The sequence below is a fragment of the Aeromonas sp. 96A genome (genome assembly GCF_051919165.1).
Lineage (GTDB): Bacteria > Pseudomonadota > Gammaproteobacteria > Enterobacterales > Aeromonadaceae > Aeromonas > Aeromonas veronii.
In genome coordinates this window covers 802,317-859,076 of sequence record NZ_JBQBFE010000001.1, presented here as the reverse complement: position 1 = coordinate 859,076, position 56,760 = coordinate 802,317, and the positions used below count along the sequence as shown (strand labels likewise).

The window sequence follows — 56,760 nt, the reverse complement described above, 5'->3', positions numbered from 1 at the left end:
GGCGCTCAATAGACAATTCAAGCTGTATGCAGGTTGGTCATCACATGCAGGTAAGAGGCGTTATGACAGAGGGCATTTGAAGGGCGCGCGTGACAGGGAAGGAGGCGAACAGCAGATACGAAAAAGCCCAGCCAAAAGGCTGGGCTTTAGAATTTGGCTCCCTCGACAGGACTTGAACCTGTGACATACGGATTAACAGTCCGCCGTTCTACCGACTGAACTACGAGGGAAAAGTGGCTCCTCCTAAGGACTTTAACCCGTTATCTACGGATTGGATGTTCGCCGTTCTACCGACTGAACAAAGGAGGAATTGCCTGTCTCGTTAAGACGGACCGGATAATAGTAATCTATCTAATAAAAGTCAATCAGAAAGACATGCAGAAGTAAGTTTTTACTTGTTTCGTCTAAAAATTGAGCTCAGCTTGCCATTTCTGCACCTTCCTACTGGACTTCATTCATTTATCAACGGATTGGGATAACCGCCGAGCCGTCGCGTCCGTCGAGATTTTGTAGCCATCTGTCATCCTGTCTGACCGGATATCGTCCGGAGAATTGTTGCTCCAAGAGATAGATATTACTGGATGGATAAGTGATAGAGGACACGACAAAAACTGCTAGGTGATCCGGATAGGGACCTGAACTAGGATGTCGTGAATGCCATAAAGTAAAAATGCCCCAGCTGTTACGCAGGGGCAAGTGTTGTTACTACTTCCGCTTAGGTTTTGCTTCCCTACGCTCAAACTTCACTTCGGGGTAGCGTTCCTCTAGGAGCTCGTACAAGGCATTAAGCACCTGCACTCGCCCCCTGCACTTGAGGCTGTAAGTCCAGGCTTTCAGCCGCGCTTCCTCACAGGGGCCGAAATGGTTGATGAATAAGATCCTGAACAAGTCCCAGAGCTCATCAGTGGGGTAGGTAGTCTTGTTCTGCTTGAGTTTGTTCTTGGCGAACAGACGGACCTCGATTTTCTCTGCCAGTATCACTGCGGGGTGCTTCTTGGGCTTAACGTCTTGGGTCGTCTGCAGTTTGGCAAGAATATCTCGCAAACAGTCTGTCGGTTGCATACTCATCCGAGCAACTCCTCTGCGTTGTCAAAGTCACTTGCATGGGTAGCATCGACGTGTGGGGACGAACTCGACGGGACTGCAGGATGTTCCGTCACCTCGACGCCATCGTCACGACTTTGACTCGTTTTTGGCTCAAACCAGACGTTGTAGTACCGATCAGTGGCCCGTCCACGGATGACATGCACTCCGTTGCTGGCGAGAGCGTCATGAATCATTGGTAGCTTTCGAGACATCGCTGCCGCGTTGCGGGGCATATCTGAACCAAGACTAACAGATGTCTGGGCTTCCAAAGCGCTGAGCAACTCATGGGGAGTACCGTGCCAAGGATTGCTCCTGGAGTAGCGCTTCGCGAACGTGGTCAAAGCCACAAAGAGAGAGTCGTCCACAACACCAGCTACTTTCGCCTGTTCAACGTTGGTTTTGTACGCCTGCTGGAGAGCGCCCTGAGGTAACTTGAGCACTGCCTCCAGACCAGCCACCCAACATGAGAAATCTGCCATTCTGCTTTTGTAGCTGACCTTCACGGAGCCTGTCGCGGCTAGCACTCTAGCCGCGAGGATATGTAGGGTGTAGATAAGTGACGGCAACTCGGCTTCAAACTTAGCCCCTAGATCAGCTTCGGATTGTCTCTGTCCGTCTCCTATGGGGTGAAGGCTGATATTGACGCATCGGCTAACAAGATCACTTTCTGTTACGAATACATGAATACCATTTAATACAAGAGCGCACCGTAGCTCCAGGCTGAATTCCTGCCCGTCGGTGTAGAGTTTCCTGCCTGCAACGGAGCCGCCAGTCGAGACCAAACATAGATCATCGCTAAGCTCTCGCCGAACAAACCGGAGGTTATCGTAGATGAGGACATGGTTTAGTTGGGCCGAGATCGCGATATCCTTGATACTTTTAGGCATCGTTTGACTCGCAACTGAACTCGGGTCAACCAACTGTCTGATCAACTTACTGCACATGAATGTCTTGCCAGAACCAGCGGGAGCCCTGATTGTCAGAATGGGGTACGGCAACTGGGCCGCTTTCGGCGTTGCCACTGTGTACGTCAGCCATGCTAACAACAGTAATTTTTCCGCATCGGAACAGTTGAACCACCTTAAGAGGGCCTTAACGTCTACCTTCTGTTCAGGCTCTGGGGCGGATAGCATAGTACTGCTTTCCGTGAAGTAGATCCCGCTAGGTAAATCCGTGATGTTAGACACAGCACCATCTGTAACTTGTAGGAAACGATTTTCCCCGAGATGATAAATGTAGCCATTTGCATAGGGGGAAAAACGATAGTGAGATACCACAAGTTCTCCCTCCTCATATGCAAGGGAGTCCAGCTCGTCGAGCACGTCTTTGAGTCGGCTTTCACTTAGTCGCTCAGCTCGCAACTTGGCAAAGCTACGCAGCTCTCGTTTGACCCTATCTGAGTGAAGTGGATGGCAGATTCCCCTCTGGGTTTTTAAAGTGATAAATATTTGGCCGGAGGCGCTCTTTTTGAGTTCAACACGGTCTTTGAACATCTCGGCGAATTTCACCGCATCAAAATTCTTAGACATCACATCATCTCCCCAGAAACCTGCCCGTCGTAAATCCCATCAACTTTCACATTCAGTTTGAAGCCATCCAGCACCATGGCACTGGCTTGCTTGAGAACCTCGATAGCTTTCGCAACCTGCTGATCTTGTTTCGCAATAGGTACACGAATGAGAAATGCATCATGTATGGTCAAGCGTAAATCTATCCCCTCTTTTGCTAGGCCGATGACTGCACGACGCATGATGTCTGCACCAGCTGCCTGAACAGGCCAGTTGCGGACAGCAAGAGGATTGCTCAGGGGAGGGACCCATGCAGCCCAGTCAAGGCTGCGGACGAAGCCATTTTGAAAAGCCTGCTGAGAACGGCGGTTGAGTTCTGTATCAACCTGATGAAACACCTCGCGCAGAGCTTCCCAACGACGTTGAACTAGCATCAATGGAATGTGGTGTTCTTTTGCAAAACTTTCGGGGCGTTGTCCGTATAAATATGTAAGCGCATGTTGTTTTGAGGTTTTGTCGTCTAAGTCAGCAAGGTTAGAATGGCTAAGAATATGAAGGTAGAATTTACCTTCCTGGGCCGCACTCTGTAGCTTTAGATCATTGGCAAGGCAGGCAGCAATTGCTGGCTCTTGACTACTATAATCAAGCAAGATGTAAGCAAATCCTGGAGCTGGTGCCAACAAATATTGCCACATAACTTTCTTGATACTAGTTATGCTAGGGCCACGGATTGAATCCCTACCTGTGTTAGTTGCCAGTGGTTCGGATTTGTGGTGAATCGTGTTCGATACACTTCTCATACTATACAGTGCCATTACTATAGCCTCACCATCGGGGGGTAAATTCCCCCCGGACAGAAATGGATGGATATTTGGTAATATTTCAACGCCTCGTCGATACATTGCTTTATGCATCTCTAGATAAGAGAGAACGACCGAGTTTATTATGTGGTGAGGTAATCGGCACTGCCATGATTGAGGTATCCCAGTCAATTGTGCTGATATAGTATTAATATTGTTTTCGAGTAATTTTTTATTTAAAAGTGCCAGTTCTTCATGGTTACTCATCAGATGCTGATAATATCAATATCAGAAAAGTCGATATCAAGGGCATTGTCTCTACATGCTATGTTTGGCATTACAGTGATAGGGAGGTCATGAGTAGAAATGGTTTTGCTTATATCCTCACTAATCAGCGTTTTATACACGGGGTGATCCTCGGTAGAAATAACGGAATCGTCAAAAAAAAGCTCTAGCAGGCGATCAAACTCTTCCGATGAGACGTGTTCAATTTGTTTCTGTGAAGCTATGAATTCATATGCATTTTCTGTACGTCTAATAGTGTAAGTTGCGGCTTCTTTAGAGCGAAGTAACTCTCGCTTTGCTGAGCTATATCCATCATCTGAAATAGCATTGGTGAGAATGAGGAAAGCATTGCCATATTCTGAACGACACGAAGTTAGAGCATATACCTTCAAATTTCGCTCATCAATATTGCTCGTGAGGCCTGTGTTTATTGCGCAGATGCGGTCTCCTGTTGATGTTTTTATCTTTACACACTGTAAATACACGGTTTGATCTGCACAAACAAGAATGTTTGTTCCATCCCTTGGCATTCTTGATAAATATGATTGAGTTTGGACTATTGGGTTTATTATCGCGCAAGATAACTTACTAAGCATTGAATGCATTTATATTCTCCTGTTCTGGGTTATATCATTTCTGATTTGTCTGTGGCGACAGGGGCAATATTAGAATTTTTGATTACGGGTGGTCAATAGAGAGAGGAGGATGTAAATGAAATGTACAAGCGGTTAGTCTCGGCCATTTTCAGAAATTATATAAAATTGGCCAAGTAATTCGGATTGAAATATTTTCCACTATTTATTTGAATGGGTGTTTTTTGTTCAAATGTAACTGATTTGTTGCGACTATTGAGTGTACCTACTTGTCAAAGAGGACATGTAGGCAAGGTTGAGATGAGATATGTGGACATGCATTCAATATCTAATAGGATGGCTAGATATCTGAACTGCTAGGTCGTTCAGTGAGAGTAACGCGCAAATTTCGTCGAAGTGACGACGCGGCGTACCCTCCCCGTCGAGCCGACACCACCGTCGCGATTTTTACTCTTTTGGTAGGTACTGACCGAAAAAAAGGCGGGATCTCTCCCGCCTCTGTCACTAACCTAGCACTACTCATACAAACTGACGCTGCAATCCTCTCTGGATGCCATACAGTCTCGGGCTGGGCTGCCGTCTGGCTCAATCTGATAGATCCGCTCCTTGTCGACCCGATACATAGCTGAGCTTGTCTTGAGGGGGATGGCGAACGGGCCTTTCCAATCCACCGAGCAGCTTGGCTCCTGGAAGTTGCCATTGTCGTCCATCAGGGATGCCCCACAGCTTTCGATCACCGTCTGGCCGTTCTGTTGAATCGTGATGTATCGCTCTGTGCCACTTCCACCTGCAAAGTTAAAGCTACGCTTGCCGATGAAGGGGAGGGGCTGTTTCCCATGTAGAGCTGTTTGGGGGGCGGCTTCTTCTTTGGCTGCTTCGCACATCTTATCTAGCAGTGCATCGATCATGAGGTCAGATTGTGGCTGGCCGTTTATCTCTAAGGCTTCCACGCTGAACTCTTCACCTTGGATCCACATCTGGAGCAGGCCACGAACAGGTCTATCTCCATATGTGAACGTGCCACTCACGTTGACCAACTTGCGGCCATCAGCGGCTTTGCCTGCCGACCACTCGGGATCCTTAAAGAAGCTATCGGCCTGCTGTTCCAAGGTCACGCCTGGGCAGCTTTCCAGCTCTCCTCCTTTTACGGTCTGCTCGTCCAGTTTGCTGAACCATCCGGCTTGAGCAGCAGGGGTTATCAATAAAGATAGAGAGGCGGCTAATAAAATTTTATTAAAATGTTTCATCGAACATACCCTTCACTACGTTATATCCATTTAATTTAAATAAATTTATATATCAGTTGATTTGTTGGAGTTCAGACATGAATACATCAACATAAGCCTTATTGTTTAGTAGCTCACCATTGATTGTCAGCACTCGAAATCCTTTTGCATTACTATAAAGCGCTCGATTCATGTCATTCTTTACGTTAAGAAGCTCAGATGAACCAGAGGTTGGAAAACAATGGACCTTTGCTGCACCAGGATTTCCTGATTTTGTATTGACCCAAAGAGCCTGCATCATTCCATACCCTGAAGAACATTCATTTGATCTCACCAGCTGATATTCACCCATAGCAATATCAGGGAAATTGACGGGTTTATAATCTAACGAAAATCCAGCTTCAGTAAGCTCCACTCGTCTATTTACGAGCACGTGGCGCTTGATGGCTCCAGAATTAGAGTGCAAAATTTCATCTCTACCCTCGTCGGCTAGTGGCGTGCCAATATTAGTGATATAAGGGGCATTTCTTGGGGTAAGCGCTTTTGCAAGTGACTGGGTTTCATCTACAGCCTTGCCTTGTAACATTGATAAGCACTGTTGTTGCTTTGCTCTAACATGTATTCCAGCACTATTTTTGATAGCCTCACAATTTTTCTCGGTGGGTGTCCATTTTTCCTTTTGCGCTGGCATCGAAGTTTCTTGAGTCGCGTTGGGATCAAGTCCAGCGGCAATGTTATCGAGCGGCGCAAGTGCATCATCTACGACCTTGTTCAAGGCAGAACCCAAATCATCTCCATTGGAAACGCAGCCAGATAACGTCATGACTAAAATCGAACAAGCAGTTTTTCTAAACATAATAGCTCCATTGTAAAAACAAATAATAATTACCAAATCCATTGAAATGCTTTAATTTTTTGAAGGTTGTAACGTTTGTCGAAATCTTCTTGAGTCAGGCAAAGCACCCGAATAAACTCGATAAGAGATAGAAAAACAGGAATCCAAGTTATGCAGCCAGCGAGATAGATAAGACCCCAGCCCCAGTTTCCAGCGTAAAATTTATGTAACCCCAAGCCGCCACCGAAAAGCATCATCAGGGCCATAACAGATTTTCGCTTGCCACGATGATGAACTTGGTCAATCGTAGTCGTCTGAACTTCCTGAACTTCCTGAACTTCCTGTACTTGTGGTTGTGTTGAGTCACTAACTGTGAGTTTAGTTATATTGTCAGTCGCAGGGATATAGGTCCCATCGTCAAGTGCGGCAAGTCGTTTGCTTATTGGTGGATGTGTTGAAAATATTTCTGAGAAGCCGAGTCGGCCTGATATTTTGAACGTTGCATAAGCACTCTGTTCAAGAGGTATCTTGGATGTGTCATTTGCGAGTGACTTCAGCGCATTCATCATGGGGCCTTTACCCAAAAGTACTGCCGCAAAAGCATCAGCCCGATATTCTCGTGATCTTGAGAACGCCTTCACAACTAAACTACCCAGAAGGGTCAGTACAAGAGCCGCTATCGTTTTAATTAGCCATAACGTAAATTCAACAACCCAGCTGAAGCTATCACCAAAAATATTCAGTACACGTAATATGTTAAGCGGTAGGGTAGCTATTAAAACAATGCTATTGATAACTCCCTGTAAAAGAACAGTCCCTAACATGTCTCGGTTGGCTATATGAGCAATTTCATGCGCTGCGACAGCCTGTATCTGTTCTCGATCCATTTTATTCAAAAGGCTGGAGCTAAAGGCAACAAGTGCATTACTGGGGGAGGAGCCTGTAGCGAATGCATTTATATCTGGACTGTCATAAACACCAACCTCGGGTACACAGTCCAGCCCTGCACGTGTTGCCAGCTCAGCGACCATTTCATATAGCTTTTTTTCCTCGTCTGATGCTGGATAACGATGGTCAATAACTTTGACTCCATGTGCCCGTTTAGCCAACCATTTACAAAACATCAGCGAAAGCAATGCACCAGTAAAACCTAAAAATGGTATAGCTAGTGCGCCGGGGCCTGTCCACACAAGGCCAATAACCAGCCCCCCGTTCAACAACAGGAACCATTTAAGGAATTTCGCGTTTGATAGTGATTTCAGTTGTGCCACCGATACATTGTTATGGTCTGTGGGGGCCGTTATATTAACCTGTTGCGTATTTATCGGTATCTCGATTGGCATAGGGACGTGATCTGTAGTCTTTTCTTCGTGTAACGGCCATATTGTCCTATTGATAGGGGATGTGATAACTTCTGCGATCGTTTTGGCTTTCTTCTTGGCCGTACCGAAAGTATCTATGGCATCAGCGAAAGAGCCTGTCAGTGATATCTCAACAATCCCTTCTTCTGGCGAGCTGAAATTCACGGTAACGCGCAACCCGAACGGATTGATACCGTACTTCCAAGATGCTTCCAGTATCCCCTTGGCTCGGTCAGCAACCTTGATGGTGCCGCCCTCTGCTTGTAGGTGGGCAGCAATGTGTTCGAAGACAACTTCATAATCGTCATGACTGCGTAAAATAAGGTCGGATTGTTTAGTTATCGTAGGGGACTCCATGATGATTTTTCTCCTTGCTTGTTAGGCTATCTATAGTGGTGATTGCCCCCGACAGCTGGTGTCGGGAAGTGAATTAATTGGCGTGAAAAAATCTGCTCACATCCGGCTAAGTAGGGCTTTGAGGTCACGTTTTACCAATTGCTGTATACCTTTAGGGGAAACTACCTCTAAATAGGGAATGTAGGTTTTTATCACAGGCAACAATTGAGAACCACTAAAAACGCGGCTTGCCAGCAAGACGCTGCCATCCTCCAGCTCTCGGATCAGTGCCTGCTCGGGGAGGATGTTCCGAAGCTTGAACTCGTGGGCGATAGGCGAAGCTGCCTTGATCACGACTTCGTGAGTAGGGATGGCCTCTTGCTCGATGAGGCGTTGAAGAAGGTGCTGTTGTGACTCGCTGATCGTTGCTGGCGTATCTATCTGTTGGACGCTGGCGATACTCGACAAAGGCTCGATAAATGGCGTATCCGCCGTTACCCCTGCCAAGTACCAGCGGCCCCGCTTATTGACCAGACGATATGGCTCAATCTCTTGCTCTGCTGGCTCGCCCACCCATGTCAGCCTGACGTTGAGCTGTTGGCTGATTGCCTTGGCAAGTGGCTTCAGCCATTGGTAATGGCTGTCATCTTCATCGAGTTGAAAGCCGGAAAGGACGAATACAGGTGTTGATGCAGGGTTGAGCCAGAGCTTGATCAGACTTTCGTGATCATCCGGGAACAAAGCTTTGGCCCCCAGTTGCTCACACAGTCTCAAAATGGCGGGAGTGGTGGTTCTCCCTAGATAGCTAGGGTCAAGCCAATAGGTTTGTCCGTCACGTTCCAGCGGTAGATAAGCCAGTCTGACGTTCAGGTCTCGCTGGATCGTGCGAGCCGAGACATTGAACTCGTGGGCCAACTCGGAGATCACCAACCGCTGCCCGTTGTTGAGCTTGGTCAGGATCACGCCGAGGCGTTGGGCTAGGGTGTCGTGTTCTGCCATCTAGGGGAGCATCGTAGTCAAAGGTATCCAAGTGTCACGGAGGTGCCCGACAGGGCGTGTCGACTTGGATCTTCACGACAGGGGAGTGTTTCGGTAAGCAGAGTTGGTATAGCAGTGTGGACTTTGGTATCTGAAAATGCGGGAGAGTTGATGGAATGCCGACGATCGCGTCGAGGCGTCGAGTTTGCCCGTCAGCACGTCACGACCGTCGGCATTTTTCCCCTAAATTCCTCCGTTTGGGCTGAGTTGGGGTAGGGTTGAGTGGACCGTGTTGCTGGGTATCAACGCCTGTTCCACACAGTTGGCCACTTGGGTACTGGTGTGCCTCAGTCTGCTGGCGTGCAGATGGGCATATCGTTGGCTGGTCTGGCTGCTGGCATGACCCAACTGGGCTTGCACGTCATACAAGGTTCCCCCACTTGAGACGATCAAGGCTGCGACTGAGTGGCGGCAAGTATGGATACAGACTGGCCCTTCAATCCTCGCTCGCTTGAGCATCCGGTTAAATGGTCTGGTGACGTTGTTGAGCGGCTGGCCCTGTTTCTGTCCTGGGAACAGATAGGGGTTTCCTTCGATAGGGTGGGTCTCCTTGAGGATCTGCATAGCCATATGGTTGAGGTGGAGGATCCGACTTTTCCCATTCTTGGTGTGGGGGATGAACAGGGTCAGCTGGGATTGATCGAGGTGTTCCCACTTGGCCAGCCTCAATTCATCCTTACGCAATCCTGTGAGCAACAGCAGTTTGACGTACTGACCGGCATAACGGTTTTCATCGATATCCGCAGCCATAAACAGCCGTCTGATCTCCCCTTTGTCCAGATAGCGGGTGCGTTGGTTGTTCTCGGTCAGGCTTTTGAGATGTCTCATTGGGTGTTGCTCCAGATAACCCATTCGAACGCTCCAAGTCAGGATCGCTTTAAGCAAAGTGGTGATCCGGTTGTTGGTGGCAGGTTTTACTTTGCTCAGCAAGTTGGTCTGTAGGGCCTGGCCTTGCTCAAGCTTTATCTCTGACAGTAGTCGTGATCCCAAGGCTGGCTTTAGGTGGTCACGAAAGCGTTGTGCATCATCCCGCCATGATCGTTTGTGGTGTATGGCATAGGGGAAGTAATGCTGCTCAAACAACTCGGTCAGGGTGAGTTCCTGCCGTTTATCTTCCTTCTGTTGCTTGGGGTCGATGCCTTGCGAAAGCAGACGTTTATAGTCTGTGGCGATCTCTCTGGCTGTGTTCAGGTCAACATCGGGGAAGCGGCCTATGGATATAGCCCGTTTACGTCCTTGCCAGAGATAACGCAGCAGGAATTTCTTGGAACCTTCCCCTTTGCCCACCAGACATTTAAAGCCTGGGATCTGGGTGTCACTGTATTCGGCTTCTGTTGATCTGGCATGGGGTGGGTTCGGTGGTAGCGCTTCAATGGCCTTTTGAGTGAAGCGAAATCGGGAGGGAGCATTTGCCATCGTCAGTCTCCTGTCATTTGATGAGTGGGGTAGGGTTGGTCTGCCCAAGAAAAAACAGCACAGGGATGTCAATTCCTTGTGCTGCCGGGATGAGATTGGGGATTGGCTGAGCCTAATGCTGGTCTCAGGCCAGAAGTGGAACAGGGCTTGGCTTACTTCCGGTCGATATCCGGTCTTCTGGGCGGGAAAATTCGCCAAGCGTAGAGATTTGCTGTCGGTGGCGACGAGCTGACGAATTGACCTAAACGGTTCCCGACGCTCCGTCGCCACCGACGCGACTTTTCAGCTTTTTGCCTGAACTGGATCAGTCAGGTGTCACCGTCAGGGTGAATACATCCATCTGGGCATAGCAGCAAAAGTTAAGCTGCCAGAGCTCAAACCACTCATGTACCTCTGCCAGTGACATTTTCCCCATCAACGAATGGGTGTACTCACCCATGCTGAAATCGAAATCCAACTCCTTGGCCAACTCAGTGCACCAGCCTTGGCCCACATAGGCAAAGTCAGTGACATAGCACAGATGCCAGCCGTCATCCCAGCGTTCTAGGCGGATCTCGACAGGGTGATAACCACCTGTGGTGGCACTGTAGTCTGGGTCTCGATAGTTGAGGGTCAGGGCTGCGGGTGTTGGACCATCTGGGATTTCATCAGGGAAATCCTCCAGCGCCGAGCTGATGGCCTGCTCCAGTAGCGTTTGCAGGTCGTGACTTATCCTCACAGGCAAGCCCGTGATAACGAGGGTAGGTTTCATATCTTGGTTCTCGTTGAGATTGAGTAAAAGGGGTAGGGGAGAGTAGGAGGCTGGAACGGTTACTGGACTGCGTTGGTCGCTTCTGGGAGTTTGGCCTTCAGGCTATCGAACCACTCGGTATGCTTGCCCGTGATCAGATGGCCGAACCGGACGTCCGGTGCTGCCTTGGTCAACTCCAGATGGCGCAGCACGGCAGCCAGGAACCCCGCGTTATTGCTACTGCCTTTGAAGTGCCAGATCACCTTGAACAGGCCTGAGGTAAATGCCTTATCCGGCTGTTGCTCGTTTAGCAGATCGACAACTTGCGCCAGACCGAACCATTCCTTGGAACAGAGACCTCCGCCGCTGCTGCCCGTCAGACGGATCAACAGTTCAGATTGTTCGGGTTCATGGCCAATCTCATAGCCCACGGTAGTTGTAGAGCCTGGCGAAAGGAGGGTGGCTACGCCACTGACCAAGACCACCTTGGCTGGTGATGCTTGTATGCCATCAAACTTGGCTGTGGCATTAGTATTTACTTGCTGTTTGGCTGCTTGCTTATCGGTTTTGGTGTTCATGCTTAGGGTCCTTCGAGATCGTCAGATAGTGGATTTCAGGTAGATAGTGGTGCCCAAATCAGGCGAGGTTTGATCTGGCTTGAGAGCAAAGGCCAGATGCTGAAATACAGGAAGTGGGGCAGACAAGGCATCAAACGGTGAGCCGTAGCCAGAGAAGCGATATGACTCCCATGCTTCGACAGCGGGGAGGGGCAGCCAGAACACGGCATCTTCAGCACAGTCGATCAGCTTGATAGTTCCCGCAGCTAACCGCCAGTAGTCGGCGTAGTAACCGTTGTCGTCATCTCGGACTGACTCGCCTGTGTGGGATGCTATCGAAATCAATACTTCAGGTGCTTCGCTGTGCAGGGACTTGGCCTTGAGGACGGTCGCCTCTTTGATCACGACCAGCAGCACAGGCTGATTTTCATCTGGCAGGAACTCAGGAACATACATACCGTTTGTAATGACCTCCTGCATCAGTAAGCTCAGTGTTTTCCAGCTGTAGGCATACCCCTTGAGCGTTTCGTGAGATGCGTATCTCCCTTCTTGAATGAACTCATCCATAGCTGCTCCCTCAGTCCGCTGGCCCAGTGATGTAGCCGATAGTGCCGCCGATGATGGTGCCTGCGACGGCTCCAGGGATACCGCCTTTGGCACCGATGCCAGCTCCGGTGATAGCGCCTTTGATTGCTCCCTTGGTGCTGCCCTTTACCGTGAAATCGATACTGCCGTCTCTCATTGGCTTGATACTGATCGCGGCGACTTGTTTACGTAAAATTTGGTGGATAAACATGTTCTGTCCTTTGGATCGTGGATATGAAAAAGGCCCTGAGCGGTTAGCTCAGGGCCTGATGTTCTGGATGAACATGGTTTTAATATGTGTTTGAAAAGCGAGCAGATACAGAGAGGGCTGTTTTTTGTGTTGTATTATTCCTGAGGTTCTAAGTCTTCATCAATGTCATCAACAATTGCTCTATACTGGAAAACATAGTCCCCTGTCGCTAATTCTCCACTTTTAGCTTTCAGATGCACGTTGAAATTCTTATTCGTACCACAACCGTAACTATAATTGATATCGGTTAGTCCATTCGAATTTTCTGGCCCTTCCACCAGCTTGACCTCCAAATCCGGTACGTTGCAAAGTTGTGGTCTGAACTTTCCACTTCCGGTTGCATATCGCATCGGGCGCTCAAGCGTAACAACTATTATCCCTGTATTTTCATTTTCATCAGCCATGCTGATTTCTTGTGACACTAGAATAGATGGAGAGATAGGTTTTTTATTATGATGGGAGACAGCATTGTTTGTCTCCTTTGTCATTTCACTAACCTTTATGATTTCATCCATAATATCAGGATTGAGTTCTTTTTGATTTATTCTGGCAGTCTCTTGTATAAACTTACTAACGGTGTACATCCAAAAGTCTTTTTTTGTTTCTCTTATAAACTCTTCGATCAGTTCTGGTCTGGGACCAATTGTTCTACCTGATTGCTCCAGCCACCAATCTTCTTTTTTATCATCAGTAATAAATACAATTGAGCTGTTTTTTTCCTTTGCATATTCTAATGTTTGAAGCCATACGATTAGATCTCCATATTTTCTAGTCGGAATATCTGTGGAGTCTTTGTTTGCATCCTTGTAACCAGGGGGGATCTTAGCTTCATATCTTTTCGCACCATCAGCGATGATATCGTCAAGTTTACCCTTATCGAAAGGAGTGCCTGTTTTTCCTTCGAAGACTGTTTCAACAAAGTCTAAGATCTCATCGTTTGATAATTTATTTAGTAATGCATTTTGTTGTTCATTTAAACTTTCTATTATCTGAGAAGATAAATCATTTAGTTCATTTAGTTGCTTGTCACTAATAAATGGGTGTCTATCTTTACTTGATATCTTCTTTACAAGTTCATTAATTGTTTTTATCGCAGATGCATACTCTTTTGATTGCTCAGATGTGACCGTCAACCTATTTCTCAAAAACTCAGAGGCAGCTTGATGTGGTATGAAAACTCTCCCATCAAGAGATGTCAATGCATTTTTTAGTTCGTCTTTAGTGGCATCTGAATATCGATATAAATTTAGTAATACGTTAGCATCCATTACAAATATTGATTCTTTCCAATGTTTTTCAAAATGGATGTCTGTCGGGCTGAAATACCCAGGGAACATACTTCTCATATTAATTCCTCTGCAATAATGGGTTCATTTGAAATCAATGTGGTGATGTTGCCTTAGGTTAGGTAAAGCGGTCAAGACTCGAGGCGAAAAGATCGGTTTTACCGACGATCACGTCGGCGTGACGACCCGTCACCTCGTCGGCACCGACGCGACCTTTGCACAACTCCTGGCAAACTCAGCTACAGCCCAAGCGACTGGATATGCCCCAGAGCTGCTCCGGTCTTACCCGCTAACCATTCCTCGACCCTTGTTTCTGGTGAGCTTCTCCATCTTCAATCTGCGTTATCTCCACGCCAGAGTTACTTGCTCCGGTCTGAGCATCCTCATGTTTTTCCGCCTAAAGAGCGGACGCTTGTGCCAGATAGGGATTGTGAAAATATCAGGATTGAAATGTTGGCGAAGTAAGCCGTTTATTGAATGTTGTAAATATTGTTGTGTGGTTACTTACAAAGCTGAATGCACGCTTAATCAATGATTGATTTCTTTGTTTTTTGTATCGATTATATTGAGTGTTTATAAACTAAAATAACCAACTCGTATTGATGTATCTAGTTCTCACATGTAAAGTGATATCTTTATTAATTTCATTTGCTTTAAATAGTGAGAGATGATGAGTAAGTCTGCGATTGCTTTGAGTTTTGCCACGTGCTTGGGTTTATCTGGTTGCGCCGGTATCATTAATGGTACAAGTGACAATATCACTGTGCGTTCTGCTAACCCTGATGCAACCCTTTATGTCGATGGGATGAAGATGGGTAAAGATACCGTCATGTTTAACCAAAAACGTGGTAAGAAGACGATTCTTGAAGCTAAGGCTCCTGAGTGTTCAACCGGAACAGTTCATACTGATTGGCGTTTTGATGGCACCAGTTTGTTAGGTATTTTTATTGATTTTGGTATATTTACAATACCTATTGACTTCGCAACTGGGGGTGCAATGGCGGCGGAACAGACAATTTACACTGTGAATCCTATTTGTTCAGCAAGCTAATACTGAAAGACAAATATACGTAATTTAAAAATAATTAATGCAATAGGTAATTGTAAAGATCAAGTTTTATGGCATTATTTTAGTGTAATCGATTCACAGACATAGATTGATTACCCTGACATTTGCCCGTACCAGTAGTCATCTTTACGGAACAGCCGCTTAGATAGCGGCTTTTTTTCGTGTGAAGATGGCTCTGCCGACGGTCGTGTCGACGTGACGCTCCCCCTCGTCGGCATCGACGCGACTTTGCACAACTCCTGGCAAACTTAGCTACAGCCACAAAGACCGGATATGCCCCAGAGCTGCTCCGGTCTTGCCCACTAACAAGTCCTCTTCCCTTGCTCTTCGTGATCGCCTCCATCTTCCAATCTGTGTTATCTCCACGCCAGAGCCACTTGCTCCGGTCTGACCATCCCCATGGTTCCCCAGTCGAAAGACCGGAAGCTGTGACCGAGGGGGTTTCTGGGGGGATTTACGTCAGGGGAGGGGATGATTTCTGGTTTGGGCTAGATCATGACCCATTCACCTGCTGAGCTGACCGGATAGGGACCGGAGTCATCGTTAGTCGAATTTGAGTTGAGCGAAAACAGGGAGAGTGGATCGTTCACTGCGAGGGGAATGTGGGAGTGTATGCGGCGCGGGATAGCGGGATCAGCTTGAAACAATGGAGAGACAGATACGAAAAAGCCCAGTTATAAAACTGGGCTCTTTTCGCAATCCGAAGACAGGACTTGAACCTGTGACATACGGATTAACAGTCCGCCGTTCTACCGACTGAACTACGAGGGAAAAGTGGCTCCTCCTACTGGACTTGAACCAGTGACATACGGATTAACAGTCCGCCGTTCTACCGACTGAACTAAGGAGGAATTGCCTGTCTCGTTAAGACGGGACGAATATTAATGACCAGGGCGGCGGGTGTCAACCCGCGAATTTCCTGAAAACCGGATTTTCGGACTGTTTGCCCAAAAGTTGCGCTTTGCGGTTTATTTTCAGCACAATCAGTCCCTTGCCATTACGCCCCCAACCGGCGCAGGGGTTATTGGCTCGGTTCGCATCAACCTGATGATGCCAGCATGATGTCGCGAACGTGCTGGCAACCCGATGAGTCTCAAATGGTAATCTTTGTGGCTAAAAGGGGGATAGCTGGAGTCAAGATCGGCGATTTGGCGGCAAATAGGCCAAATAATGGGTGAGCGCGCGTTTCATTGATCCTGCCCATCGAAAAAATGGCCGGTCTGGAGTAAGGTTACGCAGGATACCATCGCCGCGTCGACAGCCCTGCCGGCCCTTGATGATGATCGGGCGCCGGATCTCTCCGGCCTTTATCTCCCTCTTCTGGTATTACGATATACATGCACAAGCAAGCCTCTTTAAATAGCGTGAAGCTCGCCATAGCCTTACGCCAGTCCTGTATTGATGAACCCTACAGCATGGCCCGCTTCGGCCGTGATCTTATCGCCGGTGTGACGGTGGGCATCATCGCCATCCCGCTCGCCATGGCGCTGGCCATCGCCAGCGGTGTACCGCCGCAACACGGTCTCTATACCGCCATCATCGCCGGTATCGTGATCGCCGTGACCGGTGGCTCCCGTTACTCCATCTCCGGCCCGACCGCTGCCTTTGTAGTGATCCTCTACCCGGTCGCCCAGCAGTTCGGGGTTGGTGGTCTGTTGATGGCGACGCTCATCTCCGGCCTCTTTCTGGTGGCGATGGGGATGGCCCGTCTTGGCCGCCTTATCGAGTACATTCCCCCGTCAGTGACGCTGGGCTTTACCGGTGGTATCGCCATCGTGATTGCCACCTTGCAGATCAAGGACTTCTTTGGCCTGAGCGTGCCCGAGATGCCGGAAACCTATCTGGGCAAGGTCGAGGCGCTGGCCGCCGCCCTGCCAAGCTGGCAGTGGGGCGATACCCTGGTGGGGGTCGCAACGCTGGCTGTGCTGCTGCTCTGGCCGCGCCTGCGTCTGCCGGTGCCCGGCCACTTGCCCGCGGTGCTGGTCGGGGTAGGTCTGGGTTTTGGCCTCCATTACTTTGGGGTGGATGTGGCCACCATCGGCAGCAAGTTCAGCTATACCCTGGCCGATGGCACCCAGGGGATGGGGATCCCGCCCATCGCACCGACCCTGGTGATGCCCTGGGCCTTGCCCGGACCGGATGGCTTGCCAGTTGAATGGAACCTGGCGGCTGTTGAGCGGCTGCTGCCTGCCGCCTTCTCCATGGCAATGCTGGGGGCGATCGAGTCGCTGCTCTGCGCTGTCGTGCTCGATGGGATGACCGGTCGCAAACACAGCTCCAACGCCGAGCTGGTGGGGCAGGGGCTTGGCAACATCTTCGCCCCCTTCTTTGGCGGCATTACCGCTACCGCCGCCATCGCTCGCTCTGCCGCTAACGTGCGTGCCGGCGCTACGTCCCCCGTCTCGGGGATCGTCCATGCGCTGGTGGTGCTGGCCGCCATTCTGGTGCTGGCCCCCTGGCTCTCCTGGTTGCCGCTCTCGGCCATGGCTGCCTTGTTGCTCATCGTGGCCTGGAACATGAGTGAAGCGCACAAGGTGGTGGAGCTGATCCGCCGCGCGCCCAAATCCGATGTGCTGGTGCTGCTGGTCTGCCTGTCGCTCACCGTTATCTTCGACATGGTCATCGCCATCACCTTCGGGGTGATCCTAGCATCCCTGCTCTTTATGCGCGAAATCGCCAAGATGACCAAACTGCACGATTTGGCCGAGCACAAGCGCTATGCCCATGAGGTGCCGAACAATGGCCTGCTCTACAAGATCAACGGCCCGCTCTTCTTCGCAGCGGCCGAACGGGTCTTTGCCGAGCTGGAATCACAAGTGAAAGGGCACAAGGTGCTGGTGTTGCAGATGGAGGCGGTTTCCATCCTCGATGCGGGCGGCCTGTCTGCCTTCCTCCACTTTGGCAAGCAGATGGCTAAAGCCGGTGTCGAGTTGCGGGTGGCCGAGTTGCAGTTCCAACCGCTCAAGACCCTGGCCCGTGCCAAGGTGCGGCCGCAGCCCGGCAAGCTGGAATTTTACGGCTCGCTGGAAGAAGCGCTCAAAGGTGAACATTTGCACGAAGCGGCAGTAAATTGATTGAAAGGGATACGAAACGGCATATTTTTGGTCACTTGGTTCGGATATTGAGCAAACTAACGCAAAAAGTAAAAAATTGCATTGACCAAAAGCCATCGTATCCCTTACATTACGCCCCGTCGCCGCGGCATGGTCCGCCAGCGAATGTGCAGCTCAAGCACATAAAGCAGTGAGCAAAAATTTGGTGAGGTGTCCGAGTGGCTGAAGGAGCACGCCTGGAAAGTGTGTATACGGCAACGTATCGAGGGTTCGAATCCCTCCCTCACCGCCAAATATAACCCGTTGAATTTCAACGGGTTTTTTCATTTCCAGACTTACGTGATTTTTTCCTGGATCAACTGGGTGGAACAATCATGTATCTGAGTAAAAATGCCTCCGGCACCTACTACACTCGTCTCCCGCTGCCTAAGTCACTACGTGACCGTGGCTTGCCCTTCGCTATCCGTACTTCCCTTTGTACCAAAAATCGTCAGCTCTCCGTAGACCGAAACCAGGCTGTGGCAGCTCGTACTCGTGCACTTATCGCGGCTACCCCTGCTGATACCGCCCCTCGCAGTTTCTATCGCTGGATCCGTGCCGATCTAGACGCTTTCAAAGCAGCGGGGTTCATCCCTCCTCAAACACCTAGTGAACAGTTAGCTTTCTAAAGCCCTTGGTCATCCACTTTGTGTGGACGACGAGGAGCTCATCGATGAATCTCTGGCTCAGTCCCCACGGCATCTGGTATTACCGGAAAGTCACCACGCTCCCCTCTGGTCGTCGTAAAGAGATCAAAAAATCCCTGCATACCCGAGACAAGCTGACGGCCCGTGCAGCTGTTGCGAAGCTGCTTGCCTGTGTGCATTCCAGACCCAAGCCAGTTGTGCAACCCACAAGCGAGCCAGAGAACCCTCAACCTCAGCCGAATATCAAGCCTGCTGTTCCGGCGGCCAAACCGCTTGCTCCGCTGTTGTCGGTCTTGAGTGACCGCTATCTGAAAGAGAAGGCCCTCTCCTGGGCACCGAAAGAACTCAGCAACCAGAAGAACTACATCGGCTGCTTCATCAAGGCGCTGGGTGAAATTGCACTGTGCGATGGCGAATGGATTTGCTAACGGATGGGTCAACTTACTGGTCAAGCGTGATGGGCCTTAGTCGGCTGCCATTGCCGACCACCATGGAGGCGGCGGTGAGTAACAGGGCACTGCCCATAAAGGTGGCACTGATAGAGAGGGAATCCAGTAACCACCCCCCCACGGCAGCCCCCAACGTGATCGCCAGCTGAATAGCTGCCACCATCAGGCCTCCACCGCTCTCGGGTGAATCTGAGATGCCCTGGGTGATCCAGGCTGACCAGGCGACCGGAATGGCGGAGTTAAGGGCGCCCCAGAGGGTCAGCATCAGGGCCACCCCCCAGAAGTGATGCGCCACCGTCAGCAGAGCCAAGGTGATGACGCCGAGCGCCAGTGGCAACCAGCGCAACATCCGGTAGAGATGACGGTGCAGCAGCAAGCTCACCGCCGTGGTACCTGCAAAACCGGCCAGCCCCAACGCCAGCAGCAGCGCCGAGAGTTGTGGCAGGTCGACCAGGGTACGCGTCTCAAGGAAGGGGCGAAAATAGGTAAAGGCACTGAAGGCGCCGGCAAAGGTCAGGGTCACTCCCATGATGGCAATAACGACATTGGGCCTTTGCATCAGGCGAAATGTGCTTTGCGGGCGCGCTTGGGAACGCATAGAAGGCAGGCAAAGTGCCATCCACAGCAGATTGATCACTACTAGTGGCACCAGCAGCCAGAACACCCCCCGCCAGCCGATCAACCCTCCAAGGTAACTCCCAATGGGCGCCGCAAAGGCGGTCGCGACCGCATTGCCGGTATACAAGATGCCCAATGCTTTGGGGAAGGATTGGCTGCCGACCAAACGCATGATGGTGGCCGTTGCCAATGCCCAGAACCCGCCGATGACGATCCCGAGCAGAGCGCGTGCCACCATCAGCACGGTAAAGTTGGGGCTAAGGGCAATCACGATTAAAGAGGTCAGCATCACAACGGCTAGCCCCAAGAGCACATGACGTCGGTCCAGCCTGTGAGACAGGGGGGCGATCAGCAAACTGGTCGGGACGGCAAACAGGCCGGAGATGGCAATAGCAAGACCGGCCATGCCATTGCTGGCACCAAGAGCGGTGGCGATCGGCGTCAGCAGGCTGACCGGCATAAACTCGGCGGCAATTAGCAGTGCCACACACAGGGACATGGCGGCAACCGCAGACCAGTGTTCGTTGACGACAGCGGGTGTATGTGATGATAACGATGTTGCGTTCATGGCATGACCTGAAAGTGAAATATGGGCTTATTCGATAGCTTCGATCGTGATGTTGGTGGCCGAGGTTGTGGTCAGGTGGGAGAGACACGACTCAATGCGCCCCAACTTAATCAGTCCGGTTGAATAGCCAAAGTCCCGATAGAAGATCGCCAGATTGCCCCATGGGGCGTAATAGGTTAGATCCCCCATGTTCGGGTCAATGCCCTTTGGGGCGCCCTGCGTGGTCAATTTGCGGGGCAGATAAGCAATCTTCTCGGTGTCGGCGTAATCCTTGAGGGCCAGAGTCAGGGGGAGCATGGCAAAAAAGTCCCGGGCGCTGTGACTATCTTCCAGGGTGGCCGTGATGATCTGGCTGGCTATCGTCATCTTGATGTTCATACTCTCTGCCTTGTTCTGAGCCTTAGCACTTGTAGCGGTTGCTGTGCTGGTCACCCCCAGCAACAGAGCCATCGCGCCAACAAACACTCCTCTGATCATTGAGCTTCTCCCTATGTGACGTGAATGGTGGCGTCGAAACCAGTGAGAAAACGCGGCGAAGAGGCCGCCGCGTTTTCGACGCTTACTTCATGTTGGTCTTGAAGAACTGCTCGAACTTGGCGAACGGGATCTTGCCAGCCTGGTTGTCATACAGGTCGACATGATTGGCGCTAGGCACAACGACCAGCTCTTTTTGCTTGCTGCCAACGGCCTTGAAGGCATCTTCGGCAAAGTAACGAGAGTGAGCCTGCTCACCGGTCACGATCAGGGTGGGAATGGATATTTCGCTTGCATAGTTCAGCAGCGGCATATTCATGAATGACAGCGGCATGGTAGTGGTCCAGGCCCCGTTGGAGTTGACAGAACGGGCATGGAAACCACGCGGTACACGGTAGTAATCGAAGAACTCCTTGAGTACCGGGTGCGGGTTTTCCGGCAGAACCTCTGGCAGGGTGCGGGCGGCAGCGGTGACATTTCCCTTGTCATCGACATAGAGGTCGTGATTGCTATGGGCATAGGTGCCACTTTCCGCGTCTTTCCAGCGTTGTTCATTCAGGTATGCCAGCACGGCGCGGCGATCGGCGGTGGAATATCGATCCTTGCCATCGCCCACCCCATGCCCCATGGCCCGGCTCATGTCATACATCACGCTGGTTGCCACCGCCTTGATGCGGGTGTCGCCAGCGGCGGCATTGAGGGCCATGCCACCCCAGCCGCAAATCCCCAGTAGACCGATACGGTTGCGGTCGACCTCTTTTTGCAGGCCGAGAAAATCGACGGCGGCGCTGAAATCTTCGGTGTTGATGTCTGGCGAGGCCACATCACGCGGCTGGCCGCCACTCTCACCGGTGTAAGAGGGGTCAAACGCCAGCGTGACAAAGCCGCGCTCAGCCAGGGTCTGGGCATAGAGGCCGCTCGACTGCTCTTTTACGGCACCAAATGGGCCGCTCAGAGCAATGGCCGCCAGCTTGGCGTCTCCCCGGTTTTTCGGCAGATAGAGGTCAGCCACGAGAGTGATGCCGTAACGGTTCTTGAAGGTGACCTTGCGATGATCGACCTTGTCGCTTTGGGTGAAGGTCTTGTCCCATTGGGTGACCATGGAGACAGGTTCAGTGGGGTTGGTTGTTTGGGCATGACTCAATGTAGAGACTCCGGTTAATGCGGCGCCCAGCAGCAGGGTAGACGCGATAGCTGTCAGTTTCTTGGGGAGAACATTCATGGCAAAGTTCCTCGAAATCGGATTTCTGATGCGTGGTCCTGGTGGTGGAGGGCTGGTTTTGTGAACCACGACACACAGTCTAGTTAGAACGAATAGTGATGATTAGAGGCGGTTTTTTGATAACATTAATGCTTACTTGTTCTAAATTAAGACGTCTGACGCGCACCTGACTCAGGTCGTGGCGGACAGGAACATAGGGGGTGAACAAAATGACAGACCGCGAGAATTACAACGATCTCCACGTCTTTATGCTGGTCGCTCGGGAAGGGAGTTTTACCAAGGCCGCAGCTAGGTTGGGGCTTGCCCAGTCCGGGGTCAGCCGAACGATTCGGGATCTCGAGGCCCGGCTCGGGGTGCAGCTTCTGATGCGCACCACCCGCAGCCTCTCCTTAACCCAAGCGGGTGAGCAGTTGTACCGCACGACGCAGGGCTGTTTTCAGTCCCTTGATGCGGGTCTGGCCACGCTCGCCCACTATCGTGATACCCCTTCAGGCACGGTACGGATCAACGCCAGCCAACATGCCATCGACAAGGTGCTGCTTCCCAAGCTGACCATCTTCAGGCAGCGTTATCCCGATATTCGACTGGAACTCATCAGTGAAGGCCGCTTCGTGAACATCATCGATGAGCGCTTTGATGCTGGTGTGCGGCTGGGTGACGAGGTGGATGAGGGGATGGTGGCCGTGCGCATTACGCCCGATCTGGAGATGGTGATGGTAGCCACACCAGATCATTTTCTTCAATACGGATTTCCCCAGGCACCTGCCGATCTGGCGGGACATCCCTGTATCGCTTACCAGTTTGCCGATGGCAGCCTCTATCAATGGGAACTGTGGCAAGAGGGGAAGGCGATTAAGCATCGACCACAGGGGCAGTGGGTCTTCTCTGACAGTTATATGGAGGCGGCTGCTGCCAAAATGGGGCTGGGACTGGCCTATGTGCCAGAGGAATTGGTGAGCGATGAACTTGAGCGCGGCATCTTAATCCAGGTATTGAAACCCTATAGTCACCGTTTGGCTGGTCTGTACCTCTATTATCCCCACCGCAATGTTTCACCCGCATTAAGAGTGGTTATTGATGCATTAAAAACATAAATATAGTCCTTCACTCTGGTCTGGACGTTGTAGGGAGGGGATTACTAGATCTGTACAGATCAAAAAATCCCTGCATACCCGAGACAAGCTGACGGCCCGTGCAGTTGTTGCGAAGCGGCTTGCCTGCGTGCGTTCCAGACCCAAGCCCATTCAGTTGCCTGCAGAGGTCAATGTTGCCCCACATCAGCAATCAATAGCCCGGAATCCAAGGTTTTATTGTTTGGTGACACGCATGGCTGCGTTGTATTTGAGCCGACCATGGGAAATATGTCTGTTTATCTCGCTTAGCAGCGTCTCTTTATTGATGGGCTTGGTGATATATCCATTCATGCCATGGGAGAGATAGTATTGCTTGGATTCCGGCATCGCATCCGCCGTCAGGGCGATGATGGGGATATCTGCCCAAGGCATCTGGGAGGTGCGGATCCGGGTGGTGGCCACCAGGCCATCCATCACTGGCATCTGGACATCCATCAACACCAGATCAAATTCGGTGTGACCCAGTTTCTCCAGCGCCTCTTCTCCCTGAACGGCCAGTGTGACCTGATGGCCCACGGAGTCGAGCATGGCGCCGATCACCTTGCGGTTGGTGGCATTGTCATCAACCAGCAAGATGCGATAGCTCTCCTGATCCAGCGGCTTGGACGGCAGGCAAACAATCGAGGGGATCGTGGCTCTGGCGGGCCAGATGTAGGTAAAAGTACTGCCATGTCCCTCGCTGCTCTCTACCGAAATATCGCCGCCCATCAGGCGTGCGAGGTTACGGGATATTTCAAGTCCCAGGCCCGATCCGCCATATTGGCGGGTGATCGAGACATCCGCCTGGGCGAAACGTTGAAACAGGTTCTTTAGCTGACTTTTGCTCATGCCGATCCCGGTGTCCTGGATCGAGATGCGTATCGAGTGGCGATCCTGCTCCAACAGGGTGCTATCAACATGGATCTTTACTTCCCCCTGATGGGTGAACTTGATGGCATTGCTCACCAGGTTGAAGAGGATCTGGCGCACCCTCAGCGGGTCGATCATCAACCACTCCGGCGTATCGGGGGCAACAGTCTGGGTCAGTTTGATCCCTTTTGCATCGCAGTTGCTCTGCATCAGGGCCCGGATATCCTCCAGCAGCTGGGGCAAGTGATGGGGGGCCAGTTGCAGCTCGATCTTGCCCTCTTCCAGCTTGGATACATCCAGAATGTCGTTAAGCAGACCGAGCAGATGGTTTGCCGATTCGCGCGCCGTCTCCAGATAGTCTCGCTCCCTCGGGTCCATATCCCGGTCGGCCAGCAGTGAGAGCATGCCGAGAATGCCATTCATGGGGGTGCGAATTTCATGGCTCATGTTGGCCAAAAAGCTGCTTTTGGCTCTTGTGCCTGCCTCTGCCGCCTGATTTGCCCGCAGCAGTTTGTCATTGAGCTGCTGCATCAGTTTGTGTTGCAGAAACGAGATATTCATTTGCCGCCAGATCAGCAGGGCGAGCACAAAGAGCAGCGCAAATTGCAGGGTCGCGATGAGTGTCGTCGTGATGATCTGCTCCCTCACGCTGTCGCGACGCGCCACATCAAACAGGGTCGCCTGCTGGTTCACTTCCAGGGTCAGCTGATGGAGCAGGGGGAGCAGGGAGGCGAGCTGTTGGCGCAGCTCCTGATGGGCAAGATTGTCGAGCGACTTGGTGGCTTCCGGGCCGAGCCAGATATCCGCCAGAGAGATGTAGGATCGAATGGCTTTGCTTGCCTGCTGGTAGATCTCTGTTTGCTGAAGCAGGCTGCGATCCTTGCTCTCCAGCACCAGATCCATGCGGCTGACCAGAATATCGTATCTGAGCTGGAAGGTCGGTTGCGACTCATGGAGCAGCGAGCTTTGAAAACGCAGCGCTTCGTTATAGAGCTGGAAATAGTTCCACATCACGTTGTCTTCGCCCTGACTGGTACTGCGCTGCAGATCCTGAAATTGCCGGTATTGAATGGTACCAATACCGGCAAAGGCTAGGAGCAGCACACAAAGCACCACAAACAAGAAACGTTGACTGGCCGCCATGGAACGCATGATGGGATCTACTCCACTTTTATCGCGCTGATCTGCCAGATAGCCCGACCGTAATAGAGCTTGTTTTGCAGTTCGGGATATTGATCAAACGGATAGACAAGGAACAGCGGCCCTTTGTCGCGCACCGACAGTGGCTTGCCATTGATCGTGCGGGCGAGGATGACCCGATACTGCTCGGCATCGCTTGTCGGCACCTGTACCGAGTAGTCATTGAGCGCGGTAATGGTGAGCTGTTTGCCGGTTGCCCCGACCTTGGCCAATACATCTTGCAGCAGCGGGCCGCGAAAGGTCTTGGCTTCGTCATACCAGGGGGTATGGGTTTTGATTTCGTGTACCGGCAGTTGATCCAGCATGGCGCTGTCCCACAGGGCCAGAGCCTGATGAGTGGGGCTGCTGATGGCGCCTTCAACCTTCAACACGGCGCTGTCAGGGGAGGGGGCTGCGTATGCGGTGCCGCAAAGGGCTGCCAACAGTGGTGCGATGTAAAGGCCTGCTTTCATGATCTCTCCTTCCTGGAAAATGGCGGCATGGGTGCCGGGCCAACGGTGGCTTGTGAGCTGTGTGCAAAGGCAAGCAATAATCGGGCCCGGTCTAATGGGCTTGAATTATCAGCCATTTAGCCTCTTATCTAGCGATCTCGGCGAAGGTGAATTGCAGTTTGCAACGTGCGGTGGAGGTTAATTGCAATTTGGCAATCAAAACGAGGAGGGGGTGTCGGTGAATAAGGCGCAAAGAGTATCATTTGGAGAACAAGTGCCGTGGCACTGCCCGGCATAACATTTGCAACGTGCTGAATGCCGTGACAGCAAATAGTCTGAGAATCGACAAGGAGCTAGCGATGGAAAGCATGACTTACACCCTTAATGATATCCAGGTAGTGGTACTGGAAAACGAGTTTGACGCGATGGCCGTCAGTGAGCTCCGCCCGTTGTTTGAAACCCTCTCGACCCATCCGGGAGATATCCTGGCCGATATCAGCGATGTTCATTTTATCGACTCGTCGGGGATCGGAGCCTTGGTATTTCTCTATAAAAGATTGATTATGAACGGGCATCAGATGGCCCTTGTCTGTGGACCCGGTCAACCCCATGACCTGCTGGAGATGCTGCATATTGACCGGGTGATCCCCTGCCATGAGAGCATCAAGGCCTATATGCGTTCCCGTGGCATGATGGCCGCTGCATCATGAAACGCTTTGGTATCCTGCTATCGTCCATTCTGCTGTCGGGTTGCGCGCAGTGGCCGCCGGAGGGATATGGCGGCATGGCCGAGGCAAGACCCACCCGTATTCCGGTCAATGAGGATGAACGGCGGGTCTGGTCTCGTTATGATGAGCGTCAGAAGGAACTCGACTTGCAGCTGACGGAATTAAAGCAAGCGAGTCTGCAGGGGTGTATGCCTGCCGAGTTGAAACGACTACAATCTCAACGTATTGATATCGAACGGGATATGCACGGACGGCTCTGGTCGGATGTAGCCTGGCGTCAGACCGTGTTGGCACAATCACTACAACAAGTACGTTTGCGGCTGCAACAGACAACAGCGGATGGCTGTCGTGCTGATTGGTCAGGGCTCCCCTTACGCCAATGGGGGCAGACGTAACAGACGAAAAGGATGTCTATGAAACGGGGCGCTCTCGAAGGATTGATCTGTGTTCTCTTGCTGTTGTTCACCTGCCCGTTACTGGCCTCCACCTTGTTGGCTCCCGGTGATCGGTTGGCCATCGTGCAACCCGGTGAGCCTGCTTTTGATCAGCCTTTCCAGATCAACAAGCAGGGGGAGATTGCACTGCCTGAAGTCGGCAACCTAGTGGTGGGGGGGAAGACCCTGCAACAGGCGGATGAGCTGATCCGCACCGCCCTCAAACCTGTTTACAACAACCTCTCTCAATTGACCGTCACCTTGCTGGAGAAGCGGCTGCTGATCAGCGTGATGGGCTATGTCAAAAAACCCGGCAGTTATGATCTGGCGCCCGATGGCAACGTGCAGATGGCCCTCGATGCCGCTGGCGGTCTGGTGCCCGGTGCCCAGCTCAACAATATGCAGGTGCGGCGTGGCAGCACAGTCTCTAGCTTCGACTACAAGCGTTATCTCGATACCGGCGATGCCAGCGTGTTGCCGCCATTGCAATCCCTTGATGTGGTGTTCGTGCCAGCATCCCCTTTGATCGGCAACGTGCAGATTGATTTTGATGCGGCAACCCTGGCGGCAGGCGGGGATGGCGATACCGGCAAGGCGATCAAGGTGTTTGGCGAGGTCAACAGCCCCGGCGCCTTCAGTTTCAAGAGTGGCAACTCCATCGTGGATCTGCTGATGCGAGCCGGTGGGGTGACCCGTTTTGCCGGGGTGGAGCGGATCCGGGTGATCAATGGTGATGCCCCCGAACTGTTCGATCTCAAAGCCTATCTTGACTCCGGCAACAACAAGCTGCTGCCCAATCTGGCGCCGGGTGCCACCATCTTCGTGCCCAAGGATGAAGAGCAGATAAAACGGGGAGCGCGCACCATCTACATCATGGGTGAGGTGTTTAAACCCGGCGCCTATGAGGGGCGGGAAGGGGACTCCTTCCTCGATATTCTGGCCAATGCCGGCGGCCCGACCCGCTATGCCGAGAGTCGCCAGATCCGTTTGCTGCGCACCGATGGCACGATCGAACCCATCGACTTGCAGGCCTATACCGAAGGGATGCAAAAGGCGCTGCCCCAAGTCAAACCCGGTGATGCCATTTTTGTGCCGGAAAAGACCGATATCAACGAGAAGTCCTGGTTGAAGGTGGCTCCCGGGCGGGCGGTGATGGTGATGGGGGCGGTGCGGATCCCGGGCCGCTATGAATGGTCTGACGAAATGTCGCTGCTGGATCTGATCGCCCACGCCGGTGGCCCCAACGAGCGGGCCGATATCGCCAAGGTGCAGATCCTGACCGCCGAAGGGGGGCAGGCCACGCCGACCCTGTTTGATCTCGACAAGTTTCTCCATCAGGGGGGGGCGCTCGCCAGCCTGCCAAAGATCCGGGCCGGATTCACCATCATGATCCCCGAGCTGCCCACCGATCCCAGTGATAACAAGTCCCAGTGGGTGCGCCAGTCACCGGACAGTTCCATCTATATCTTCGGTCAGGTCGGGGCCCCCGGTCGCTATGCCTTCAATGAGCAGATGGGCTTTATCGACATCCTGTCGGCCGCCGATGGCCCGACTGCGGCGGCGGATCTGCGCAATGTGCGTATCGCCCATCGCAGTGGCAGCACGGCGCGGGTCAGCAAGCTCGACCTTGCTCTCTACTTTGAAACTGGCGATGAAACCTTGCTGCCCAAGGTGCTGCCCGGCGACTCCATCTACCTGCCGGAGAAGAATCGCCCCTGGCTCGATGAACCGAAGGAGAACACCATTCGAGTGCTGGGGGCGATCGCCCGTCCCGGTCGCTACCGTTTTGACTCCTCCATGACCCTGCTGGATCTGCTGGCCGAGGCAGGGGGCCCGACCAGCAGCGCCTATATCAAGAAGATTGTGGTGATCAACATGGCCACCAGTGGTCAGGGGGATCAGGCCCGCAGCTTCGATCTCGACGGCTTTGCCAAAGAGCCCGACTTTAGCCAGTTACCGGTGCTGCGCGCAGGGGACACCGTTTTTATCCCTGACAGCAAAAGCAGCAACTGGGCCATCTTTATGGATGGCATGCGCGACATTCTGACCACGATCTCGGTGGTGGCCCTGGTCGGGACGCTTTGATATGAGCATCCCCATTCAATATCTGGAGCTCGAATCCCTCTATGCGGCGACGGTCGCTCGGGGGATCCGCTCGCTGGCGGTCACCTCGTCAGAAGGGGGAGAGGGGGTGAGCTCCATCTGCGATGCGCTGGCAAGGCGCTCGGAGGCGGATGGGCTGCGCACTCTGCTGGTGGATCTCAATCTCTATCACCCCGGCCGCGCCACGGCGGTTGCCTGGGGGCCCAATGATGTGCCCGAGCCGGTGGCCACTGGCCGCTCCTTGTCCCTGCTCCCGGCGCCGGGCAAGGATCTGATGGCTTTTCGCAACAAGGATACCTTGCGTCAGCTGCTGGTTCGCTGGCTGGAGCATTACGATGTGGTGATCTTCGATACCTCACCGCTCACTGCCCTCAATCGGGGCAATATTCCGGCCGATCAGGTGTGTGGGGCCTGTGAAGGGGCACTGCTGGTGGTGCTGGCGGGAGTGACGCCGACGACCGTGGTACAAAGTGCGGTGGATAAACTGACCCGTGCCGAGGCCAATCTGATTGGCGCAGTCTATAACGACAAACTCAACCCGGGGCTGGCCAGCGAGATCCTGCGCGAGCTCAACCGGCTGCCCAGCAACCGGGTGACCGAATGGCTCAAGCGCTGGTGCCGGCGCAGCGCCTTGCTCAATTTCCGGATCTGATCGCCCGCTAATGGAGGCCCGATATGGATGACTGGTTGCGATCTGCTCCGGCAACCCTGCAGTCGGTGCGCGAACTGCGCAACCGGCTGGCGCAGGGACTCTCCCTGTTTCAGGTCTCCCCAAAGGATCAAGCCAACTGGCTGCTCTGTTTCAGTGAGCTGGCCACCAATAGCGTCAAACACACAGCTCCTCCCGCGACCCGGCTCTGGCTCACTCTGAAAGAGGATGAAACGGGCTTGAGTTTGATACTGGAGGATGATGGCGGCCCGCAACCCGGTCTTGCCAGCGCGCCGTTACCCGATGAGCTGCAGGAGGGGGGATACGGGCTGGCGCTGGTGCACCAGCTGTTTGCCGAGGTGCACTTCTCTCGCGACAATGATCGCAATCGCGTGACCCTTCGCCAGCAGGGCCCGGTCAACCAGCTGCCGGTGATCGCGGTGATCGACGATGACAAGGTGATGCGTGCCCTGCTCACCGCCTATCTCCATGAGCACTACCGGGTTGAAAGTTATGCCGACTCCCATGCCGCCCTGCTGGCGCTTGGAAAGCAGCCCCCCGCGCTGGTGCTCTCCGATATCGAGATGGAGGGGATCGATGGCTTTGGGCTGCGCCAGCAGTTGATGAAGGATCCCAAGATGAAGGGGGTGCCCTTTATCTTCCTGACCGGTCATCAGGATCAGTGGACCCAGAGTCGGGCGGGGGCGCTGGGGATCGATGACTTTCTGGTCAAGCCCATCACCAAGCAGGACCTGTTGCTGGCGGTTTCGCGGGTGCTGCAACGCTCGGAGCAGCTCAAGTCGCAATGGGGCGAACAGCTGGATCAGCGCATGACCTCGGCGCTGCGCCCGTTATTGCCCGCCACCTCCATAGGGGGATACCAGCTGGCGTTGCAAACCCGCGCGGCCACCGTGGGGGGCGGGGACTTTCTGCTGGTCAAGGATCGGGTGCTGTGGCTCGGGGATGTGATGGGCCACGATGCAGAAGCCAAGTTTTTTGCCCATGCCTATGCCGGTTATCTGCGCGGTTTGCTGACCGCCCACGATCTGGAGCGCGCCCCCGCCCGCTTGCTGACAATCTTGTCCAATGCTGTTCACAGTGATCCGCTCCTCGGGGCTACCCTGCTCACCACCCTCTGCATTGAACTCGGCAACGAGGGGCGGGTGCAGTGGGCCAGCGCGGGCCACCCTGCGCCCTGGCTGGTCGGGCCCGGCACCATCCGTCAGGTCGGCGTGACCGGCCCCTTGCCCGGTTTGCGCCCGGATCCCCACTTCGTGACCAATGAGCGTCAGCTCAAGCCCGGCGAGATCCTGCTGTTCTGGACCGACGGCCTGCTCGATAGCCGTGATGCAGAAGAGCGCCAGCGCTGGGAGTCGCAGCTAAAAGAGATCTGCCTGACTTCGGGGCCCGGTCTTGAGCAACTGGCTCATCGCATTGCCCGCTGGTTTGATGAGCGCATCAATGATGCTGCCCTCGATGACATGACCCTCCTGCTGGTCGCCTGTCCCGGCGCCTGATCCTGCCCCGCTTTGCCTGACTGGCCCGCTCTATGCAGCGCCTCATTTCAGGTGGCATGGAGCCACGGGAGGAGGGCCTTATGTTACCCATGCAGCAGATCTGGCTGGCTATCGATGCGCGTCAGGTCGGTGGAATTGAAGTTCACATTATCCATCTCGCCAACGATCTGCTGGCCAGGGGATTTCGCCCCACCATAGTGCTGGTGAGCAACCACGGCATGACCCCCTTTACGACCCTGCTCAAACAACAGGGCTTGCCCTACGAGGTGTGCCAAAACAGCCGCGATTTTATGCGCCGTCTGGCCCGCCAGCCTGCTTCTGTGCTGATCCATACCCACGGCTACAAGGCCGGGGTGCTGGGGCGGCTGACAGCCTGGTTCACCGGTAAATCGGTGGTCTCGACTTTTCACAGCGGGGATGACGGGGAGGGATTGCTGAAGTTTTACAGCTGGCTGGATCGCACTACAGCGCGTTTTGCGAAGTGTATTGCAGTAAGCGAGCCCATCGCTCGCAAATTGCATGTGCCAAGCACGGTGATCAGCAACTTTGTCCCCATGCCTGCGACGCCGGCTACGGTAACTGGCAACCGGATTGCCTTTGTCGGCCGCCTCTCGCCGGAAAAGGGGCCGGAGGCGTTCTGCCAGCTCTCAGCCTTCTGCCCGGAGGGTGCGTTTCATCTCTACGGGGATGGCCCCATGAAAAGTGCCTTGTTGCAGCAGTATGGTGATCGCGTCCAGCTTCATGGTTTCCAGAACATGGCCAATGAGTGGCACAACATCGACCTGCTCTGCATCACTTCCCGCTTTGAAGGGTTGCCGCTGGTGGCCCTGGAGGCGATGGCCCACGGCATACCGGTTTGTACCTTTGCAGTGGGGGGTCTGGTCAATCTGATCGACCATAAATCCAATGGCTGGCTGGTGGAGCCCGGCCATGTGAGGGATATGGCGGAGCTGGTCAACTACTGGCTGCGCAGCGATGGGGTGGTGCGCAGCAAAATGAGTCAGGCGGCCCGCAACACCATAGCCCGCGGGTACAGCGTCAACAACAGGGTGACCGATATTCTGGCCGTCTACGGCGCCTGAATCATGGAGAAACCTGTCAAAACGAGTGGCCGCTGGCCACTCGTTTTTTTATGTGCCGGTGTTAGGGGTTGCAGGGGGCGGATTGCTTCGGTGATCACGCAACGCTTGGGTTTCTGCTGTTGGTCAAACTGGCATCAGGCCTTTGGATGGATGGGGCCAGATGATGGCGATCAGATCGCTGACTTCTCGGTGATCAACGTTGATTTGCCACAAAGATGCGCCATAAAAAAAGGCCATTGCAGTGGCAATGGCCTGATGGGTGTTGAGATGTGGTTGAGGTTGGTGCGGCGGGATTAGCGCCCCTTTTTGCCAACCATGATGGCGATCGTCTTGCCGATGATATGTACATCCTGCACCAGCCAGCGCCAGGGGTGGAGCAGGGCGACCGAGTAGGCCAGATCGAACGCCAGCTTGCTGCGCACATCATCCAGCGACTCGTCATAGCCCTGATTGACCTGCGCCAGACCGGTAATGCCGGGGGCCACTTCATAGGTGCGTTCGATAAAGTACGGCACCGCATCTTCCAGCCGGTTGGCGATCCCGGGCCGCTCCGGGCGGGGGCCGATCAGCGACATCTCCCCCTTGAGCACATTGATAAACTGCGGCAGCTCATCGAGCCGGGTTTTGCGCAGAAAGTCGCCGCTGCGGGTGATCCGGCTGTCCCCCTTGCCACACCAGACCGGCCCGGTGGCCGCCTCGGCGTCGGCGCGCATGGTGCGAAACTTGATCATGAAAAAGAGCTCGGTATGGGTGGCGTGGCTGCGCCCGATCCGCAACTGACGAAAGAACACCGGCCCCGGGCTATCGAGCCGGATGGCCAGCATGATTAGCGGCCACAGTGGCAGCGTCAGCAGCAGGCCAAGAGTGGCACCGAGCAGATCCATGCTGCGTTTGACCACCAGGGTCAATCTTGGAATGGGGTGTGTCATACGGCTTTCTCCTGTGACATGAAACGTATGGGGGCGCGCAGGCAGTAGCGCAGGGTGCCCATGCCGTTGTACCAGTGTCCGAGTACCAGATAGTGGATCTTGCGAAACAGATTGGGCCAGGGGTGCACAGGGGTCAGCTGGATCAAGATGACCAGCAGATACCCCAGCAGTTGCAGCCCCAGCAACAGCTGAAACAGCAGGGATTGGGTGGCAAGCGGGATGGCGCAGAGCCACAGCAGGGTCAGGCAGAGTGGCATCAACACCCGCAGCCCCTTGCCACTGGCAAAGTTGAAGGCAACCCAGCCGAACTTGGGGTGCAGCAGGGGCAGCAACCGCAACAGCTGCTGGGTGTTGCCAGCCCCGATCCGCTTGCGCCTTGTCGCCTCCAGCGCGGCATCGGAAACTTCCAGCTCCAGTGCGGCGCAGCGATTGTCATAGACAGCCCGATATCCCTTGGCGATGGCCTGCATCGGCAGGATGAAATCGTCGTTGATGGTATCGGCGGCCAGCGGGGTGAGGCACTCTCGGCGCATCATGTAAAAGGCCCCGTGGGCACCCAGCATGCCGCCAAGGGTCGATTCGCAGAGCTTGATCTGACTTTGATAGTGCCAGTAACTCTCCTCGCCCTGGGAGCCCGGTTGCCAGAAGCGGTACGCTTCCCCGACCACCCCTACCTTGGGATCGGCAAAATGGGCGACCGCCAGCAGCAGGCTGTCGATGGGCAGCAGGGCCGAGACATCGGTGAGGGCTACCAGATCGCTGTGCACCCGGGTCATGGCCTCGTTGAGCACGGCGACCTTGCCGCGATTGCGGGGGTGATCAAACAGCCTGATCTGCAACTGCTGCAGGGCGGGATCACCGAGCTGACTGAGTGCAATGGGGTAGCTGTTGTCGCTGCAGCCGTCGAAATGCACATGCACCCACAGCTTGTCGGCGGGGTAATCGAGGCTGGCGAGGTTTTGCAGCTTGGCCGCGATGGTCGCCGCCTCGTTGTAGACCGGCATCAGCAAAGTGATGGTCGGCAGCGCCTCATCGGCGGCCTCTGCTTTGAATCCCCGATCCAGTGGGCGCGGTGGATTGGCTACCTTGCTCGCCTGCCGACCACCGAATTTGAGCAGCAGGGGATAGCCGACATGGTGGTAGACCACCAGTACAGCGCACAGCCAGAACACGATCATGATCCATTCCATGGGATGCTCCTCTGGTCATCGGGTCGCTTGATCAGCGGCTGTAAAGCTGCTGATAGGCCTGAGCCATCCGGCTCAAGCTGCTTTGCTGGCACACAAACTCTCGGGTGACGGCACGCAGGCTATGGCACTGCAGCAACCCTTGTGCCAGAAGCTGGGCAAGGCGGCCGGGATCCCGCTCCGATAGGATATGGCCGCTGGCCTGACAGACGATCTCTCTGGCCGCTCCCACGTCGCTCATCACCACCGGCACCCCGCACGCCTGTGCTTCCAGCACGCAAAGCGGCATCCCCTCCGCCAGTGAGGGGAGGCAGAAGAGATCCAGCCCCTGATAGAAGCGCGGCATGTTCTCGACCAGCCCCAGAAAATGGACCCGATGGGCGATCCCCAGTTGCTGACACTGTTGTTGCAACGCATTTTGCAAACTGCCGACCCCTGCCAACGCAAGATGCACCTCCTCCGGCAGGGTGCGGATCGCCTCCAGCAGCAAGGTGTGACCCTTGACCGACTCAAGGCGGGCGGCGCAGCCAATCAACCTGACCCCTTGTGGCAATCCCATCTCCTGACGGGCGAGGGCGGCGGCGCCCGGGGCAAAGCGCAGCTGATCGATGCCGTTGGGGATCACGGTTGGCGACAGCTGGCCCAGCTTGGCCAGCAGCTGGTTGGCCACCGGCGTGGCATCGGCCACCAGAATGGGTTTGAAGGCGCGCAGCCCCCACAGGGCCAGCGTGCGCTGATGGGGATCATCGAGATACCAGGCATCGTGCTCTGTGTGTACCAGGGTGGGCACCCGGGCCAGCCGACTGGCCAGCCCGCCATAGAGCATGGGCCCCAGATGGTGAGTATGTACCGCGACGGGCTTGAGTTGGCGCAGCAATCGGGTGAGCCGCCAGAGGGTCGCCAGCGACCAGCCCGCGGGCTTTTCCAGGCAGTGAATATGGTCTGCGAAGGGATGCAGAGCGGGCCATGCCCTTAACACATCCCCTTTGCGCCCTTCGAGGGAGATGATATGCACCGGCTGCTCGGCAGGGCTCGCCTGCGTGAGGTTGAGCACCATGGTCTCCAGCCCGCCGGGCTGCAGGTGCTGCACGATTTGAACGATGGAGCTTCTGCGGGGATGGGGTCTGTGCGACGGGGTTGATGACAACATGGTTCGCGCTCCGGCAAGGGAAGGGGTAACACCCCGGATAGCGGGAGAATGCGAATCTTGTACCACTCTTGCGATCTGCCCACAGAAGCGATCAGCTCCTCTGGTGGCACTGCCTTTGCATCGTGTGGGGGGAGGGCTTTTCTCAGGGAGTGATGCCATGCCTGTCCAGTTCTATTACAACCTCTACATCATTCTCTTTGCCGCCTGGCGCCGTCGCTATCTGCTGGTGATCCCGGTGCTGGTAATGCCGCTGGTGGGCGTGACGATCGGCCTGCTCACCCCCAAGGAGTATGAGAGCCGCACCACCTTTATGGTGCCGCAAGACGCCAACCAGACCCCGACCCTCAAGGATCTGATCACTCAGGAGAGTCTCAAGGATCGCTTTGCGGTGCTCGAAGCCCTGCTGCGCAGCCGTTATGTGCTGGACGGGGTAGCGCGGGATCGTGGCCTGGTCAATGACGAGACCCCCCCAGCTCAGCGCGATGCCATCATGGACTGGCTCTCGAGTGCCGTCTCGCTGCGGCTGATTGGCGATGAGGTGATCGAGATAAAGGTCAAAGCGGATTCGGCGGCCAACAGCGCCGGTTTGCTCGAAGCTATTTCGCGGCGCTTTTTCTTCAACCTGCTTAGCAAGGGGCGCCAGTCGGCGGAGTCGTCCGAACGTTTCCTGCAAAGCCAGCTCGACAGCCGCCGCAGCGAACTGCAAGCGGCCGAGCAGCTGCTCGCCGATTTTAAACGGGAGCATGCCAGCGCTTTGCCCCAGCAGCAGAGTACCAACGTTGCCCGTCTCTATGGCTTGCAGGAGCGTTATGCCGAGAGCCTGATCACCTTGCAGCAGGCCAAGGCCCGGGTCGATCAGCTATCGCTGGGGCAGGAGAGCCAGCTGGCCCGCCAGCTGGATGAGAAGCTGCAGCTGATGCGCACCGAGCTGGTGTTGCTGCGGGCCCGCTACAGCGACGAGCACAGCAAGGTGCAGAGCCTGCGCTATCAGATTGATCAGTTGCAGCAGGAGTTCGAGCAGCTCAAATCCCAGCCGGATATGGCCCGCGGGCCCGAGTGGCAACTGGCCCAGACGCAGCTGACGGAGGCGGAGCAAAACGCCGCCGGCTTGAAGAGTCAGCTGGATGGGCTGGACAAGGTGGTCGACTCCCAGGGGGATACCGAGCGCCAGCTCGCCGAGCTGGAGCGGGATCTGGCGGTCAAGCGCACCCTCTATCAGGATTTGCTGCTGCGCTACGAGAAGGCCAAGGTGACCGGCGATCTGGGCAACTTCGAGCAGGGGGAGCGGATCAAGGTGATCGACAAACCCTTTGCCCCCAGCAAGCCGAGCAACTACCCGATCTGGCTGTTTCTGCTGGCGGGCATTGTTGGCGGACTGGGGCTCGGCTGCGGTCTGGCGCTGGTGGCGGAACTGGCGGATGCCAGCCTGCGCCGCTCCGATCAACTGGCCGCCCTGGTCAAGGCGCCGGTGCTAAGCCGCATTCCCTACTGCGAGCCGGTGCCGGACTATCCATCCAATAGTGATCATGCGCTGGATGGGCAGGTGTTGCCCTTGTCACCAGAGCCGGGGTGATTGCCGTAAAAGCGGGCTGCCAGCCTGAATCTGGATATTTCTGATTAGGCCTCTTAATGAGGCCTTTTTTATGAGCATCAGGCGGTGTTTTGGGAGGCGACGCTATTTAATTAGGCTCGATTCGATTTTGCGTCCTGATGTATTCAAAAGGCGATGCTGGTGGCATTTTCCATAGCCGCGCCTTGACTGTGGTTTTGTACAGTGGTAAAGGTGGGGCCAAAAGAGGATGTTTTGCGAAGTTCTTCTCTTCGGAGTCTAGTTTTTAATATTTTTTAAATGACTTCTCTGAGTTGATTATGAGTGGTAGGACGAATTTAATGTAAGCCGATATTATCGGTTGAAGACTACTTTTCATTGGATTATTTTTTGTGCCGTTTAAAATTTTAGTATAGAGGTAGGTAAATTGAGTTCGATAAAAGATCATTTATTTTCGCTCCAAGAGCAACGAGCTGATGAGTGGATAAGAGAGAGATTGAGTGATGACTCGCTTGATGACGATTCAGAGGAATATCTACAATTAGCAGAAGAGTATTCATATTACCAAGAGCACTTGTGGGAAGAGGCAGAGTGGCGAGCAGAGTTGCAATGGTTGAAAGAAAACAGGTCATCAAGCATTCACAAGTTTTTTATTAGTGAGCTAGATGCACTAAAAATTATGGCAAGCAGTAACTTTAATAATCGCCAAAAAATGGCTTTCATACTACACACAGACATCGTCGTAAAAATGTCTTATGCGTACGCGGTGACTTTACTTGAGTCTTTCTTAGGTGATTCCTTAAAGAGTCTCATATCACAAGATGAACAATTCTTAAAGAATGCACTTTGTAAACTCAAAATTCTTAAAAACGTTAAAATTACAGAACTAGCTGAAACAGACTTAGATGTGAGATCTTTGGTTTTGAAATCGGTAAGTGAAGTCTTGTATCACAATATCCCAAATGTTGTGGAAATGTATGAACAGGTCTTAGGTACAAAACTTGATATCGATATATCTAAGATTATTAAAGTAACAAAACTAAGGCACGATATTGTTCATCGAAATGGTAAAACCATAGATGGAAATAAGATAAGTTTAAAAGCTGAAGATTTTACTCAAGCTATTGATGACATAAAAGAATTTTCCAACATATTGCAAGCAGCAATTAATGAAGCTCAAATTCAAACGGAACAACAAAAATCGTAGATACCGTCTCTGTTAGCTTTTTAAAGGCTATGTCCCAATTACGTGTTGCATGGGGCGCCCCAGCGCCTCATGCAAACATGTTTTGATATTTACGCCTTTTCCGTAACGCTCCAGCATCCGGCGCCAACCCAAGTAGTTCTTCAGGTAGTGCGTCGCCACGCCATGGAACCGCTCCATCCACTCTTTCAACCGATGGTGATATCCGTTCACATGCTGGATGTGATACGCACCGACTACCCGTTCGCCTTGACGATTGCGCACCACCTGATGGGTTATACCCTGTTCATTGCTGAAACAGGCATACACACCCGCCCCATCGCTACACAGCACCGCATCCGGTGACACCAACGGCTTCAACACCGCGATGACCGTCTCGGCATCTATTTTCTCCAACTGGAAATCCGCATGGTGGCCTGCACGGTCTTGTACCACCATCACCGGGATGTAATCTGGCCCGGTTCCACGAGTTCGACCTTTACCACCGCGATGACGTGGTGAACGCGGCAGTCCCCGCTGCCCCTTGAACGATTCAAGGAAGAAGGTCTCATCCACCTCAACAATGCCCTCTTCCCGGGTGGCCTGATGGGTTGCCATCGCGCGCAAGAATCGGTGACGCCAGAGGAACGCGGTGTTTTTGCTGACCCCACAGCGCCGCGCGGCCTGGCGGACAGTCAGTCCTTCGATGAGAGCTTGCGCGTAGTCTTCCCAGCACTGTGCTTTACGCAATCTGGCCAAGGGCGTCTTGGTCAGAACGGTGCTGGTGCGCAGACACAGTTTGCAACGGTAGCGGCGCAGTCCCCGACTCCATCCCCAAGGCGCCAGCTGGGTAACATCGGCCTGACAATGGGGGCAGCCACTGCATGCCGGTAACTGAGTATTGAGCGAGGTAATGGTGTGGGGTGCAGTAAGCTCCTGCTGAGCAACACGGCGCTGGCGCAGGGTTAACTGGGGAAAAAGGGACAACAGGTGTTGAAAGGCTGGAGTATCCATGATGGTAGACCTCAAGGTGATGGCCTACTTCAAGATTAGCCTTTCAACACGTAATTGGGACAGAGCCTTTTTAAAGGACAGTCTTTGTGAATAAAGAACTAAAAAATGGAATTATATTTGCCATTATTTCTGCATCATTTGGTGTAGGCGGGTTTTATGGAAGCCAGTATTATCAATCAGCTCGTAGGTTCGATTAGCCGGTAGGCGTAATCGGACGATCGCGGTGAAATTCCATGTCAATGCGGAAATAACGTCACGACCGGTGCCAGTTCGAGAGTCAGTTTTTGGTGGGGCGAAGTGGTAATCTGGGCGGTTTTTGGTGAGTTAAAGAGAAATATTGTAGAAAGACCGCGAACGTCCGATTACGCTGCGCTAATCGAACCTACGGCCCTTAAAACCAAGCACAGCAATAGCTGAAATAGAGATAGTTTATGGGAAACTACAGAGAAATTATTTATTCAGAATTGCGTAAACGGATGGAAAATGTCGGGTTTGTATTTGAAAGAGAACAACAACCACATTTTCAGAACAAACGTGATAAGGAGTTGAGATTTGTTCACCCAATGCTTGAAAAGAAGTTTGCTCTGGCAGGAGAAAAAAATAGAGCAAAGAAATTCTATTTGAAGCAGCTTTCTGATGACGTAAGTTGTGAAATCGGCATAACAACAGGTAACACATCACCTTTGTTTAGGCTAAATGACTTCCCTTCTCCAAATGCAATAGATACGTATAAAAACGAAAAAGTAAATGCATGGATGAATAAAGGGGATGATCTATCTCTTGATCTTTTGTTAAAGGCGATAGAAGACTATGTATCTACCTCACTCCAAGAGTTTAATGAAAATTTTAACGACGAGGTGGCCAGTGCTCTGGCTGTTAGTCCTAGTGAGCGTAGGAAGCGGCTTGAAAATGCAGAGAAATACCCTCAAAAAGTAATAGTTGCTATGTCGGTTTATAAAAGAAATCCAGATGTTGTAGCTGAAGCTTTAATTAGGGCGAAAGGTTGTTGTGAAGGGTGTGAAAAATCAGCTCCATTTGTTCGAAAGAAAGATAACTCGCCATATTTGGAAGTTCATCATATTATTCCATTATCGGTTGGTGGGGAAGACACCTTGGAGAATGTGATTGCACTTTGTCCAAATTGTCATCGAGAAAAACATTTCGGATAACAAGAGTTTCAAGAGGATGCAGCGAATGGGATTTTCAGTACCATTTCGCACTCTGTAAAGTTTTTGTCGGAGTCTGTGGATAATTCGTTGCAGCATCTCAAACGAGAATTGGTGACTAGTTTGCACATCATCAGTCATTTGGAAATGTCAGGCCATAGCCGCCGCAAAAATCAGGGAGCCATAGCTCCCTAATCGCGACACACGGGGTGATTCACTAGCCGATGGCTGGCGTTTGTTGCCAGTTAGCTTGCTGCAGGCGTCCCTGATTACGGCGTTGATAGCGCCAGGCCAGCAGTAGCGGCATACCGAGCAGCAGCTGGGCGGCCAGCGGGATCTCCTCGATGGGGGCGGCCAGTGCCCCTTCCGGAATAATGCCCCCCTCAATTTCGGCCGCCAGTTTGAGCTCCAGCGCATTGCCAAAGTCGGCGAAGGTGGTGGCATTGATGACAAATGCATCCTGACCGCCCGCCACGTTCTCCACATACCACTCTTGCAGTACCCCATCGGCATAGTCCTGACCTATGGTGATGCCGTTGATGGTATCGATGCCGGAGGCGAGCAGTTGATCCCGCACGGTGGAGGTATCCAGCCCGTTGTTCTGGATACCGTCACCCGACACATCCATCACCTGGCGGGCGGCGGTGTAGTTGTTGGTATCAAACTGCTGGGCACCAAAGGCCATGGCCGAACCGGGGGCCGTCATCCCCGCATAGGGGCGTACCAGGGCATCCAGGGTGGCGGCGAAGTTGTTGATGGAGGTCATGTCGTAGAGGTGGAACCAGTCGGTCATCACGCTCTGCTGGGTCGAGCCGCTCCACATCACCATCTGTACCGCAATGGACCCCAGCTTGTCGCCACTGGTGTCGAGGATGGCGCTCTGTACATCCTGACTGTAAAAGGCGTCCACATAGCCCTGTAATTGCAGATTGAATTCCGATGAACTGACGCTGCCTGACACATCCATCAGCAGTTGCAGTTCGGTATCGACTTCGGTCAAGGCGTATGCGGGGGAGGTTACCAACAACATCCCCAGCAGCCCTGCCAACGGTTTGAGTTTCATTGCCCACTCCTTCTCCTTGGCGCTAGTGCCAGCAGGGGGAATGAATAAAGCGTGCCAGCTTTGTTGCATCCTCTGACTTGGCTTGATCCGGGTGAGGCCGGGCAGGCATGGAACTTGCGAGAACTTGCGACAGAGGTCAAAAGCGCTGATAACCGGCAGGAGTTGCGATGGAGATCCGTCCCTGGCAGTGGGCACCCAACTGGCTGCTACTTGGTTTGTCCAATCAGTGGGGCATGGTGTGGCTCAATATGGGCCACTTCAACCTGCTGGTGGTGTTGCTGATTGCTATCTGGTGGCAAATTGCATCGCGGGTTGCACCGAGCTGGCGTCCGCATCCACTGGCGCTCGCCCTCTTTATCCTGCTGATCCTGATCCCCAGCGCCAGTTGCAAGGCGCTGGCCTGTCTGCTGTTGGTGGCCTCGCTATGGCGCCGTCATCAGAGTGGCGATGAGCGGGCGGTGTTGCAGATTGTGCTCGCCTTTACCGTGGCGGTGTTGTGGGGGCAGCAGGTGTTTGCCCTGCTCTCCGGCCCTGTGCTGGCGCTCGATGCCTGGGGGGTAGGCCAGTGGTTGCAGCTGCTGGGCTGGGAGACTCGCCTTGATGGCAATCGCATCGAGCGGTTGGGGGGTCATGCCCTGATCGTGCTCAAGGGGTGCTCCTCGTTTTCTCAACTCTATCTGGTGGTGCTCTCCTGGCTGGTCTCCTGCTGCTGGCTGGCGCCGGAGCGCCCCCTCTACCGGCAGTGGCCCATGTTGCTGCTGGTCTGCCTGCTCTATATCGGGGCCAATCAGCTGCGGTTGGTGCTGATGAGCCTGGATCTGCGCTGGTATGGCTGGCTGCATACCGGCTCGCTGGCCCAGCTCTACCAGTGGGCCATCATGTTGCTGGTGATGACCATCCTCTTTATCCGGGGGCGCCGTGATGCGTCTATCTAGGGGATATCTGCTGCTGTTGCTGGTGGCGCTGCTCAGTGCTGCCGCCATGGGCTGGCGTTATCAGAACCGGGCAGTTAACGAGGGGGCCAAGCCCATGCTGATGGAGCTGGTCCAGTTGGGCTGGCGCTTGCGGGTGGCTACGCCAGTATTGGGCGGCACCTATGTCAGCTATCAGCTGGCCCATCCCCGCTGTGACGGCCTGCTGCAGGCCATGCTGGTGGCGCCGGATCGGGAGGCGATGTCAGTGACGCTGGCTGGTGAAGGGATGAGTCAGGGGGTGATGTTTTTAGGCGAGCTGCACCAGAGTCCGCCGCTGCTCTCTTACCGTCTGACCCAGGGTTGGCGCAAATTGTGGGGGCTGGCACCTTATCCCCTCTATCGGGTGGCCTTGCCGACTTCTTGCATTGACCTTATTGCGCCGCCGCTGGGGTGACCGACCCCGGTTCACCGTTTGGCAGAATGCGGATCAGCAAGGTATTGGGGGCCAGCATGGGGTCATAGCGGGGTTCCAGCTCAATGGCGCGAGAGCCCAGCAAACGGGTGAGTGCGGTCAGCCGCACGCTCGCCATCCGCGCACTCTCCAGCATGTCGGTTTGCAGCCCGGGGCCGCTTACCAGCGCAATTCGGGCCGGATCCTTGCGTCCCAAAAACTGATGCAACTGCTGCTCCTGATCCGCTGGCAGTTGCGTCTCCGCTTGCTGGTACTGCAGTTGCAGCTGGGGCTGTTCGGCCATTTGCTGTTCCCGCAACTGGTTGAGGATCGGCAGGGTCTCATTGACCGGCTCCTGACGGGCGCAACCGGTGAGGATCAGCAATGGCAGCATCAGAGGCAACAGGCGGCGCAGGGCGCTGTCTTTGGCTGTGGAGCGGGGAGTCTGGTTGGCCATACGCAGTCACTTCAGGAGGATGAGTTGGCACCAGTTTGCAATGTTTTCAATCCCTTGGCCAGTTGTTCAATCTCGCGGCGCCACTGGATCCAGGCGGCAGAGGGCTGTTGCTCTGCCACCTGCCAGCGGGTCGGCAGCTGATCCCGCAGACGCTCCAGCAGCAGGGCGGCTTCCACCTGATAGCGGGCCTCCTGCTCCAGCCAGGCGAGCCAGCGCAGATCTTCGATGGCTTGCTGCAACAGCAACAGATCGTGAGAGAGGCGGTGCGCCTCGCAGGCTTGCGGGCCGAGCAGCATAAAGTCGCTCTCCCGCCCATCGGTGGGGTCATAGGGCAGGGCGGTGGGCATGCGGCCATGCCACTGCAAATAGCCCTCGGCGCCGCTTTGCCACAGATAGAACCCGGCGGCTCTCGGGGTGCCCAGATTGTAAAACCAGGTGGTGACCTTGTGTTGGCGCACCCGGGCCACATCGGCCTTGTCGGCGCCAAAACCTGCGTTGATCAGGGCAATCTCCACCTCTGCCAGCAGACCAACTTGACCCGGATGATTGAAGTGGCCTGCGCGGATCACCGCCGGATCCCGCCGTTTCATCTCCCGCGCCAGGCTGGTGATGGCGGGCAGGGTGGCGAGATCCGGCTCATCAAACAGGCTCCATGCCAGCGGGGGCGAGCCGCTGGCGGTCAGTGCCTGTTGCCGCGCCTGCCACTGATCAAGCTGGCTGGCAGGGTCACTCCCCCAGCGCTTGAGCGGGGTATAGGCCAGCAGGGGCGGCACAAAGCCGAGCCCGGCCGCCTCTCCCATGATCTCCCGCATCCCCGCCTCATCCTGTGGCAGGGCGGGTGAAAGGCCGCTGATCCCGAGTTTGGCGAGCCGCTCCAGATCGCAGCGACTGGCCTCTGCGATCTGCTGCTTTAGCGCCTCGGGGTCGGGGTTCAGCCAATTCAGATACGGGGGGGCTTCGACATAGATGCCGACCGGCTTGCTGGCCGCGGGCAGAGTCAGCGGCAGCACCTCGATGGTCAGCGGTAACTGCACCAGTTGCTGCTGGCTCAGCAGCTGAATATTGCCGAGATAGCGCCCCGCAGGCGCATCGCGTGGGACGGTGATCTGCAGTACCAGACGCCGAGGTACGCCTGCCAGCAGGGTGAGTCCGGCGATTCCCTCGACCAGCTCCTGATCCGAGGGGGCTAGCAGGGTGCCGCTCGCCTGCGGGCGAACCAGATGCCACTTGCCGTAATAGGGGGTCAGCGCCAGCGGCGATCCTGCCTGTTCGGGGGGCTGGATCACCAGCAAGGGGGCCGGATCGTCGGTGGCGGCGTGGATGGCAAACTCCAGCAACAGCTGGCTGCCACGGGCGGCCAGCACCGGTTGCGCAGCTTGCTTCAACGCATCGGCTGCAGATAGCGGGGCGATCTGCAGGGTTGGGGCGGCATCCGTAATCGGCGTGAGGCTCAGCTGCTGCGAAGCTGGGGTTGGGGAATAGGGGGCCAGAGTCCACTTTTCCAAAAACAGCTGGCGCTGCTTGGTCAGTACGATGGCGGTAGCGTCGGCCAATACGGCGAGATCTTTTCCACTATTCGGGAGAGCCTCTTTGCTGGTGCTGGCCGGATAGGGGGCAAGCAGCAGCCCCGCCAGGTATTTGGCATCCGGTGAGTGACCCACCAATGTGATAGTGAGCGGGCCGCCGCGGTGGTTCAGGGTGACATGGACCGGGCCGCCTTGACGCGCCCCGAACAGCTGCCAGGGATCCGGATTTGGCAGTGCCTCGCGGGATTGTCCCGCCAGATAGCGCTGCGTGAGCCACTCCTGTGGTTGCCACTGTTCGGCCCAGATGGGCTCGCCATTGACCAGCACGCTGCGCTCGAAGGGATGGGGCAGGTACTCCCATTCACCTGGGTCATCCAGCCAGAGGGTGAGCTGGTAGCGCCCCTTGGCGACCTCCAGCCGTACGCCATCCAGATTGCGCAGCCCATCGCGCACAAGGGCATCGCCGGAGGGGCGCAAGATGGGGGTGGGATGGCCAATCAGCCGGGGATCCCCCGGGCTCAGGGGCTCAAAGCCGGTAAAGCGGGGGGCGGTGGAGGCCCCCAGATCCAGCGCAATGGTGCCCTTAGGCAGGGTCAGACCGGGCACCCAGTACCAGCGGTGAATGGTCATGGAGGGGGCGTTATCGGCCATAAAGAGATAGAGCTTGGTGAGTTTGTCCAACGCCAGCGCTCTGGGTTGGCTGGTGCGCCACTCGCTCAAGGCAAAGCGCTGGGTGAAGGGGCCGGGTGCGACAATCCGCTCCAGATTGACCCGGCTGCGGTAGTTGACCGAGGCCTCATCGTCGATACGCAGGATCAGGGTTTGCGGGCGGGCGCTGGGGTTATGGCCCTCGATCACCAGTTCATCATCGCTGCCCACCGGCCAGCTGTGGGAGCTCAGATCGAGCCGCTGGGGTGTCTGGTTACTTGTCAGGGGCAGCGGGGTCTGCCCCTCCAGCCGAGTGGTGGCCATTGCTGCATGGCAGCAGAGCAGGATAACCAGCCAGAGCCCTCTGCTCATCCGGGCAGCCCCTTCAACCAGTTGTTCAGCTCGGCAGCCTTGTGATCCCAGCTTTGCAGGGCCACCTGCTGCTGGCGCGTGTGGCGCCCTTCGCTGTGGGTGAGCCCCTCCCAGCCACTCTCCTGAAACCAGCCCGGATTGGGTTGATCAAAGGCGGCCCGATTGATGGCCTGTGCCAGGCTCTCCCCATCGTGGGGGAGCTGGATCTGATCCCGATAGCCATCGAGGGCCGGAAAATCGGTGCTGACGATGGGGCGCCCTGCGGCCAGATACTCGCGCAATTTCAATGGATTGCAGGCTCGGATCTGGGCGTTGTCGACAAAGGGCAGCAGACTCACCTGCCAGTGCTGGGCATAGGCCGCCAGCGTGTGATGGGGACGGGGCCCCAGCAGATGGATATTGGGGAGCCCCTTGAGGGGGGAGATATCGGTCTGGACCGGGCCAATCAGCACCAGATCCCAGTGGGGCAGGGCGGCAGCCGTCTCTGCCAGCAGGGGGATATCAATCCAGTCGCTCAGGCTGCCGTAAAATCCGGCAATGGGGCGGCCGGAGGGGAGATCTGCCGGGCGCTCTCTGGGGGGCATAAACAGCTCGAGATCCACCCCGTGGCTGAGGAGCCGGGTTTTATGGGGGGGGAAGCGGCTGGCTAGTGCGGGGCTGGCGGCCAGAATGAGATCCGCTTTTTCCACCAGTCGGGCTTCGCAGTGAGCGATGGCCTGATGATCCACCCCAGCCAGCGCCGAGAAGTCATCGCCGCAGTAGTAGATCACCGCCCGCTCTTCGAGCTTGCCAATCAGATCGACGGCGCTGGGCAGGGAGATCCAGAGCAAGGGGCGATCCAGCTCGGGCAGCTGACGCCGGATCTGCGCCGCCAGCAAGTGGCCATTGATTTTGCCCGCCAGCCGACTGCCCGGCAGTGGCAAGGCGAGCGGCGGCAGTACCCGGGGGCTGCTGACCTCTGATGGCGCAACCGACTGGCCGCCAGCATGGCGCGCGCCGCGCAGCACGGCCCCCAGTTTGCGGACGATACGGGTGAGATCATGAAGGGTAAAACGGGGGCAGCGCATGCCGATGGAGTTGACCCAGAGCACCTGATAATCGGGCAACAGACGCTTGATCAGGTGCTGGGTGCTGGAGGGGTGCTGGCCCCAATCCTCGCCCAGCACCACCAGTTGCGGCAGTGAGTGTGGTTTCATGCAAAGGTCTCCGAAGCGTGTGCGGGGTCGCTGTGATCCTGTGGCTGCAAGGGGCGCAGTACGGTGGCCGGTACACCCGCTGCCAGCACACCTGCGGGCAGATCCCGAGTGACGACGCTGCCTGCGGCGACAATGGTGCCGGCGCCTATGGTGACACCGGCCATCACCATCACCCCGGTGCCTAGCCAGACATCCTGCTCCAGCACAATGGCCCCCACCTGTTCATCGCGATCCGGTCTGCCAAGAGCGCGGTCGCGGGCATTGACGGGATGTCCCGGGTAGCCCGCCAGAAAGGCACGGCCAGCAATTCTGACGTTATCCCCCAGCACTATCTTGCTGCCCACCGCCAGGGTGGTCTGCCAGCCTATCCCGACATTGCGGCCAATCACCAGCCTTGGTGTCTGGCTCGATGCCCGGCCGCTGATGGTCATGGCGGCGCTGAGACGGCAGTCGGCGCCGATCTCGATGGTGACCGGACCGCTGATATAGGGGATGCCGCCATAGAGATAGAGGCGCGGGGCGGGGGCCGTCAGGCGAGATTGAAACAAGGGGGTCCACCAAAGGGTGCGGGTCAGGGTCGCCAGCGCGTTGTTGCCCAGCAGATAGAGCCGATAAAGCAGCCGATGCAGGGGAGGGATCACTGGGCATGACCAGTGGCGGGCGCTTTTGGCCAGGCGCCATATCTGGCGAGCCAGTGGCGTTTCCCCCTGTTTGGCCCAGCTTTTCATCCGGTGCAGGTTGATGGTGTTCATGGCGACCTCTCCCTCTGGTGCAGTCCGTTGCTCGCTAAGCAGAAAGCAGGGATCGGGCCAACAGGACGACCCCAGCGGGATCGGGCCAAATGGGGCTAAGAGGTGGGGCAGATTGCGCCGGTCGGTGCAATTTGCAGCCAGCGTTGTGCAAAACGCAAATGCCAGTCTCATTCTGGGCCTGTTTTGGACGGTTAAGCCGCACAGAGGGGCTATCGCTTCAGGGCGGGGGTGAGTGGCGTGGGCTTTGCATTAGCGGTAGCTGACCCGAAGCGGGATGCTTCGGGTGGCTGGGAGGCCCTATGAAACTTGGTGTGAACCAGATTGCCATGCTCTATTACGCCGGCGGCTTGCTCCTGATGAAGGGGATCTCCCTGCTGATGTTGCCGGTGTTGACCCATCAGCTGCTGCCTCGTGAATACGGCCAGCTGGAGGTGCTGCTCACCCTCATCAATCTGGGCTCCCTCATTCTCGGCTTCGGGCTGGTGGATGCCCTCTACCGCTTTGCCGGATTGGCGAAAGATGAGCAGGAGCGCCAGCAGGTGGTGGCCCGCATGTTTGGGCTGGTCTGGCTGATCGCCCTGGCCAGTCTGGTGCTGCTCTGGCTGCTTGCACCTGTGGTGCAAGCCTGGCTGCCGGTTGAAACCCGCCTTGCGGATGTGCGCTGGGTGCTCTGCGCTCTGCCGTTTGAAGGGGTGATCGGCGTGCCGCTGGCATGGCTGCGGATGCGCAATCAGGCCCGGCTCTTTTTCGTGGCGACCGCTGGCAAGGCGGTGATTCAGTCGGTGCTGACTGGCTGGTGGCTCTGGCTCGGCTGGGGCGTGAGCGGGGTGCTGGCCTCCGGCACCCTGACCTGCGTTGCACTGGCGTTGCTGCTGAGCCTCTGGCAGTGGCGAGATAGCGGGATCCGCTTTGACTGGCAGCACTATCGGCCGTTGCTGCGCTATGGATTGCCCCTGGTGGTGAGCGGGCTGGCAGGTTTTGCCCTGAGCGGACTGGATCGCTGGTTGCTAGCCGATGTGGTGGGGGAGGCGCTGCTCGCCTACTACGCGGTGGCGGGCAAGCTGGCGCTGGCAGTGGGGTTGTTGCTGCAACCCTTTGCCCTCTGGTGGTATCCCCGCCGTTTCATGCTGCTGCGCGAGCCGGATGGACTGCGGCTCAATGCCCACTACAGCGTGATGGGGTCGGTACTGGGGTTTGTTACCGCGGGGATTGTCGGGCTCACTGCCCCCTTGCTCATTCGCTGGCTGACCCCGGAGAGCTATCACGGGGCGATCGCCTATATTCCGCTGCTGGTGCTGGGTATGGCGGTGCGCAATGTTTCGGACTTGCTCAATGTCGGCTGCTTTAGCGGCGAGAAGAGCAATGCCCAGATGGTGATCAATCTGGGCTGCAGCGCCCTTGGGGTAGCAGGCTTTCTGCTCGCCATCCCCCCCTTCGGGGTCGCCGGGGTGATCTGGACCCTGCTGCTGGTCTATCTGGTGCGGGCGCTGGCCTTTTATCTGGTGAGCCAGCGGTTGCTGCCGCTGCCGTATCGCCTCTCGACCCTCTGGGCCAGTTCCCTCGGGGCGCTGGCGATGGTCTGGCTCGGCCAATGGTGGGCAGGATCATGGCTCGTCTAACCCCAGCCATCTGGGCAAGCGCTATTTGTCTGGTGCTGGCCCTGCTCTGGTGGCGGCTGCCCCATCCCTTGCTGCTGCCGGTGCTCGGCCTTGCCATTCCCGCCATCTGGTTTGCCCTGCGCTGGCCCTTCTTGATGGTGCTGGGGTTTGTCACCTTCTCCTTCTTTCGGCTGCATGAGGTGTTCCCCCAGCTCTATCCCCTCAAGATCCCGCTGCTCTTCTCGCTGGCTGCCATCGGTGCGCTGGTCTGGCACATTTTGTTGACCGGCCGGATCAAGCCCTACTGGAGTCCAGCCCTGAGCTGGCTGACGGCCTTCTTTGTGATGGTCTCCATCGGTGTGCTGTTTGCCAGCAACCGGGGCGAGGCGATCGCCACCTGGACCGGCAGCTACAGCAAGATCTATCTGATGACCCTGGCCACCGCCTGGCTGGTGCGCACTCCGGGGGATTTTGCGCTGGCGGTGCGCACCTTCGTGGTGGCGGGCTGTCTGGTGGCGCTGGTGGCCCTCTACAACAAGGCGAGCGGGATCGGGCTGGTGGAGGGCACCCGGGTGACCATAGGGCGCGAGCTGGGCTCTGTGCTGGGGGATCCCAACGATCTGGCGCTGGTGCTGCTCTTTCCTGCCGGTTTTTCGCTGAGCTTGCTGCTCAATCAGGGCAATGGGGTAGGGGGGCGTTTGTTGGGGGGGCTCGGCTTTGCGCTGACTGCGGCCGCCATTATCGCCACCCAGAGCCGCGGTGGTTTGCTTGGCGTGTGTGCGGTCAGCGGCCTGTTTGCCTGGCAGCGGGTGAAGTCGAAAACCCTGTTGATCTCGCTGGGGATGGTCGCGCTGGTAGTGCTGTTTGCCGCCGCAGGGATCAGCGACCGGGCATCTGGCGGTGCCGCCGAGAGCGGGGTCGATGCCTCGGCCATGGGGCGGATCTACGCCTGGCAAGCAGCCTGGGGCATGGCTCTGGGTCATCCGCTGGTGGGGGTGGGCTTGTCCAATTTCTATTACAACTACTTCTTCTACAGCCCCCATTGGGATGGGCTTAATCATGCGGTGCACTCCACCTGGTTCGGGGTGCTGGCTGAAACCGGCTTTGTCGGGTTGGCGCTGTTTATCGGCATGGTGACGGTGACCCTGCGCAGTTGCTGGCGTTGTCAGCTTGCTGGCATGCCTCCTGCAGTGATCACGGCGATGCAGGGGGTGATGGCCAGCATGGTGGGGTTTGTGATTTCGGGCTCCTTCCTGACCCAGGGGTTTACTTGGCCCATCTATCTGGAATTGGCGCTGGCCGTCGCCGTCATCAAGTACGTGCAGCAGGCGGCCACAGAGGTGCAGGCCACCGCTGAGGATCATCAGGAGGCAACCCGGTTGCCGGCAGTGCAACCAAAGGGAGCAAGAGGATGAACGCAACCCCTGTTTTGCTGGTTCACTACGGAGAGGACTGGATCCGCGGCAGCGAACGCTGCCTGCTGGATCTGCTGGCCCACCTCGATCGCAGCCGGTTTACGCCGTTGCTCTGGTGTAATAGCCCGACGCTGGCGGCAGAGGCGGCCACCCTCGGGGTAGAAACCATGGTCGAGCCGTTCAGCCTGCTGCTGGGATGGCAGGCGCCCCGCTTTGATCTTGCTGCCCATCGGCGCCTCTCCCGGCGAGCCAGAGAGCTCATCACCGAGCGGCAGATTGGGCTGGTACATGCAAACAGCGCGGCCCCTTGTCAGTGGCTGGTGGGGGTCTGTCGAGTGTTGCAGGTACCGTTGGTGTGCCACCTCCATGCCCGTTACCAGCCCAGAGACAGATTCAGCCTGCGGGTTCATCAGGCAAGCGTGCTGATCGGGGTGAGCGAGCCGGTGTTGACCGGTTGGCGCCAGGATGGCTGCGCGGCCGAGCGGTTGATCCGTGTATCCAACGGGGTCGATGCCGCTCGCCTGAATGGCGGTGCTCACTGGCCGGTCGTCGACATGCTGGGCTTGCCACCGGGGGATATGATCATCGCAACCGTCGGCTCATTGATCAAACGCAAGGGGATTGATCTGCTGATCCGCTCGCTGGCTGCCCTGATGGCATCGGGGGAGGAGGCCCAGTTGCTGATTATTGGCAGCGGCCCGGAGCGGGAAGCATTGATGGCGTTGGCTGTCGAGCTCGGGGTGGCCGAGCGGGTCCACTTTCTCGGCGAGCGGCCGGACAGTGCCGCTATCTTGCGGGGCGGGGTGGATCTGCTGGTCTCCGGAGCCCGTGAGGAGGTGTTTGGTCTGACGTTGGCGGAGGCGGGCATGTTGGGGCTCCCGGTCAGTGCCTATCGGGTGGGCGGCATCCCCGAAGTGGTGGAGGAGGGGGCGACCGGCTTGCTGGCAACCCCGGGGGATTGGGCCGAGATGGCTGATCACTGGCGGCAATTGAGCAATCCGCAGCGCCGATGTGAAATGGGGCGGGCCGCTCAGTTGCGTGCCGCACAGTTGTTCACGGTGGCGCGCTATGTCGACGGGGTCACGGCGGTGTGGGACGCCGCGCGGGCTGGTCGTTGGCACTCAACGGCCCCCGCGCCCTATCGCACACTCATTCACTGGGCGGGGCAACGACTCCTTGCCAGAGGGCGCAATATGTTGGCGAGTGGGATGGCCAAAGTGGCGCAAAAAGTGCAACTGGGGTTTGGCCGCCGCAAGGTGCCAGAGTAAGGGAGCAGCAAGATGAGCATGCAAACTGAGCCGGTGTTTGGAAAGATCATCGTCGTGGATCCCATCCCGTTTCGCGGGGGCTCCAAGGTTGCGACCGAAGTGCTGCTCGATGAGTTGGCCAAACGGATGCCCGGGCTCACATGCCATGTGCTGACCCAGGATCCCGACTCCTGGCCCCGAAGCCAACATCACCCCCTTTGGCTGCCCCACATATTGAAGGGGCGGGAGTCCGGCATCGGCTATCTGCTCAAACAGGGGTGGCAGACCCTGCTGATCCTCTGGCTGGTGTTGCGTCTGGGGCAGGTGAAGTGCCTGGTGGCGGCGTCCGGGCCGGGAGTGGATCTCTGCTGCTACTGGGCGGCCCGCTGGTTGCGGTGCCGGGTGGTTCAGCTGATCCATGGCCCTGTGGGGTGCTCGGGGCTCTCTGCCAGAGCCTTGCAGCGGGCGAATTTTGTCTTTTATCTCGAATCAACTCGCAGCTCCCTGGCGGCGTTGCTGGCCCGGCTTGGCGAGACCGAGTTCCCGTCACACTGGCAGCCATTTACCAATGGTTTGAGCGAGATTGATTGGCCCAAAGCGACTCTGGGGGGGCCTCGTATTTTGTGGGCGGCCTCGTTGCTGCGCTGGAAGGGGCTGGAGACCATGCTGGCCGCCCATCAACTGATCCCTGACGCTCGCCCCGAGCTGATGGTGTGCTATCTGCAGCCCAAGGGCACGCTGCAACCCTGCAGCCAGCCTCAGCCACAGCTGCCAGACACGCACTGGTATGCCAACCCCGCAAATCTTGACGAGATCCGATCTCGATGCGGCATTTTTGTCTCCACCAGCCATCAGGAACCCTTTGGTCTCTCCATTCTGGAGGCTATGGCGGCGGGATTATGCGTAGTGATCCCGGCCGATGGCGCCTGGTGGGATCGACACCTCACCGATGACGTGAATTGCCGTAAATATCAGCCCAACGATCCCGGCGATCTGGCGCGGGTGCTGGCCAGCCTCAATGCCATGCCCGACGTGGTCAAGCGACTTGGCCATCATGCCCGCCTGCATGCCATGGTCCATTACAACGCGGCAGATACCTATCAAAGCACACTGGATCAGTGGGAAGGTATGTTGCGATGGGATGCGTTGAGCCTTGCCGTGCATGGTTAGTGCGCAGTGGTTCCCCACGGGGAGGATGGGGGTGTATGAGGGACTTATGGGCAGACTGGTTGCGGGAGGCTGGGTGACTCCGCCACTCTGATGCAGTTACGGCCGGATGAATCGCCCCAGTTCCCTAGACACTTCACAGCCATAAAATGAGGCAACTATTGGAGGTGTTATGACCCGTCAGCGTTATCCAGAAACATTCAAAATCGAAGCGGTTAAACAAATCACCGAGCGCGGACGGCCGGTGGCTGACGTTGCACGAGTCCTTGGGGTATCCAGCCACAGTCTGAATGCTTGGCTCAGGCAGTACGGTAAGCCCTCTGACCAGCTGCTCGAAGAGTCTGCCTTGCAATCCGAGATCCGCCGCCTGAACTACAGAACTGCACCAGGTCACCGAGGAGCGCAATATCCTAAAGGAGGCCGTGGCATACTTTGCCAGCGAGTCAAGGAAAGGTACGCGTTCATAGCCTCCCGACTCGACCGGTACAGTGTCGTTACCCTGTGCCAGACCCTGGGGGTTCACCGAAGTGGCTTCTATGCGTGGCTGAAACAGCCCGTATCGCCACGACAGTAGGAGGACGAACGACTGATAGGATTAGTCCAGCAATCCTGGCTAAAAAGTGGTGCCGTCTACGGTTATCGCAAGATCCATCGCGACCTTCGTGACGCAGGGGAAGCCTGCGGCAAGCACCGTGTGGCCAAATTAATGAGGCGGGAAGGGCTGCGTTCGCAAACGGGCTATCAACGCCGCAAGGGGCATTATGGAGGCAAGAGCACGCAAGCTGCCCCAAACACGCAGGCACGTCAGTTTAAGGTGCCAGCCCCCAACATCTCCTAGGTGACTGACATTACCTACATCCGCACTTAAGAAGGGTGGCTGTACCTGGCGGTGGTGCTCGACCTGCTCTCTCGCCAGATCGTCGGTTGGGCGATGAAGTAATGCATGACGGCAGACTTGGCAGTTGATGCGTTATTGATGGCCGTCTGGCGGCGCAAGCCCAAGCAGCCGGTACTGGTGCACTCGGATCAGGGCAGCCAGTTTACCGGTGGTGAATGGCAGGACTTCCTGAAGGCCCACAACCTGAGTTGCAGCATGAGCCGACGGGGTAACTGTCACGACAACGCGGTCGCCGAGAGCTTCTTTCAGTTGATCAAACGGGAGCGGATCAAGTGCAGGATTTATGCGACAAGAGACGAAGCCCACAGCGACGTATTTGATTATATCGAGATGTTTTACAAACCAATCAGGCTCCATGGTTTCAATGATGGGCTGTCGCCGGTAGAGTTTGAAAGGCAGTTTATTTGTCAGCAACAGATTGTCTAGAAAAACAATGGTGGCAATTCAAGGCCAGTCACACCACCATGTGCAATCGTTTTGTCGCTAGGCTTGAGATTACGTGCTTTGGTATCTGTAAGAAGTGCTGTAGGAAGGATTCCTTGAGAATGTGGCATGTTATGGACTATGCCATCCATTGTGCCATTTAGTACGGGATAGAGTCATTTTCAGTCGGGCGATGCTGGACTTATTGTTCTGTAAGGTACTGATTTTAATTGAATATATTGGATGTGTCCGGTATTGATTGAGGCAGTCTCCCTCACCGCCACATTGCAAAGCCCTGATGGAAACATCAGGGCTTTTGTTTTATGGCGCAATCCCGAGCAGTTGTCAGCATAGGACTGCAAATCCTCATTGTTGATAGCCCAGCATCTGGCTGAGCCGATTGGCCAATTGGAGTGAACAGCCGCAGTGATCTTGCTGCCGAACCCAAGCCTAATCCTGTCAAACTTGCTGTCGAATTCAGTTAAAGGGCCTCTCGCAAGAGAGGCCCTTTTCATTGCTCGCTGATTTGCCCTGCTCGGTACTTAAAAGGCATTCCGTGGTGATACCGGTTAATGCTCCACAGTCAGTGGATCCGGGGGCAGGTTCAGATGCTTGGTGATGGCCTGATAGAGCTGGGGGTAGTTATCGTCAAAATGGTGTCCTCCCGGCAGAGTGACGGTGGTGACGTTGGGCTGGTTGAGACGGGGGCAGAGGCGGTCGCCGTCATCGTCATCGGCTCCTTGCAGGCAGAGCATCGGCAGATCGCGGATGGTCTTCACCTGCGGTTCGGTCGGGTAGCTGCGGGTCTTGTGGGTCAGCATGTCGCTGACGTGGATCTCGAAATCCGAGCTGGTGGAGGGGGAGAGCATCACGGCCCCGACCAGCCCCTGACGATAGTGCTCCGGCAACCGGTTGATGACGAAGGGGACAATCTCGGCACCAAACGAGAAGCCGACCAGCAGCCAGCGGGGACGCTGCCAACGAGTCTGGTAATCATCGAGGATCCGCTCCAGATCGGCGGTCACCTGCTCCGGGGTTTTCTTCTTCCAGTAGTAGGTGAGGGAGCTCCAGCCCACGACCGGCATGCCGTGCAGCTGAAACTGGGCGCTCAACCCCTTGTCGAGGGCCGCCCATCCGCCATCGCCGCTGAGAAACACCACCATGGGGGCGTCGGATGGCTGCTTGACCGGCAGCTCAATCAGGCTCAGGTCATCCTTGACCGGGGCGGCGTGCGCCGCAAAAGACGAAACGGGCAGTACGAGACTGAGTAACAGCAAAATCAAGGCTCTCATTGGCCATGCTCCTATTTCTTGATCAGCCCCAGCGGGCCGCGGCTAATCAGGGTGATCAGGTGAGTCAGGGTTCTGGGCAGTACCAGCTTGCTGCTGCAGAGCAGGTAGCGGGGTTCCCAGCGGGGCGAAAATTTCTCCTTGTAGCGTCTGAGCCCTTGGAAGTTGTAAAAGCGGCTGCCACGGACGAACAGGGTATTGCCAAGACGGGCCCAGTAGCTGTTGAGCGGGTGATCATTGAAGCCGGACATGGGGGCCATCCCCAGATTGAAGCTGGCGTACCCTTGCGCCTTGCCCCACAGCAGCAGTTCGACAAAAAGAAAATCCATGATGGGGGCGGTGCCGGTATCCAGGCTATAGCGCATCAGATCGATGGAGAGCATCTCCTTGTTATCGCTCACCCAGAGGTTGGCAAAGCCGACGATCTGCCCCTCGTGCCACACCAGCGCAGCCGGGCTCAAAGTCAGGTAGTCAGGCTCGAAGCGGCCGACCGAGAAGCCCTTCTCCTTGCCCATCTTGCTCTGCAGCCAGGTATCGGAGACGGTCTGCAATCTGGGCAGCAGGGGGGCCACGGCGCTTGCCTCGACCACCTCGAAGGTCAACCCTTCTCGTTTGCCCTTGGCGTGGCTCTGGCGCAGGTTGCGCAGCCGGCTGCCCGCGAGATCGAAGGTAGCCAGATCGACCATCGCCTCTTCACCAAGCTTGAAGGGGATCAGCCCCAGCTCCAGATAGAGTGGCAGATAGCGGGCCGAGACCTGATAAAAGACCGGATTGGCGTCGTGCTCGTCGCAGCGCTCGCGAAATTGCCAGAGCAGCTCTTCGATCTGCTCGGGGCGACCGACCGGATCCCCCATCACAATCCAGCTGTTGCCCTCGATGCCATACATCAGGAAGGCGTCACCGGCGGGGTGGAACAGCAGGGACTTGTCCTGCAACTGGGCCAGATAGCCGTGGATCCCCCCTTCGCGCACCACCAGCTCGTGGGCGCGAGCAAGCGTCTCCTTGTCCG

At 55.6% G+C, this 56,760-nt stretch carries 50 protein-coding genes, 4 tRNA genes and 1 pseudogene (1 of these 55 cut by a window edge); 22 read left to right on the top strand and 33 right to left on the bottom strand.

Annotated elements, in window-relative coordinates; genetic code table 11:
* Positions 1-154: 154 nt before the first annotated feature.
* From ACTG2W_RS03940 to ACTG2W_RS03865, 16 genes are all read right to left on the bottom strand, one after another.
* A tRNA-Asn gene (locus ACTG2W_RS03940) sits at positions 155-230 on the bottom strand.
* A 4-nt stretch (positions 231-234) separates the two neighbouring features.
* Positions 235-309 (bottom strand) — tRNA-Gly (locus ACTG2W_RS03935).
* 396 nt (positions 310-705) lie between these two features.
* Positions 706-1,068, bottom strand: a complete 363-nt coding sequence (locus ACTG2W_RS03930) for a hypothetical protein (protein ID WP_201910238.1) — start codon at positions 1,066-1,068, stop codon at positions 706-708.
* Positions 1,065-2,615 carry a hypothetical protein gene (locus tag ACTG2W_RS03925; RefSeq protein WP_440016061.1) on the bottom strand — a complete coding sequence of 517 codons (1,551 nt, stop codon included), beginning with the start codon at positions 2,613-2,615 and terminating at the stop codon, positions 1,065-1,067. The genes ACTG2W_RS03930 and ACTG2W_RS03925 overlap by 4 nt, the downstream gene beginning before the upstream one ends.
* Complete coding sequence (locus ACTG2W_RS03920) at positions 2,615-3,661, bottom strand: DNA polymerase (protein WP_440016060.1); 1,047 nt, start codon at positions 3,659-3,661, stop codon at positions 2,615-2,617. Before ACTG2W_RS03920 ends, ACTG2W_RS03925 begins: the two co-directional genes overlap by 1 nt.
* Positions 3,661-4,284 (bottom strand): hypothetical protein, encoded by a 624-nt coding sequence (locus ACTG2W_RS03915; protein ID WP_201911089.1) that lies wholly within the window; start codon positions 4,282-4,284, stop codon positions 3,661-3,663. Before ACTG2W_RS03915 ends, ACTG2W_RS03920 begins: the two co-directional genes overlap by 1 nt.
* Positions 4,285-4,787: 503 nt before the next feature.
* Positions 4,788-5,519 (bottom strand): hypothetical protein, encoded by a 732-nt coding sequence (locus ACTG2W_RS03910; protein WP_440016059.1) that lies wholly within the window; start codon positions 5,517-5,519, stop codon positions 4,788-4,790.
* Between the two features lie 52 nt (positions 5,520-5,571).
* Positions 5,572-6,354, bottom strand: a complete 783-nt coding sequence (locus ACTG2W_RS03905; RefSeq protein WP_342401807.1) for a hypothetical protein — start codon at positions 6,352-6,354, stop codon at positions 5,572-5,574.
* Positions 6,355-6,383: 29 nt separating this feature from the next.
* Entirely contained in the window at positions 6,384-8,051 is a 1,668-nt protein-coding gene (locus ACTG2W_RS03900; RefSeq protein WP_440016058.1) for a M48 family metalloprotease, read from the bottom strand.
* 96 nt (positions 8,052-8,147) lie between these two features.
* Entirely contained in the window at positions 8,148-9,029 is an 882-nt protein-coding gene (locus ACTG2W_RS03895; RefSeq protein WP_440016057.1) for a helix-turn-helix transcriptional regulator, read from the bottom strand.
* Between the two features lie 222 nt (positions 9,030-9,251).
* The gene (locus ACTG2W_RS03890; RefSeq protein WP_440016056.1) at positions 9,252-10,484 is read right to left on the bottom strand and encodes a tyrosine-type recombinase/integrase; all 1,233 of its coding nucleotides are present in this window, start codon (positions 10,482-10,484) and stop codon (positions 9,252-9,254) included.
* A 304-nt stretch (positions 10,485-10,788) separates the two neighbouring features.
* Positions 10,789-11,235: a DUF2787 family protein gene (locus ACTG2W_RS03885; RefSeq protein ID WP_104455767.1), complete on the bottom strand. Its 447-nt coding sequence runs from the start codon at positions 11,233-11,235 to the stop codon at positions 10,789-10,791.
* A gap of 59 nt (positions 11,236-11,294) precedes the next feature.
* Positions 11,295-11,792 carry a hypothetical protein gene (locus ACTG2W_RS03880; RefSeq protein WP_440016055.1) on the bottom strand — a complete coding sequence of 166 codons (498 nt, stop codon included), beginning with the start codon at positions 11,790-11,792 and terminating at the stop codon, positions 11,295-11,297.
* A gap of 21 nt (positions 11,793-11,813) precedes the next feature.
* Entirely contained in the window at positions 11,814-12,338 is a 525-nt protein-coding gene (locus ACTG2W_RS03875) for a hypothetical protein (protein WP_440016054.1), read from the bottom strand.
* A 10-nt stretch (positions 12,339-12,348) separates the two neighbouring features.
* Positions 12,349-12,567, bottom strand: a complete 219-nt coding sequence (locus ACTG2W_RS03870) for a hypothetical protein (RefSeq protein ID WP_106552371.1) — start codon at positions 12,565-12,567, stop codon at positions 12,349-12,351.
* A 134-nt stretch (positions 12,568-12,701) separates the two neighbouring features.
* Positions 12,702-13,952, bottom strand: coding sequence for a PIN domain-containing protein (locus ACTG2W_RS03865; RefSeq protein WP_182935592.1), 1,251 nt, complete (start codon positions 13,950-13,952; stop codon positions 12,702-12,704).
* Between the two features lie 610 nt (positions 13,953-14,562).
* On the opposite strand from ACTG2W_RS03865, the gene ACTG2W_RS03860 reads away from it, so the two are divergent.
* Positions 14,563-14,943, top strand: a complete 381-nt coding sequence (locus ACTG2W_RS03860; protein ID WP_440016053.1) for a hypothetical protein — start codon at positions 14,563-14,565, stop codon at positions 14,941-14,943.
* Positions 14,944-15,736: 793 nt separating this feature from the next.
* Here ACTG2W_RS03860 and ACTG2W_RS03855 read toward each other — a convergent pair.
* Positions 15,737-15,812: transfer RNA gene (locus ACTG2W_RS03855), tRNA-Asn, on the bottom strand.
* Positions 15,813-15,861: 49 nt separating this feature from the next.
* Between ACTG2W_RS03855 and ACTG2W_RS03850 the strand changes: the two genes are divergently transcribed.
* The 4 genes from ACTG2W_RS03850 to ACTG2W_RS03835 all read left to right on the top strand — a co-directional run bounded on the left by ACTG2W_RS03850 (position 15,862) and on the right by ACTG2W_RS03835 (position 19,128).
* A complete protein-coding gene (locus tag ACTG2W_RS03850) occupies positions 15,862-16,023 on the top strand; it encodes a hypothetical protein (RefSeq protein ID WP_162515169.1) in 162 nt (53 codons plus the stop codon).
* A 275-nt stretch (positions 16,024-16,298) separates the two neighbouring features.
* On the top strand, positions 16,299-18,035 hold the full coding sequence (gene dauA / locus ACTG2W_RS03845) for a C4-dicarboxylic acid transporter DauA (protein ID WP_139739904.1): 1,737 nt from the start codon (positions 16,299-16,301) through the stop codon (positions 18,033-18,035).
* Positions 18,036-18,218: 183 nt separating this feature from the next.
* Positions 18,219-18,306 (top strand) — tRNA-Ser (locus ACTG2W_RS03840).
* Positions 18,307-18,726: 420 nt separating this feature from the next.
* The gene (locus ACTG2W_RS03835; RefSeq protein ID WP_235656985.1) at positions 18,727-19,128 is read left to right on the top strand and encodes a hypothetical protein; all 402 of its coding nucleotides are present in this window, start codon (positions 18,727-18,729) and stop codon (positions 19,126-19,128) included.
* 13 nt (positions 19,129-19,141) lie between these two features.
* Here ACTG2W_RS03835 and ACTG2W_RS03830 read toward each other — a convergent pair whose 3' ends face one another.
* From ACTG2W_RS03830 to ACTG2W_RS03820, 3 genes are all read right to left on the bottom strand, one after another.
* Positions 19,142-20,266: an MFS transporter gene (locus tag ACTG2W_RS03830; RefSeq protein WP_235656984.1), complete on the bottom strand. Its 1,125-nt coding sequence runs from the start codon at positions 20,264-20,266 to the stop codon at positions 19,142-19,144.
* A 96-nt stretch (positions 20,267-20,362) separates the two neighbouring features.
* Entirely contained in the window at positions 20,363-20,812 is a 450-nt protein-coding gene (locus ACTG2W_RS03825) for a cyclophilin-like fold protein (RefSeq protein ID WP_440016052.1), read from the bottom strand.
* An 82-nt stretch (positions 20,813-20,894) separates the two neighbouring features.
* Complete coding sequence (locus tag ACTG2W_RS03820) at positions 20,895-22,031, bottom strand: alpha/beta hydrolase (protein WP_106842926.1); 1,137 nt, start codon at positions 22,029-22,031, stop codon at positions 20,895-20,897.
* Positions 22,032-22,240: 209 nt separating this feature from the next.
* Here ACTG2W_RS03820 and ACTG2W_RS03815 point away from each other — a divergent pair, with 209 nt between their 5' ends.
* On the top strand, positions 22,241-23,125 hold the full coding sequence (locus ACTG2W_RS03815; RefSeq protein WP_128836640.1) for a LysR family transcriptional regulator: 885 nt from the start codon (positions 22,241-22,243) through the stop codon (positions 23,123-23,125).
* A gap of 213 nt (positions 23,126-23,338) precedes the next feature.
* On the opposite strand, the gene ACTG2W_RS03810 is transcribed toward ACTG2W_RS03815, so the two are convergent.
* Complete coding sequence (locus tag ACTG2W_RS03810; RefSeq protein ID WP_342393901.1) at positions 23,339-25,165, bottom strand: ATP-binding protein; 1,827 nt, start codon at positions 25,163-25,165, stop codon at positions 23,339-23,341.
* An 8-nt stretch (positions 25,166-25,173) separates the two neighbouring features.
* Positions 25,174-25,665 (bottom strand): molybdopterin-dependent oxidoreductase, encoded by a 492-nt coding sequence (locus ACTG2W_RS03805; protein WP_005351410.1) that lies wholly within the window; start codon positions 25,663-25,665, stop codon positions 25,174-25,176.
* A 338-nt stretch (positions 25,666-26,003) separates the two neighbouring features.
* Between ACTG2W_RS03805 and ACTG2W_RS03800 the strand changes: the two genes are divergently transcribed.
* The 6 genes from ACTG2W_RS03800 (at position 26,004) to ACTG2W_RS03775 (ending at position 32,157) form a co-directional block, all read left to right on the top strand.
* The gene (locus ACTG2W_RS03800; RefSeq protein WP_005333409.1) at positions 26,004-26,354 is read left to right on the top strand and encodes an STAS domain-containing protein; all 351 of its coding nucleotides are present in this window, start codon (positions 26,004-26,006) and stop codon (positions 26,352-26,354) included.
* Complete coding sequence (locus ACTG2W_RS03795; RefSeq protein ID WP_005351415.1) at positions 26,351-26,767, top strand: hypothetical protein; 417 nt, start codon at positions 26,351-26,353, stop codon at positions 26,765-26,767. The genes ACTG2W_RS03800 and ACTG2W_RS03795 overlap by 4 nt, the downstream gene beginning before the upstream one ends.
* An 18-nt stretch (positions 26,768-26,785) precedes the next feature.
* Positions 26,786-28,891, top strand: a complete 2,106-nt coding sequence (locus ACTG2W_RS03790; RefSeq protein ID WP_005351417.1) for an SLBB domain-containing protein — start codon at positions 26,786-26,788, stop codon at positions 28,889-28,891.
* Position 28,892: 1 nt separating this feature from the next.
* Entirely contained in the window at positions 28,893-29,561 is a 669-nt protein-coding gene (locus ACTG2W_RS03785) for a tyrosine-protein kinase family protein (protein WP_005360129.1), read from the top strand.
* A 23-nt stretch (positions 29,562-29,584) separates the two neighbouring features.
* Positions 29,585-31,075: a SpoIIE family protein phosphatase gene (locus ACTG2W_RS03780; protein WP_440016051.1), complete on the top strand. Its 1,491-nt coding sequence runs from the start codon at positions 29,585-29,587 to the stop codon at positions 31,073-31,075.
* A gap of 80 nt (positions 31,076-31,155) precedes the next feature.
* Complete coding sequence (locus ACTG2W_RS03775) at positions 31,156-32,157, top strand: glycosyltransferase family 4 protein (RefSeq protein ID WP_440016050.1); 1,002 nt, start codon at positions 31,156-31,158, stop codon at positions 32,155-32,157.
* A gap of 293 nt (positions 32,158-32,450) precedes the next feature.
* Here ACTG2W_RS03775 and ACTG2W_RS03770 read toward each other — a convergent pair whose 3' ends face one another.
* The 3 genes from ACTG2W_RS03770 to ACTG2W_RS03760 are packed head-to-tail and all read right to left on the bottom strand — an operon-like array spanning position 32,451 to position 35,423.
* Complete coding sequence (locus ACTG2W_RS03770) at positions 32,451-33,086, bottom strand: sugar transferase (protein WP_005333398.1); 636 nt, start codon at positions 33,084-33,086, stop codon at positions 32,451-32,453.
* Positions 33,083-34,276, bottom strand: a complete 1,194-nt coding sequence (locus ACTG2W_RS03765; protein ID WP_128835875.1) for a glycosyltransferase family 2 protein — start codon at positions 34,274-34,276, stop codon at positions 33,083-33,085. The genes ACTG2W_RS03770 and ACTG2W_RS03765 overlap by 4 nt, the downstream gene beginning before the upstream one ends.
* Before the next feature lie 31 nt (positions 34,277-34,307).
* Positions 34,308-35,423, bottom strand: coding sequence for a glycosyltransferase (locus tag ACTG2W_RS03760; protein WP_128835873.1), 1,116 nt, complete (start codon positions 35,421-35,423; stop codon positions 34,308-34,310).
* A 157-nt stretch (positions 35,424-35,580) separates the two neighbouring features.
* On the opposite strand from ACTG2W_RS03760, the gene ACTG2W_RS03755 reads away from it, so the two are divergent.
* Positions 35,581-36,996: a GumC family protein gene (locus ACTG2W_RS03755; RefSeq protein WP_128835871.1), complete on the top strand. Its 1,416-nt coding sequence runs from the start codon at positions 35,581-35,583 to the stop codon at positions 36,994-36,996.
* A 403-nt stretch (positions 36,997-37,399) separates the two neighbouring features.
* Positions 37,400-38,179, top strand: coding sequence for a hypothetical protein (locus ACTG2W_RS03750; protein WP_128835870.1), 780 nt, complete (start codon positions 37,400-37,402; stop codon positions 38,177-38,179).
* Between the two features lie 27 nt (positions 38,180-38,206).
* Here the strand turns inward: ACTG2W_RS03750 and ACTG2W_RS03745 are convergent, their stop codons facing one another.
* Complete coding sequence (locus tag ACTG2W_RS03745; protein WP_106844639.1) at positions 38,207-39,169, bottom strand: IS1595 family transposase; 963 nt, start codon at positions 39,167-39,169, stop codon at positions 38,207-38,209.
* Between the two features lie 431 nt (positions 39,170-39,600).
* On the opposite strand from ACTG2W_RS03745, the gene ACTG2W_RS03740 reads away from it, so the two are divergent.
* Complete coding sequence (locus ACTG2W_RS03740; protein ID WP_280638799.1) at positions 39,601-40,338, top strand: HNH endonuclease; 738 nt, start codon at positions 39,601-39,603, stop codon at positions 40,336-40,338.
* Between the two features lie 214 nt (positions 40,339-40,552).
* Here the strand turns inward: ACTG2W_RS03740 and ACTG2W_RS03735 are convergent, their stop codons facing one another.
* On the bottom strand, positions 40,553-41,398 hold the full coding sequence (locus tag ACTG2W_RS03735; RefSeq protein ID WP_128835868.1) for a DUF1194 domain-containing protein: 846 nt from the start codon (positions 41,396-41,398) through the stop codon (positions 40,553-40,555).
* Between the two features lie 167 nt (positions 41,399-41,565).
* Between ACTG2W_RS03735 and ACTG2W_RS03730 the strand changes: the two genes are divergently transcribed.
* Both ACTG2W_RS03730 and ACTG2W_RS03725 read left to right on the top strand, forming a co-directional pair.
* On the top strand, positions 41,566-42,333 hold the full coding sequence (locus ACTG2W_RS03730) for a hypothetical protein (RefSeq protein WP_245147809.1): 768 nt from the start codon (positions 41,566-41,568) through the stop codon (positions 42,331-42,333).
* Positions 42,320-42,766, top strand: coding sequence for a hypothetical protein (locus ACTG2W_RS03725; protein ID WP_128835865.1), 447 nt, complete (start codon positions 42,320-42,322; stop codon positions 42,764-42,766). Before ACTG2W_RS03730 ends, ACTG2W_RS03725 begins: the two co-directional genes overlap by 14 nt.
* Here ACTG2W_RS03725 and ACTG2W_RS03720 read toward each other — a convergent pair.
* From ACTG2W_RS03720 to ACTG2W_RS03705, 4 genes are read right to left on the bottom strand one after another with little or no spacing between them, the layout of a single operon-like run.
* The gene (locus ACTG2W_RS03720; RefSeq protein WP_128835863.1) at positions 42,744-43,220 is read right to left on the bottom strand and encodes a hypothetical protein; all 477 of its coding nucleotides are present in this window, start codon (positions 43,218-43,220) and stop codon (positions 42,744-42,746) included. The two genes, ACTG2W_RS03725 and ACTG2W_RS03720, sit on opposite strands and share 23 nt — an antisense overlap.
* A gap of 11 nt (positions 43,221-43,231) precedes the next feature.
* On the bottom strand, positions 43,232-45,766 hold the full coding sequence (locus ACTG2W_RS03715) for a hypothetical protein (protein WP_421308185.1): 2,535 nt from the start codon (positions 45,764-45,766) through the stop codon (positions 43,232-43,234).
* A complete protein-coding gene (locus ACTG2W_RS03710) occupies positions 45,763-46,962 on the bottom strand; it encodes a glycosyltransferase (protein WP_421308183.1) in 1,200 nt (399 codons plus the stop codon). The genes ACTG2W_RS03715 and ACTG2W_RS03710 overlap by 4 nt, the downstream gene beginning before the upstream one ends.
* Positions 46,959-47,714, bottom strand: coding sequence for an acyltransferase (locus ACTG2W_RS03705; protein WP_421308181.1), 756 nt, complete (start codon positions 47,712-47,714; stop codon positions 46,959-46,961). The genes ACTG2W_RS03710 and ACTG2W_RS03705 overlap by 4 nt, the downstream gene beginning before the upstream one ends.
* Positions 47,715-48,013: 299 nt before the next feature.
* Between ACTG2W_RS03705 and ACTG2W_RS03700 the strand changes: the two genes are divergently transcribed.
* The 5 genes and pseudogenes from ACTG2W_RS03700 to ACTG2W_RS03680 all read left to right on the top strand — a co-directional run bounded on the left by ACTG2W_RS03700 (position 48,014) and on the right by ACTG2W_RS03680 (position 54,465).
* Positions 48,014-49,333 carry a lipopolysaccharide biosynthesis protein gene (locus tag ACTG2W_RS03700; protein WP_043819779.1) on the top strand — a complete coding sequence of 440 codons (1,320 nt, stop codon included), beginning with the start codon at positions 48,014-48,016 and terminating at the stop codon, positions 49,331-49,333.
* Positions 49,321-50,727 (top strand): O-antigen ligase family protein, encoded by a 1,407-nt coding sequence (locus ACTG2W_RS03695; RefSeq protein ID WP_106843253.1) that lies wholly within the window; start codon positions 49,321-49,323, stop codon positions 50,725-50,727. Before ACTG2W_RS03700 ends, ACTG2W_RS03695 begins: the two co-directional genes overlap by 13 nt.
* Positions 50,724-51,995: a glycosyltransferase family 4 protein gene (locus ACTG2W_RS03690; RefSeq protein WP_106843254.1), complete on the top strand. Its 1,272-nt coding sequence runs from the start codon at positions 50,724-50,726 to the stop codon at positions 51,993-51,995. Before ACTG2W_RS03695 ends, ACTG2W_RS03690 begins: the two co-directional genes overlap by 4 nt.
* Before the next feature lie 12 nt (positions 51,996-52,007).
* Entirely contained in the window at positions 52,008-53,144 is a 1,137-nt protein-coding gene (locus ACTG2W_RS03685; RefSeq protein WP_106843255.1) for a glycosyltransferase family 4 protein, read from the top strand.
* A 169-nt stretch (positions 53,145-53,313) separates the two neighbouring features.
* Positions 53,314-54,465, top strand: a pseudogene (locus ACTG2W_RS03680) (IS3 family transposase).
* 566 nt (positions 54,466-55,031) lie between these two features.
* Here the strand turns inward: ACTG2W_RS03680 and ACTG2W_RS03675 are convergent.
* Both ACTG2W_RS03675 and mprF read right to left on the bottom strand, forming a co-directional pair.
* A complete protein-coding gene (locus ACTG2W_RS03675; protein WP_181281604.1) occupies positions 55,032-55,754 on the bottom strand; it encodes an AcvB/VirJ family lysyl-phosphatidylglycerol hydrolase in 723 nt (240 codons plus the stop codon).
* Between the two features lie 11 nt (positions 55,755-55,765).
* Positions 55,766-56,760, bottom strand: partial view of a bifunctional lysylphosphatidylglycerol flippase/synthetase MprF gene (gene mprF, locus ACTG2W_RS03670; RefSeq protein ID WP_106843256.1) — the final stretch only. It continues 1,555 nt past the right edge of the window; 995 of the gene's 2,550 nt are visible here — the last part of the coding sequence; the start codon falls outside the window, past its right edge; it ends in the stop codon at positions 55,766-55,768.

Excerpts from the sequence above, each read along its gene's own strand:
- ACTG2W_RS03930 (WP_201910238.1), bottom strand. The coding sequence starts at position 1,068 with ATGAGTATGCAACCGACAGACTGTTTGCGAGATATTCTTGCCAAACTG.
- ACTG2W_RS03925 (WP_440016061.1), bottom strand. The coding sequence starts at position 2,615 with ATGTCTAAGAATTTTGATGCGGTGAAATTCGCCGAGATGTTCAAAGAC.
- ACTG2W_RS03920 (WP_440016060.1), bottom strand. The coding sequence starts at position 3,661 with ATGAGTAACCATGAAGAACTGGCACTTTTAAATAAAAAATTACTCGAA.
- ACTG2W_RS03915 (WP_201911089.1), bottom strand. The coding sequence starts at position 4,284 with ATGCATTCAATGCTTAGTAAGTTATCTTGCGCGATAATAAACCCAATA.
- ACTG2W_RS03910 (WP_440016059.1), bottom strand. The coding sequence starts at position 5,519 with ATGAAACATTTTAATAAAATTTTATTAGCCGCCTCTCTATCTTTATTG.
- ACTG2W_RS03905 (WP_342401807.1), bottom strand. The coding sequence starts at position 6,354 with ATGTTTAGAAAAACTGCTTGTTCGATTTTAGTCATGACGTTATCTGGC.
- ACTG2W_RS03900 (WP_440016058.1), bottom strand. The coding sequence starts at position 8,051 with ATGGAGTCCCCTACGATAACTAAACAATCCGACCTTATTTTACGCAGT.
- ACTG2W_RS03895 (WP_440016057.1), bottom strand. The coding sequence starts at position 9,029 with ATGGCAGAACACGACACCCTAGCCCAACGCCTCGGCGTGATCCTGACC.
- ACTG2W_RS03890 (WP_440016056.1), bottom strand. The coding sequence starts at position 10,484 with ATGGCAAATGCTCCCTCCCGATTTCGCTTCACTCAAAAGGCCATTGAA.
- ACTG2W_RS03885 (WP_104455767.1), bottom strand. The coding sequence starts at position 11,235 with ATGAAACCTACCCTCGTTATCACGGGCTTGCCTGTGAGGATAAGTCAC.
- ACTG2W_RS03880 (WP_440016055.1), bottom strand. The coding sequence starts at position 11,792 with ATGAACACCAAAACCGATAAGCAAGCAGCCAAACAGCAAGTAAATACT.
- ACTG2W_RS03875 (WP_440016054.1), bottom strand. The coding sequence starts at position 12,338 with ATGGATGAGTTCATTCAAGAAGGGAGATACGCATCTCACGAAACGCTC.
- ACTG2W_RS03870 (WP_106552371.1), bottom strand. The coding sequence starts at position 12,567 with ATGTTTATCCACCAAATTTTACGTAAACAAGTCGCCGCGATCAGTATC.
- ACTG2W_RS03865 (WP_182935592.1), bottom strand. The coding sequence starts at position 13,952 with ATGAGAAGTATGTTCCCTGGGTATTTCAGCCCGACAGACATCCATTTT.
- ACTG2W_RS03860 (WP_440016053.1), top strand. The coding sequence starts at position 14,563 with ATGAGTAAGTCTGCGATTGCTTTGAGTTTTGCCACGTGCTTGGGTTTA.
- dauA (WP_139739904.1), top strand. The coding sequence starts at position 16,299 with ATGCACAAGCAAGCCTCTTTAAATAGCGTGAAGCTCGCCATAGCCTTA.
- ACTG2W_RS03835 (WP_235656985.1), top strand. The coding sequence starts at position 18,727 with ATGAATCTCTGGCTCAGTCCCCACGGCATCTGGTATTACCGGAAAGTC.
- ACTG2W_RS03830 (WP_235656984.1), bottom strand. The coding sequence starts at position 20,266 with ATGTCCCTGTGTGTGGCACTGCTAATTGCCGCCGAGTTTATGCCGGTC.
- ACTG2W_RS03825 (WP_440016052.1), bottom strand. The coding sequence starts at position 20,812 with ATGATCAGAGGAGTGTTTGTTGGCGCGATGGCTCTGTTGCTGGGGGTG.
- ACTG2W_RS03820 (WP_106842926.1), bottom strand. The coding sequence starts at position 22,031 with ATGAATGTTCTCCCCAAGAAACTGACAGCTATCGCGTCTACCCTGCTG.
- ACTG2W_RS03815 (WP_128836640.1), top strand. The coding sequence starts at position 22,241 with ATGACAGACCGCGAGAATTACAACGATCTCCACGTCTTTATGCTGGTC.
- ACTG2W_RS03810 (WP_342393901.1), bottom strand. The coding sequence starts at position 25,165 with ATGCGTTCCATGGCGGCCAGTCAACGTTTCTTGTTTGTGGTGCTTTGT.
- ACTG2W_RS03805 (WP_005351410.1), bottom strand. The coding sequence starts at position 25,665 with ATGAAAGCAGGCCTTTACATCGCACCACTGTTGGCAGCCCTTTGCGGC.
- ACTG2W_RS03800 (WP_005333409.1), top strand. The coding sequence starts at position 26,004 with ATGGAAAGCATGACTTACACCCTTAATGATATCCAGGTAGTGGTACTG.
- ACTG2W_RS03795 (WP_005351415.1), top strand. The coding sequence starts at position 26,351 with ATGAAACGCTTTGGTATCCTGCTATCGTCCATTCTGCTGTCGGGTTGC.
- ACTG2W_RS03790 (WP_005351417.1), top strand. The coding sequence starts at position 26,786 with ATGAAACGGGGCGCTCTCGAAGGATTGATCTGTGTTCTCTTGCTGTTG.
- ACTG2W_RS03785 (WP_005360129.1), top strand. The coding sequence starts at position 28,893 with ATGAGCATCCCCATTCAATATCTGGAGCTCGAATCCCTCTATGCGGCG.
- ACTG2W_RS03780 (WP_440016051.1), top strand. The coding sequence starts at position 29,585 with ATGGATGACTGGTTGCGATCTGCTCCGGCAACCCTGCAGTCGGTGCGC.
- ACTG2W_RS03775 (WP_440016050.1), top strand. The coding sequence starts at position 31,156 with ATGTTACCCATGCAGCAGATCTGGCTGGCTATCGATGCGCGTCAGGTC.
- ACTG2W_RS03770 (WP_005333398.1), bottom strand. The coding sequence starts at position 33,086 with ATGACACACCCCATTCCAAGATTGACCCTGGTGGTCAAACGCAGCATG.
- ACTG2W_RS03765 (WP_128835875.1), bottom strand. The coding sequence starts at position 34,276 with ATGGAATGGATCATGATCGTGTTCTGGCTGTGCGCTGTACTGGTGGTC.
- ACTG2W_RS03760 (WP_128835873.1), bottom strand. The coding sequence starts at position 35,423 with ATGTTGTCATCAACCCCGTCGCACAGACCCCATCCCCGCAGAAGCTCC.
- ACTG2W_RS03755 (WP_128835871.1), top strand. The coding sequence starts at position 35,581 with ATGCCTGTCCAGTTCTATTACAACCTCTACATCATTCTCTTTGCCGCC.
- ACTG2W_RS03745 (WP_106844639.1), bottom strand. The coding sequence starts at position 39,169 with ATGGATACTCCAGCCTTTCAACACCTGTTGTCCCTTTTTCCCCAGTTA.
- ACTG2W_RS03740 (WP_280638799.1), top strand. The coding sequence starts at position 39,601 with ATGGGAAACTACAGAGAAATTATTTATTCAGAATTGCGTAAACGGATG.
- ACTG2W_RS03735 (WP_128835868.1), bottom strand. The coding sequence starts at position 41,398 with ATGAAACTCAAACCGTTGGCAGGGCTGCTGGGGATGTTGTTGGTAACC.
- ACTG2W_RS03730 (WP_245147809.1), top strand. The coding sequence starts at position 41,566 with ATGGAGATCCGTCCCTGGCAGTGGGCACCCAACTGGCTGCTACTTGGT.
- ACTG2W_RS03725 (WP_128835865.1), top strand. The coding sequence starts at position 42,320 with ATGCGTCTATCTAGGGGATATCTGCTGCTGTTGCTGGTGGCGCTGCTC.
- ACTG2W_RS03720 (WP_128835863.1), bottom strand. The coding sequence starts at position 43,220 with ATGGCCAACCAGACTCCCCGCTCCACAGCCAAAGACAGCGCCCTGCGC.
- ACTG2W_RS03715 (WP_421308185.1), bottom strand. The coding sequence starts at position 45,766 with ATGAGCAGAGGGCTCTGGCTGGTTATCCTGCTCTGCTGCCATGCAGCA.
- ACTG2W_RS03710 (WP_421308183.1), bottom strand. The coding sequence starts at position 46,962 with ATGAAACCACACTCACTGCCGCAACTGGTGGTGCTGGGCGAGGATTGG.
- ACTG2W_RS03705 (WP_421308181.1), bottom strand. The coding sequence starts at position 47,714 with ATGAACACCATCAACCTGCACCGGATGAAAAGCTGGGCCAAACAGGGG.
- ACTG2W_RS03700 (WP_043819779.1), top strand. The coding sequence starts at position 48,014 with ATGAAACTTGGTGTGAACCAGATTGCCATGCTCTATTACGCCGGCGGC.
- ACTG2W_RS03695 (WP_106843253.1), top strand. The coding sequence starts at position 49,321 with ATGGCTCGTCTAACCCCAGCCATCTGGGCAAGCGCTATTTGTCTGGTG.
- ACTG2W_RS03690 (WP_106843254.1), top strand. The coding sequence starts at position 50,724 with ATGAACGCAACCCCTGTTTTGCTGGTTCACTACGGAGAGGACTGGATC.
- ACTG2W_RS03685 (WP_106843255.1), top strand. The coding sequence starts at position 52,008 with ATGAGCATGCAAACTGAGCCGGTGTTTGGAAAGATCATCGTCGTGGAT.
- ACTG2W_RS03675 (WP_181281604.1), bottom strand. The coding sequence starts at position 55,754 with ATGAGAGCCTTGATTTTGCTGTTACTCAGTCTCGTACTGCCCGTTTCG.